The sequence below is a fragment of the Aliihoeflea aestuarii genome, from assembly GCF_024105665.1.
In the GTDB taxonomy this organism is placed as follows: Bacteria; Pseudomonadota; Alphaproteobacteria; order Rhizobiales; family Rhizobiaceae; genus Aliihoeflea; species Aliihoeflea aestuarii.
Genome location: NZ_JAAAMK010000012.1, coordinates 56,581 through 99,247 on the forward strand (window position 1 = coordinate 56,581; position 42,667 = coordinate 99,247).

Genomic DNA, 42,667 nt, shown 5'->3' on the forward strand with positions numbered 1-42,667 from the left:
GTAGGGGTGCTGCGGATCGGCGAAAAGGTCGGCAGTGCGTGCCTGCTCGACGACGCCGCCCGCATACATGACGACGACATCGTCGCAGGTTTCTGCCACGACGCCGAGATCGTGCGTGATCAGGAGGATGGCCGTTCCGGTGCGTTCCTGAAGATCGCGCATCAGGTCGAGAATCTGTGCCTGGATCGTCACATCGAGTGCCGTCGTCGGCTCGTCCGCGATGAGAAGGTCGGGATCGTTGGCCAATGCCAGCGCAATCATCACGCGCTGGCGCTGGCCGCCGGAAAGCTGATGCGGATAGTCGTCCACACGTTTCGAAGGGGACGGCAGGCGCACCAGATCGAGAAGTTCGATCGCACGGGCGCGGGCTTTTTGTGCCGAGAGATTCGAGTGGATGCGCAGGCTTTCGACGATCTGTTCGCCGCAGGTGTAGACCGGATTGAGCGAGGTCATCGGTTCCTGAAAAATCATGCCGATGCGGCCGCCCCGCAGCTTGCGCATCTGGCGATCGGGCGTGGAGAGAAGGTCGCTCCCATCGAACATGATGCGGCCGCCGGCATAAAGACCGGGCGGCTGCGGAACGAGGCGCATGATCGCCAGTGACGTCACGCTCTTGCCGCAACCCGATTCACCGACCACACCCAGCGTTCGGCCCCGCTCGACGGAAAAATTGATCCCGTCGACGGCACGATAGAGATGCGGCCCGACCTTGAACTGGACCCGAAGGTCCTCCACGGACAGAAGCGAGCCGGTCATCTGGTCGACAGGCCGTAAGCGAAGGGCGACGCCTGATCGTGCGTCCGGCCGGCGAAATCGAGCGACTTGAACTGCTCCTCCGCGCGGCGTTGCGCGGCCTCCAGCCGATCCTGCGCATCTTCGAGGTCGAATGCCAGAGCCTTGCCTTCGGCGACCACATGACGCCCGTCGACGAAAACGTCGCGAATGGCGCGCTCGCCCGCAACATAGATCAGTGACCGCAACGGCTCGCGAACGGGTCGCATCGCAGGATGGCGCAGGTCAGCCAGGAACAAATCCGCCTTCAGGCCGGGCGCAAGGCGGCCGATATCGTCACGTCCAAGTATCTTGGCGCCACCGACCGTTGCCGCATCGAAAATGTGATGGGTGCGAAGATCGTAGGGATCACCCGAAATCACCCGCGAATTGATCAGCGCGTGGCGCATTTCCTCGATCATGTTGTGGGGGTAGGTATCCGTGCCGATGCCGATGGGAATGCCGGAGCGGATGTAACGGCCGACCGTGCGCATCGTGATGCCGCGCCGCTGAAAGACCGTCGGGCAATGCGCAACCGCGACGCCGCTTTCGCGCAGCCGGTCGAAATCGCGCGCCTGCGGCCAGTGTACCCACGGATGATCGTTGAGGAAAATTCCATGGCCGATAATCGATCCCGGCGCGAGCACGCCGAGATCGTCGAGCCATTCGACCGGCGTTTTGCCGTGACGGCGGGTAATCTCGTGAAACTCCACGATCGACTGTGCGGCGTGGATCTGGAAGGGAATGTCGCGCTCGCGAGCGACGGCAACGCTGTCGCGGATCAGTTCGGGCGTGCATGTATCGATCTGCGAAGGCGCAATCATACCGGAAAGGCGGCCCGAAGGATGCTTATCGGCCGCATCGATCGTCGCGAGCGCTTCGTCCATCGCCTTCTTGCCGGCCGCATCGTCCCATTCATATTCGACGACGTGCCCGTTCTTCGTATACCAGCGCGCCGACCGATACATGGGCGTTGCAACGGCGCGCAAACCCGAACGCCCAAGAAGGTCGAGCCATCCGTCATAGGCGACCGACATGTCGACAAGGGTCGTGACACCGGACTGCAAAAGCTCTGACAGGGCTACTTCGGTGCAGGCCTGCATGCCCTCCAGATCGGGCCGGAAGAGAGGCATGAATTCGTAGAGCGAGCTCATGTAAAGTCGGGGACTGCCGAGTTCGTCGAGAATGCCCTTGTTCATCGGCTCGGAGAGCGGATGGGAATGGATGTTGACGAAACCGGGGCTGACGAGGCGGTCTCGCCCGTCGATTTCATTTGTGGCCTCGCCCTCGAAACGGCTGCCGACCTGCAGGATGCGATCTCCAGCGAACGCGACATCGCCGTCCTGCATATAGATGTGTTTCGAATTGTCTTCGTCCCAGCCAATGATCCAGGATGCATTTCGGATAACGGTCGTCGCGGTTGTCATGTCTCACCACTTTGTTGATGTGTGACGGAGCGGACCGAATATGTTCAGCCCGCTCCGGGCCGTCATTCGCTGCGGAACCGGATGTCCAGCCCCTTGTAGAGACCTGAGCCGTAATTGTTGTGCGGCACGACCGGCTCAAGGTCGGTGGTCTGGGCGATGTACATCGGCTCGTGATAGAGCGGCAGCCACACGGCCGCGTCATGCACCTTGTGCAGGACCTTGCTGTAAGCCTGCGAGCGATCCTCGTCATTGAGGGCGGTCTTGCCGGTCTGGAGCCATTCATCCGTTTCGGCATCGTCCCAGTTCATGCGGTTCGGCGAGGGCATGTTCTCGGAGCGGAAATACAGATTGAGCGCATCGCCGGCCGACACGTAAGGATAGCTCATCCCGAACATGTCGAATTCCTGCGTGCCCATCTTGCCCCATGCGACCGTCGCATCGAACGCCTGGATCTGCAGGTCGACACCCACTTCGAGGAGGTCCGCCTGCACGGCTTCCGAAATCTTCTGCCAGGTGGAGCCGGCGAAAACATAGGCCAGCGGAGCGAGGCGCTGTCCGTCCTTTGCGCGGACGCCGTCACCGCCGCGCACCCAGCCGGCTTCGTCCAGAAGCTGGTTGGCCCGTTCGGGGTCGTAGCCCAGAAGTTCGCTGTCAAGCGAAGGGTCCCAGTCGAGCGTCGCCTGACTGATATACCCAAGTGCAGGTTCGACCTCTCCGAAGAACAGATCCTGAGCGATGGCCTCCTGATCGACCGCCAGATTGATCGCCTGGCGCACGGCCTCGTCCGAAACGGTCGGCTTGTCCACCTTGAAGCCCATGAAATAGGTCCAGAAGGCGTCGTCGCCCCGGTAGACTTCGAGATCGGGCGTCGATCTCAACTGCTCGAGCGCGATCGCGGGAACGTATTGCGTGATCTGGGTCTGGCCCGTGATGAGCGCGACCGTGCGCGTGTTTTCTTCCGGCACGATCTGCCACACCACGCGATCGAGATGGGCCGGCCCCTGATTTTCGTAGAATGACGGCCCCCAGACATAGGCGTCGTGCTTGTTCATGATCATCCGGTCGCGGGGTGTCCATCCCTCCCAGCAGAAAGGACCGGTGCCATTGAAGCCGTTGATGCCGAAATCCGCGCCAAGTGCTTCGACATTGTCCTGATCGATGACGGTCGCGAAGCTTTGCGTGAGCTGGTACAGCAACTCGGAAAACGGCTCGGACAGGCGATACTCGACGGTGCGGTCGTCGATCGCCACGATGTCCTCGACGTCGCCGGCGCGCCAGGCGACCGGTGAACTCGTTTCCGGATCGATCCAGCGTTTGAACGAGTAGACGACGTCATCGGCCGTCATGGCCTTGCCGTCGCAGAACTGAACGCCCTCTTTCAGATGAAAGGTGTAGACCAATCCATCGTCGGAAACCTCCCAGGATTCGGCGAGGCCGTCGGACAAGGTCTGCATGTCCGGTTCGAGAGCGACCAGCGTGTCGCCCACCATGAACAACACTTCGGCGGCGGCGCGTGCGGTCGATTTATGAGGGTCGTAATTGTTGCTGTCGACCTCGCGCACGATGTTGATTTCCGCTGCGGCGGAAATCGCCGGCAGGCCGGCAAGGGCCGCGCCGAACAATGCGCTCGTGTAAAGCAGTCTTGTGCGTTTCATCTTGTTTCCCCTTTTATTTTTCCGGTCAGTTGCGAATGCGTGGATCGAGTACGTCGCGCAGCGCATCGCCGGTGATGTTGGCGGCCAGCACGATGATGAAGATCATGACGGATGGGATGACAGCGATGTGTGGCGCGAACAGCAGGTAGTCGCGGCCCTGAGCCGCCATCATGCCGAGTTCGGCCGTCGGCGGCGACGCGCCGAGGCCGAGGAAGCTCAGCGCCGCGCCGATCAGGATCACCTGACCGAAGCGCAGGCTGATGAAGATCATGATCGACGAGATGCAGTTGCGCAAAAGGTATCGGCGGAACAATTGTCCGTCTGACAGGCCGACCGCGCGGCCCGCTTCGATGAACTCCTGCTCCATGACGCCCACGGCAATCGAGCGGGCGATGCGCGCGCAGTCCGGTACGGTGGAAATCGCCAGCGCGATGATGACAGGAACCGCTCCGGCCCCGAAAACCGCGACGAGAGCGAGGCCCAGAAGAATTGCCGGAAAGGACAGAAGCATGTCCATCAGCCGCATCATGTAGGGATCGATCGACTTGTAGAACGCGGAGAGCAGACCGAGCAGAGAGCCAAGGACGCCGCCAAGGCCCACGGCGACGACGCCGATGATCAAGGTGAGGCGGGTCCCGTAAAGAATGCGGCTGAAGATATCGCGGCCCTGACCGTCCGTGCCCAGTATGTGTTCCCAGCTTCCCCGTTCGGCCCAGACGGGCGGTACCATTACGGAGCGGCTGCTCGTGAAGGGATTGTGGGGCGCAATCAGCGGCGCGAATACGGAGCCTGCAACAATGATCAAAAGGACGATGAGCGCTATGGCCGCGGCGCGATCCGCCAGAAGCGCCTTCCACCATACCAGCCTGCGCGGTGCATCTTCCTCGATGGGCTGGATGGCCGTGGCTGCGGTTTCGATGGTGCTCATCTCTTCTGCGTCCTTGGATCGAGAAGCGCGTAAAGCACGTCTACGAGCATGTTGATGAGGATGAAGGCGAGCGCGAGCACGAGGATCGTGCCCTGTGCCAGCGGAAAGTCCGAAGACAGGATCGCACCCACTGCCAGACGGCCGATGCCCGGATAGGAGAAGATGGTTTCGGTGACGACCGCACCGCCGAGCAGGTATCCGGCCTGCAGGCCGACCAGCGTCACGACCGGGATGAGCGCATTGCGCAATCCATGCCGCATGACGACACGAAATTCGCCCAGCCCCTTAGCGCGGGCCGTGCGCACATGATCGAGCTTCAGAACTTCCAGCACGCTCGATCGCGTCATGCGTGCCACGGGGCCGATGAAGATAAGGCCGAGGGAGAGCGCGGGCAACGCGATGTGCCGCAGACCTTCGACCGTCCATAGCGGGCCACCGCGCCCGATGAAGGGAAGCAGACGCCACTGCACGCCGACATATTGAATGAGGATCAGGCAGATGAAAAAGATCGGCAGCGAAACGCCGGCGACGGAAAAGGCCATCACCCCGCGATCGACCAGCGAGCCGCGCCAGACGGCGGCGAGCGTTCCCATGGCGATGCCGAGCGGGATCGACCAGATGAGACAGGCGAACATCAATTCCATCGTCGGTCCGATGGCCGCGATCAATTCGCTGAGGACCGTCTTGTTGGAAATGAGGGACCGGCCGAGATCGCCTTGCAGAACGCGGCCGAGATAGCCGAAGAACTGGGTGAAGAACGGATCGTCCAGCCCCATGCGCTGGCGAATCTGCTCGATCACCTCCGGCGGCGCGGAAGGGCCTGCAAGAACGCGTGCCGGATCGCCCGGCGCGACCTGAACGAGTACGAAGCCGAGCAACAGCACGCCGAACAGGACCGGTATCGACAGCAGCAGACGGTTGGCGATGGTTTCGATCATCCCGCCGTCCGCTCATAGACGACCTTGCCGCCGAGGATCGTGAGGTCGCAGACCGCATCGAGTATGGCGTCTGCGTCGATCTCGAAAAGGTCACGGTCGAAGACGGCGATGTCGCCCAGTTGCCCCTTTATCAATTGCCCCTTGTTTTTCTCGTCGCGCGCTGCGTAGGCCGAGCACCATGTGTAGGCATGCAAGGCTTCTTCCATCGATAGCGCATGCTCGCCGCCGATCAGCGTTCCCTGCCGCGTCTTGCGCGTAACCATGTTGTAGATGACCGGCAAGGGAGCGATTTCCGTAACCGGACAATCGGTGGAAGCCGATGGATTGAGCCCGGCATCGATCCATTTGCGCATCGGATGGGAGGCCGCCACGCGCTCTTCCTCGAGAATGGAAAGGTAAAGATCGCCGAAATAATAGAGGAAGGAGGGCTGCGGCGCGGGCAGGACATGCATCTGCCGCATGCGGTGCATCTGGTCGTCGCGCAGCCAGCCGCAATGCTCAATGCGATGTCGTCTCTGCGGATCGGGCGTGTCGGCGAGTGCGGCCTCATAGGCGTCGAGAACCTGATCGATGGCCGCGTCGCCAATGGCGTGGATCGCCATCTGGTAGCCGGCGCGGTGGGCGTCGAGCACCATTCCGGCGAGTTCCTCGTCGTCCGGGATGCACAAGATGCCCTTGTCGTGCTCGTCGCCGCCCTTGTAGGGCTTTGTCATGGCGGCGGTGCGTCCACCGGCGCTGCCGTCGGTGAAGATTTTCACCGGGCCGATGCGAAACATATCGTCACCGGTTCCCGTCACCAGCCCGGCGTCGCGCGCTTTGGCAAGGATGGAGCGCGTCTTGTCACCCATCAGGCATGCATAGGTGCGCACGGGCAAACGTCCGTTCGCATGCGCCTTTAGGTAGGCTTCCATCTCGGCCCAGCCGTCGCGAATGCCGACCGCGGCCTCCATGCACGACGTGATGCCGTAGCTCAGAAGATCCATGCCGCCGCGCTCGATGGAGGCAACGAGCGCGTCCACCGACGCTCGGGGCATGATTTTCATGACGGGCTCCCGGCCGGTTTCCGCCAAAAGGCCGGTCAGCCTGCCATTCTGGCGTTCGATAAGCCCACCCTCCGGCGAGGGCGTGTCTTCATCGATGCCAGCCAGTTCGAGCGCGCGCGAGTTGGCAATGGCCAGATGCCCGTCCGTGCGCACGATATAAACCGGATGATCCGGGCATGCCTGATCGAGTTCTTCGCGATAGGGATGACGTTTCACGTCGAGCTGGAAATGATCGTAACCGCGCCCGATGACCCAGCCGCCTTTCGGCGTTTCGGCAGCGCGCGCCCTGAGCGTGGATAAAAGCGCGGCAAGCGTCGGCGCAGCGCCGGGGCGCAGATCGACCTCGGCCATCGCAGTGCCATATGGCAAAAGATGCATGTGCGCGTCGTTCAGTCCGGGAACGGCAAGCCGACCGGCCAGATCGATCACCTTGTCCGCTCGCGCTGCCAGAGGCGTGATCTCGTCGTTCGTTCCGATGGCTTCGACCCGGCCGTCGCGAATGGCGATCGCCTCGGCAAAGCCAAGCCCGAGACCTTTCCAGATGCGCCCGTTCGAGAGCACGCAATCGATCCGATCAAGCTCGCCTTCGGCATTTGTCGAGTGTGACTGATCGGACGTCATCGGGGCATCTCCTTGGCATTTGTCGGTCGATTAACCCAAGGAAATGTCCCACCGTCAATTTTACCCGTAATAAATCGGGTGGATGTGGAAGGGGGTTGATGATCTATTTTATGTCATTGATTTTAATGACGTAATTCTGGTTTTGATTAATTTATCAGCGTACTGTGCCGAGCGATTGATCTATTAATTATCTGATATGTCTATACTCATAACTTCAGAAATGGGGCGACGTGGGTGCGTTGCGAATTCGGCGGATCAGTAAGTCGACCAAAAGACCGGTCAGCTTGTTGGTCGGCGTGTTGCGGCGCGTTACGGTTATCGCGGGAATGGTGGTGCTGGGAGCAAAACGCCGGGCAACAATATTGAGACTGGGCGACATCAGAATCGAGTAGGGATCGACCACGGCTACGGCCAGGCCCGCATTCACCATCGAGCATGCCGTCTGGCTGTACCGTGTTTCGATCTGCGGTGCGTAGACGACGTTCGCCGTTTCGAATGCGTTCGCAACCAATCTGCCTATGTTCGAGCCGAGGCCGATCAGAGGGTGTTGAGCCAGGTCTGCCGGCGTCAACAACGCGCGTCCGGAAAGCGGATGATCACGGGGCACCGCCGCCACAAGTTCGGCAATGCCGAGTTGTTTGGTGACCAAACCCTCGTGAACATCCGAGCCGAGATAGAAGCCTATGTCGACCACGCCGTCTTCCACAGCCTGAAGGACCTGCGAACGGCGCTGGACGACGAAGTGGACCTTCAGCTTTTGCCGCCCCTGCAGCAATTCACGCAGGCAGTGAGGCAAGAGGGTGTGGCCGAGCGGCGGGGTCGCGGCCACCCGGATGCGTCCAGACCGATTGTGCTTGAGTTCGCGAACTTCCGAGGCGAGCCGTCGCAGCATGCTAAAAATGGGCTGGCTTTCGACATAGAGAAGACGGGCTTCTTCCGTCGGGCGCAACTGGCGGCCGGCTCGCTCGAAAAGAGGCAGCCCGATCTGCTTTTCCAGTAAACGGATACCGTTCGATACGGCAGGCTGGGACACGCCCAGATATTCGGCCGCGTCGGTCGTCGTTCCCTGATCCATGACCGCGCCGAAAACCTCGAGAAGTTTGAGGCTGAGGTCGTTGCGGCGGTCAATCTGCATATGAGGTTCTCGTTATGGGTCGACGGCCGGGTGCCATCCAGGTTCAACGAATCTTTGCAAGGCCGTCCTCACATTGGCGACATATGCGTTGACGAGGCGCGACCGTGGAACGCCGCGCCTGAACAGGAGGCCGACAGGGACGATGCAGTCCGGGCGAAAGGGACGCATGACCTGTCCGGGCGGAAGCGTCGACGCAGTAAACGGATCGACGATCGCTATGCTGGAGACGGCGTGCGCCAATACGGCGGCAGTCGAGCAATAACGGACTTCGACGCGCGGCGAATAGGCGACATGCTCGCGGTGGAAGACGAAGCGTATGGCGCTGCCGAGCTGGGATGCCGCGTCGATTCCGATCAGGTCGCAATCGGCCAGATCCTGGACCATGATCATCGGGCGCTCCGCGAGCGCATGGCTTTCCGGCAGGACGCAGACCATGTTCACATGCGCGATGACGTCGACATTGAGGGCCGAATGGCTCTCATATCCAAGACCGAGCCCCAGATCGACGGACCCGTTCTGCACTGCCTCGACCACTTCGTTCAGCAGGCGCACGTCATAGGAAACGGTTACTTCCGGGCGCGTTTCGAGCAGGGCGCCCAGCGCTTCGGCGGCAACGGAATGCCCCAGCGGGGGCGTGGAGAGAATACGCAGGCGCCCCGACAGGCCAAGCCGCATCGAGCGAGCGCGCAACTCGAAACCCCGCATGATGGAAAAGACCGGCTGGATTTCCTCGAAAAGCTGAAACGCTTCTTCGGTTGGTTTGAGACGACGATGCAGCCGCTCGAAAAGATTCACGCCAAGCTTTGCCTCAAGCTGGCGGATGCCGTTTGAAACGGCCGGTTGGGACATGCCCAATTGTTCGGCGGCTTCCTGCGTCGTCGCTCCGCTCATGAGCGAGCTGAAGATGGACAGCAGACGAAATGAAATCTGTGGTTCGTCCGGTTCCTTCACCCATCCCCCGTCAAGATCGTTCCCAGAGCGAGCGCTACGGCAGCTTGTGTCGGATCGATGATAGGGATGCCGAGCCTCTCCGCAAGTCTCGATCTATGCCCCGACATGCCGGCGCAGCCCAGAACGACGGCGCCCGCGCCCTTTTCGACGAGTTCACACCCTGCACGTTCGAGAAGTGCAAAGCTGCGCTCCCCAACGCCGCTCTCGGCAACGCTGACCGCCTCTGCAAGGGCGACTTCACCCGCCAGACGCTGGTCGACGCCGAGCCGGCGAAGATGCCTCAAATGGCGCGGGATCGAACCGGGCGCCACCGCGATGACACCGAACAGGTCCGCCCGCGCAAGTGCGGTGAATACGCCGGCATCCTGTATGCCGATAATGGGAACCGACGTCAGCGACCGGGCAAGATCGACGCCCGGCTGCGAGTAACAGGCGCTGATGATCGCGCCTGCATCCTTTCGTTCCGCCGCATATGTGCCGAAGCGCAAGGAAGCTTCCTGAACATGCTGTTCCGTAAAAATTCCGGGAGGCCCGTCGCTGAACGTCACGCATTCGATGGCGGGGCCACCAGCGAACCGGAAGTTTTCCACGGCGCGTGACAAAGCTTCTGTGACGGCCTCATCGCTGTTCGGATTGACGATGAGAATGGGAGGATAGCCACTCATGGGCGGATATCCGTGCCATAGGCGCTGGCAGCGTCGAATTCGGGGGCGCGATGGCCCCGCATGGGGCCGCTGCCGGATGGTGCGCGGGCGACGAAACGTCCCTGTCCGCGTCTGGCGTGCAGTTCGCCGTCGTGCACGACCAGCGCGCCTCGGCTCATCACCGTAACCGGGGCACCGGTCAGCTCCATTCCGTCGAAAGGCGTATAATCCATGGCATCGTGCTGGTCCTCGTGTCGAACGATACGACGCAATTCCGGGTCCCAGATCGCGATGTCGGCGTCATGACCGGGCATCAGCGATCCCTTCGATGTCAGGCCGAAAATGCGCGCCGCGTTGCTGCTCGACTGGGCGACGAACTGTTGCAATGTGATGCGGCCGGTCAGAACGCCCTCGGAAAAGAGATAAGGAAGTCGGGCGGCTATACCCGGCATGCCATTGGCGATCTTCGGGTAAGGAGCATCGATGCCGTTCAGGAATTTGCCGGTCTCATCGAAACGGTAGGGCGCGTGGTCGGACGACACGCTGTCGAAGGTTCCCCCCGAAACATGCTTCCATAGTGCCTCTTGTGTTTGCCGATCGCGCAGAGGCGGAGAGCAGATGAACTTGGCCCCTTCCATGCCTGGCCGATCGAGATCCGAGCGCGTGAACGCAAGATATTGAGGGCATGTTTCGGCAAAGATCCGGGTGCCCGCCTCCTTCTCCCGCGCGACGATCGCCGCGCCGCCGCGTGTGGAGACATGGACCACGAAAAGTGGCGCGTCGACCAGCTTGGCGAGGCTGATGGCTCTGTGGATCGCCTCTTCTTCCGCAAGTTCCGGGCGGCTGATCGCATGATATTTCGGTGCGGTCGCGCCGGCGGCCGACAGTCGCGCATTCATCCATTTGACCATGTCGTTGTTTTCGGCATGAACCATGGTCAAAGCGCCATGCGCCTTTGCAACGGTCAGAATGTCGAGAAGACCGGCATCGCCCACATTCATCAGGTCGTAGGTCATGAAAACCTTGAACGACGTGATGCCTTTGGCGAAGGCGCGCGGCAGTTCGTCCGCCAGAACGCTGGGCGTCGGGTCCGAAACGATCAGGTGATAGGAATAGTCGATGACCGAGTTCGGCGCGGCGCGCCCGTCATAGGTCTCGATCACGGACGCTATCGTCTGCCCGCGATGCTGCGCGGCAAACGGCACGAAGCACGAATTGCCGCCGAACGCCGCCGAAACCGAGCCCGTATAGTAGTCGTCCGCGCTCATCACGCCGGACGAACTCTCCTGCGCGATATGGCAATGGGCCTCGATGCCGCCGGGCATGACCAGTCTGCCCGTTGCATCGATGCGCCGTTCTGCGCCCTCGATCCGCTCGGCAATGCAAGCAATCTTCCCATCGGATATCGCGATGTCGCCTTTGAAGGTTTCGCCGGCCGTGACCAAAGTGCCACCATGGATGACCGTGTCGAATTGATGTGTCATGCGATCCTCCCGTTCAGACTTCCACGACCGCACCGGCCTGTGACGTGATCCTTCCATAGTGCTCGATGCGCCTGTGCCGGGCAAAGTCGAAGATCGTCGATTTGCCGAAATCGCATATTTCGAAATCGCAGGCGGCGTGGATCAATTCATCGTCTTCCGTCTCAGCCTTGGCGACGATGAAACCGTTCGGGTCGACGATGATCGAGCCGCCCATCAGCGGATGCCCGTCCTCCATCCCCGCCTTGGCGATAGCGGCCACGAAGGTTGCGTTCTGATAGGCGCCTGCCTGAACCGACAATTCGGAATGGAAAAGGCGCTGCTCAAGCCCCTCTGCGCTCATCTGGCTGTTCACCGATGGCGTGTTGTAGCCGAGCGTGACGAGCTCGACGCCCTGAAGTCCCATGCAGCGATAGGTTTCCGGCCAGCGGCGATCGTTGCAGATCGCCATGCCCATCACCACGCCTTCATTGCGCCAGACGGGAAAGCCGAGATCGCCGGGTTGGAAATAGCGCTTCTCCAGATGCTGGAAAGCGCGCTCGGTGTCGAATTCGTCATGGCCAGGCAGGTGGATCTTGCGGTATTTTCCAACGATTTCGCCCTTGCGATTGGTCAAGATCGACGTGTTGAAATGCTGGCCGTCGGGCGTCAGTTCTGCATAGCCGAAGGTGATCGCGATGCCGAGTTCGCGGGCCGTTTCAAACAGCGGCGCCGTTTGCGGACCGGGCATCTCGCGCTCGAACCAGGTGTCGACTTCCCGCTGATTTTCCATGTACCAGCGCGGGAAGAAGGTGGTTAGCGCGAGTTCCGGGTAGACGAGCAGTTCCACACCCTTCGATGCAGCCTGTCGCATCAGGTCGATCATGCGGGAAACGGCCACTTCGCGACCATCGGCCTTTTGCAAAGGACCCATTTGAGCGCCGCCGACGACGAGCTTGACCATATTTTCCTCCTGATAGTCGGATGTTCTAGATTGCGAGCGGTCGCTGGTATCGGCTCACGAGCCGGACGAGCGGCCAAAGAAGCGCGAGATAGATCAGCGCCGCCGCCACGAGGGGCGTGGCGTTGTAGGTGATCGAGCGTGCCATGTTGGCCGTGTAGAGAAGCTCGGCCAGCGACACGACCGAGGCCAGCGATGTCAGCTTGACCACCTCGATGGTGTTCGAGAGAAGATCAGGCAGCACGTTGCGGATGGCCTGCGGCAGGATGACATGGATGAGGGTCTGCGTCTCGCTCAGGCCGCTGGCGCGTGCTGCTTCCCGCTGGCCGTTCGGCACCGATTGCAGACCGGCGCGATAGACCTCGCCGTAATAGGAAGAGTTGTTGAGCAGGAACGCCACGACCACCGCAGCGAACGGCGTCAGGTTCAGTCCAGCGAAGGGCAGGCCGGAATAGACGAATACGAGCAGCACCAGCGGCGGCAGCGCGCGGAAGATGTCGACATAGATGATGGCCGGATATTTCAGCCAGCGACGCTGGCTGATGCTGGCGAGCGCTACGAACAGGCCGCCGACCAGACCCAGGCCGACGACGGCGACACATAACTGGGCGGTGATCCAGAGGCCGCGCATGAGCAGCGGCATCGCCTCCATGAGGATGTCGATGTTGAAGAACTGCTGTAGGAACGCATCCATCGCTCGACCCCTCAGATTTTCCAGGCGAAACGGCGTTCGGCCAGCCGGGCCAGAAGCGCGACCGGCAGGAATATGGCGAGATAGGCGAGCGCAGCCATGGTGAGCGGCGTGGCGCTGCCGGACAGGCTTTGAGCGGCACTCGCCGCGCCCAATATTTCCTGCACGCCGACAACCGAGCCAAGCGCGGTCATCTTGGAAATCGCCAGAATGCGGTTCATCAGCGGCGGAATCGCAAGCCGGATCGCCTGCGGCAGTACGATGCTGGAAAGTGTGACGGGAAAGCCCAGTCCGGTCGCTATTCCGGCTTCCCACTGGCCTTTGCCGACCGATGTGAAGCCTGCCCAGAAGACCTCCTCGGCGAAGGCGGCCAATGTCAGCGCCAGCACGATGAAGACGACCATCGGACCCGAAAGACGGATACCGATGCCCGGAAGTCCGAAATAGACGAGCAGGATGATGACCAGCGGCGGCAGCGCACGGCCGATATCCGCGAAAGCGATAATGAAGAAATTGATTGGCCGGATGCCGAACGTGCGAAGCATGGCCAGCGCCAGACCGAGCAGCGTGCCTGCGAGCGTCACGGCCACGGCCAGAATGATGGTGATCTTCATGCCTTCCAGCACCGCCGGGGTGTAGGTGGCGATGGTTATCGGGTTGAAGAAGGTTGCGAGAAAGCGGTCCATGGCTCAGCCGACCGGCTTCGACAGCCGACTGAGGAACGCCTGCGTGCGCTCCATCTGAGGGGCACCGAAAATCGCTTCGGGCGGGCCTTCCTCGACGATCATTCCGCCATCCATGAAGACGACCCGGTCGGCGGCCTCGCGGGCAAAGCTCATTTCGTGTGTCACGACGAGCATCGTCATGCCACGGGTCTTCAAGTTCCGCATTACGGACAATACGGAGCCGACCGTTTCAGGGTCGAGCGCCGATGTCGGTTCGTCGAACAGCATCAGCGTCGGGTCCAGTGCAAGTGCGCGGGCGATTGCGACGCGCTGCTGCTGGCCACCCGAAAGCTGTGCTGGATACGATTTCGCCCTGTCGGCAAGGCCGACAAGCCCGAGCATGTCGAGCGCCTTCGCTTCGGCTTCCTTCCGGGTCCGGCCGAGTGCCTTGCGCTGGGCAAGCGTCACATTGGCGAGCACGTCCAGATGCGGATAGAGATTGAAGCTTTGGAAAACCATTCCGGTATGCGCGCGCAACGTCTTCAGGTCGCGCGCAGTACCACTATAGATATTGCGCCCCTCGATCAGGATGTCGCCACCCGACAGCTCTTCCAGCCGATTGCAACACCGCAGCAGCGTACTTTTGCCCGATCCCGAAGGTCCGATAAGGCAGACCAGTTCACCAGGCATCACGGACAAGCTGATATCCCGCAGGATGGTCAGATGACCGAAGCGTTTTGAAAGCGACACGATTTGGAGTGAGGGACGCATTTGTCTGTCGACGGTCAGGAGGCCAACCCTTCGCACGATGCCTCGTGGTCGTCCTCAACGTAGCCGGGAAAGCCTGGAACGCCATAGCCCGGCGTCGGGGTGACGATCGTCGTACCTTCCGCCGGCTCGACACCGAACCATGTGACCGACAGTTCGGCCATGGAACCGTCGATCTTCAGGCATTCGATCGCACGGTCTACGAGGTTGCGCATCTCCTCGCTGTCCTGCCGGAAGGACAGAGCCCAAACGAGCCCCGTATCGATTTCATAGGACAGGCTCAGGCCAGGTGTCTGCTTGGCAGCCCAGGCTGCAACCGTTGCCCCGGCAAGGTTGGCATCCGCTCGTCCTGCCAGTACCGCCGCGACGGCGTCCGTGTTCGTTCCATAGCCCTCGACGATCCAGCCATATTCACCGGCATGCTCGTTGAGATAGCTCTCATAGGCCGAGCCGCGATTGACGGAGATGGTCTTTCCGCGGAACGCTTCGAGATCGGCATAGTCCGGCGCATCATCCGGCACGACGAACGCGAAATTCGTGTCCATGAAGCCCTCGGTGAACAGCAGGTTGGCCGCGCGCTCCTCGTTGACGGTGACGGGCGCTGCCAGGAAATCGTACGTGCCCGCCTGCAAGGCGGGGATCAGCCCGGAAAACTGGGCGGCCGTCAGCTCGATGTCGCGACCGAGCCGCTCACCGATCAACGTCACCAGATCGACGTTGAAGCCTTCCACGCCCCCGCTCATCGTTGGCATGGCATGCGGGGCGAACGTGCCGTCCAGTGCCGCGCGCAGACTTTCCTGGGCGCTTGCAGGCACGGTCAGGGACAGTGCGGCTGTCAAAACGAGAGATGATGAAATGTACCGGTTCATGTTGCGTATCCCCACGATTGCTTAAAAGATAGCCATGTACAAAGTTTGGGCATTTAGGCACGGGCTGGCCGGAGCTGCAATATTCATTCTTGCGTTCCAAGTGAGTTGAATAATTAGAAAATCGTATAAGTCGCTCTTGCGGAGTTACTCCGGTGTCATAATCGACTGAAAACATATGACTTTTGCCCGCACCCTCCGCCCGGATCGATGCCGCACCGTCGCCAACGAGGATTTGTGAGCGCCTTGCGCCGCTCAAAGACCTTGACTAGCCCTGATTGGATCGGATCAGGCAGGAGCGGGCGATGCGTAGCGTCTATGTTAACGGAAAGTGGGTGCCCGAGCAGGAGGCCGAAATATCGGTTTTCGATCGTGGATTTCTGTTTGCCGATGCAGTTTACGAAGTCGCGGCCGTTATTGGCGGAAAGCTGATCGACTATCCCGGACATGCGACCCGTCTCGGCCGGTCGTTGCACGAACTGGGCATGGCGATGCCGGTCAGCGAGCATGAAATGCTGGACCTGCACCGCGAGGCCATCAGGCGAAACGAAGTCGTCGAAGGGCTTGTCTATCTTCAGGTCACGCGCGGTGCTGCGGATCGTGATTTCCTGATCGACCCGGCATCAAAGCCGGGGCTGGTGATGTTCACTCAAGAAAAGCAAGTGACCGCCAATCCCAAGGTCGAGATAGGCCTCAAGGTGAAATGCGTGCCCGATTTGCGATGGGCGCGGCGCGACATCAAGACGGTGCAGCTCCTCTATTCATCGCTGATGAAGACCGAAGCCGCTCGCGAAGGGCTCGACGATGTCCTCCTCGTTGAGGACGGTGTCGTCACCGAAGCGAGTTCGGCCAATCTTCACATCGTCGACGCCGACGGCACGATCGTGACACCGCCACTCTCGCGCGCGCTTCTGCCGGGCATTACGCGCGGCTCCGTTCTGTCCATCGCCCGCGACAATGCGATGCCGGTCAGGGAAGACACGGTGAGCACGGCGGCACTCGCATCGGCTCGCGAGGTATTCATCACCTCGGCGACCAGCTTCGTCATGCCGGTGGTAGAGATCGACGGACGCTCCGTCGGCGAGGGCGTGCCCGGGCCGATCACCCGCCGCATGCGCGAACTCTACATCGCCAAAAGCATGGCGACGGCGACCTGATCGTTTTGCCCGCGCATCTCTTGAGGAAGGAACCGCAATGACCACACACCTCATCAGCGAGGAAACGAAGGGCGTATATGTCATCTCGCCCACGCCTTTTGCCGACAATGGCGACGTCGATCACGACAGCGTCGACAACCTGGTCGATTTCTATCTGGAAAAGGGCATCGACGGTTTCACCATACTTGGGATCCTCGGCGAAGCGACCAAGCTGTCGCCAGAGGAATCCGCTCGCTTCATGCTGCGATATCTGGCGCGCATCGACGGTCGCAAGCCGGCGATCGTCGGCGCGAGCAATCCGGGAACCGACAATCTCGTCCGCTTCACTAACGACGCGATGGAGGCCGGCGCGGCGGGCGTGATGATCGCGCCGTTGCAAGGGCTGAAAACCGACGAGCAGGTTTACGCCTACTGGGAGCGGGTTCTGTCGCGCATACCGGATGTTCCGGTCTGTTATCAGGACTATCCGCAGACCACGGGTGTCTCGACCTCGGTGAGCGTGCTCCATCGGCTGATCGATGATTTTCCAAATCTCGTCATGCTCAAGCACGAGGAATCGCCGGGCCTGACCAAGATCACGAAGCTGCGCGAGCGCTCCGACAGCGGAAAAGGCCGCCGCATATCGATACTGGTCGGCAATGGCGGCCTGCACCTTCCGCAGGAACTGCGTCGTGGCGTGGACGGAGCGATGACGGGTTTTGCTTATCCTGAAATGCTCGTCGAGGTCTGCCGTCTCTTCTTCACCGGCGATGCGAATGCGGCCGAAGACGTATTCGACGCATATCTGCCGATCCTGCGTCATGAGCAACAGCTCGGATTCGGCTTTGCCGTTCGCAAGGAAATCCTGCGCCGACGCGGTGCGATCGCGACGGCACATGTTCGCCATCCGGGAGCGGCGCTTTCGCAGCGGGACATTCAGGAACTGGATGAGCTCAGCAGCAGGCTCGAACGCAAGCTGGCGGGACGGTGACCCATGGACTTTGGATTAACCGGCAAAAGAGCGCTCGTTCTGGGGGCGAGCCGAGGACTGGGCCACGCAGTCGCCGCAACGCTGAACGCGGAAGGTGCGCATGTAACGATCGCGGGGCGCAATCCGGTCGCTTTGGAGAAAGCGGCAGGTGCCATGGCGCATCCCGACAAGGTCTGCGTTTTACGGATTGAACTCGGCCAGCCGCAAAGCGTTGCCGACGCCATCGAGGAGCTTGGCGAGCGCGGTTCCACCGCCATCGACATTCTGGTGAACAATGGCGGCGGCCCACCACCGGGCTCCGTCCTCGACGTAGAGGCGGAACAATGGCTCCATCATTTTTCCGCGATGGTCGCGTCGACTTTCACGCTGACAAACCATCTGGTTCCGGCTATGCGCGCGCGCCGATGGGGCAGGATCGTGAACATCGTCTCGTCGGGCGTCGTGCAGCCGATCCCGAATCTGGGCATATCCAACGCTCTTCGGGCGTCCATTGTCGGCTACGCCAAGACACTGGCCGCCGAGGTTGCAGGTGACGGCGTCACGGTGAATTCGGTTCTGCCCGGCCGCATCGAGACGGATCGTCTGAAACAACTGGACGCGGCGGCCGCAGAACGCACGGGCCAGGATGCCGAGACGGTCATGAAAACGTCCCACGCGCAAATACCGGCAGGCCGATACGGTCGCCCGCAGGAATTCGCGAGCATGGTGGCGTTTCTTGCCAGCGACCTCGCCGGTTATGTGACCGGATCGTCCATACGCGTCGACGGCGGGATGATAAGGAGTGTTTGAACGCGAATATCTTGATCGGCGAACCGCCCCGGGTTTGCCGGAGGCTCCAACTTCCAAATGGGATGGAGCCGTGACGAGGAATTGGACGGGGATGATCCTCACATCTTGACGCGTGGCCAGCCATAGGCGCCGGCCTTGCTGGTAAGAAAACCGCCCGCGACGAGACTTTCGACGATCTTCAAACCTGCCAGGCAGCCATCGATCACCGGAACGCCGACATCCTCGGAAAGCCATTCGGTAAGGTCCGCCATCCCGGCACAACCGAGGATCACGGCATCGCTGCCGTCGCTTGCAACCGCGCGGCGGATCGCATCGCGCACGATCATCCTTGCGTCCGGGTCGTGTTCGAGGGCGAGGACCGCAATGTCGGCCGCATGGACGCGCCGGCATCGCCGCTCCATACCGTAGCGAAACGCCAAATCCTCGATGATCGGAACCGAACGCGGCAGCGTCGTCACCACCGAGAACCGCGTCGCAAGAATGCTCGCTGCCTGCATCGCCGCTTCGCAGATGCCGATGACAGGACCGCTCGCGATCTCGCGCGCCGCGCCGATGCCGGGATCGTCGAAGCAGGCGATCACCGTACCCTCGTTGCCGGCAGCCTCGGCCTCGCCGATGATCTCCAGCATCGCCGGGACGCTGGCCGCCTCGTCGTAATGGCCCTCGATACTGGCCGGCGTGTTTTCCGGATTGCGGAAGCTGACCTGCGTCCCCGGCGCGGCAAGCGGCGCGATCGAGCGTGCGATCTTGTCCGTCATCGCGGCTGTCGAGTTCGGATTGACGACGAGCAGCTTCATGCGGTCTCGGCTTCCAGGGTCGCGATCTTCTCGTCGGCGGTTCGTTCCGCATGAATGCAGCGCGCCGCGCGGCGTTCGCCTAGCGCAACGGCCGGCGGACGTTTTGCTGCGCAGGAAGCCACGGCGAACCGGCAGCGTGGCTCGAACGAGCATGCCTGCGGCGGCGTACTAAGCGAAGGCGGCGCGCCGGGGATCGTCGTCAGCTTTTCGCCCCGCGTGGCGCCGAGCACCGTCGAGGACAACAGCCCCTGTGCGTAAGGGTGGCGCGGATCGCGCACGAGTTGTGCCAGCGTTCCGGTCTCGGCCACCTCTCCGGCATACATGACGGCTACGCGGTCGCAGATCTCCACCGCGACGCCGAGGTCGTGGGTGACGAAGATGACCGACATGTCCATTTCGGCCTGCAATTCACGCAGCAGCAGGAGAATCTGGATCTGTACGGTGGCGTCGAGAGCGGTCGTCGGCTCGTCGGCCAACAGGATCTTCGGCTTGCAGGCAAGCGCCAGCGCGATCATGGCGCGTTGACGCATGCCGCCCGACATTTCGTGCGGATAAGCGTCGAGACGCCGCTTTGCCGAGGGGATTCGCACGCGTTCCAGCATTTCGAGGGCACGTTCCTTGCCCTCCTTCATGCTCTTGCCTTCGTGGCGCACGACGGATTCGGCGATCTGCTCGCCGATCGTATAGACCGGATCGAGCGCGAGCGCCGGCTCCTGGAAGATCATAGAAACGACCTTGCCCCGCATGTTCGAAAGCTGATCGTCTCTCATCGCCAGAACGTCCTGACCGGCAACCTCGATGCTGCCGCCGATCCGTGTGCGCTTCTTCGGCAGGAGCCGCATCAGGGCACGAAGCGTCACGCTCTTGCCGGACCCGGATTCGCCCAGAAGCCCCAGCACTTCGCCGGGCATGACGTCGAGGCTGACCCCGTTGACGGCATGGACGGCGCGCTCGCCATGGAACGATACGGTCAGGTCGCGGACGGAAACGATCGGCTTCATGACGCCTCCAACATCGTCCCGGCCTTCGAGTGGCCTGAGTTGGCGGCGTGCATGAGGCAGGCGACGGCATGGTTCGGTGCGGCATCCGCCAGCGAGGGCCGTGTCGATGCGCATACCGGCTCGGCATGGGGGCAGCGCGTGTGGAAGCGGCAGCCGGGCGGCGGGTCGATGGGATTGGGCGGGTCGCCCGCAAGCGGCGCCTGCGTTGTGCGCCTGTCCGGATCGAGCGTCGGCATGGAGGCCAGAAGCGCCGCCGTATAGGGATGGCGTGGATTGGTCCACATCTCGTCGACCGGCCCGATCTCGACCACCTCTCCCAGATACATGACGAGCACGCGATCCGAGACGTAACGCACGACGTTGAGGTCGTGGCTGATAAAGATGTAGGTCAGCCCGAAATCGCGCTTCAGGTCGATGAGCAGATTCAGGACCTGCGCCTCGACGGACTTGTCGAGCGCCGAGACCGCCTCGTCGAGAATGACGATGCGGGGCTTCAGCGCCAATGCACGGGCGATGTTCACGCGCTGGCGCTGGCCGCCGGACAATTCGTGCGGGTAGCGGTTGGCGAAGGTCTCGGGCTTGAGGCCGACACGTCCCAGAAGATCGCGCGCCAGTTCCCGCGCTTTCGCGTCCGGCACGCCATGCACCTTGGGGCCGAACGCGATGGAGTCCTCGATCGTCAGCCGCGGATTGAGCGAGGCGTAGGAGTCCTGAAAAACCATCTGCATGCGCCGCCGCAATTCGCGCAGCGACAGGTCCCGCCCGATCGGCGTGCCGTCATAGACGATCGATCCCGCATCCGGCGCGATGAGATGCATCAAGAGCCGTGCCGTCGTGGACTTGCCGCATCCCGATTCCCCGACGATGCCGAGCGTCTCGCCCTTCGCCACGCCGAAATCGACGCCGTCGACGGCGCGCACCACCTGTTTCTTGCCAAGCATGCCGCCGCTGACGGGAAAGTGCTTTTTCAAGCCCTTGATGTCGAGCAGCGCCTGGCGCGGACCGCCGCGATCTTCGATCTCTTCGAGCATCTCAGTTCCTTATGTCCATGGCGCTGCGCAACCCGTCGCTCAAAAGATTGAAGCCGATCGAGACGGCGAAGATCATCACGCCGGGCAGTGCGGCGAGCCACGGATCGACATAGATCGCGGTGCGCAGCGTGTTGAGCATCAGGCCCCATTCGGGCTGCGGCGGGCGCGTGCCGAGCCCGAGGAAGGAGAGGCCCGCCGCAAGGATCATCGACACCGAGATCAGGCTCGTCGCATAGACGAAGATCGGCCCGAGCACGTTGCCCATCACATGCACCCGCATGATCGTCAGGGCGCTTGCGCCCGATGCACGCGCCGCATCCACGAAATCGAGGTTGCGCACGCTCGTCGTCACGCTTTCGGCCACACGCGCGATGGGTGGGATGAAGACGATGGTCAGCGAAACGATAGAGTTGAGAACCCCCGCACCCAGCGCGCCGGAAATGGCGATGGCGAGCAACACCGAGGGAAAGGCGTAGAAGACGTCGATCGTACGCATGATCGCCGAGTTCGCCCAACCGCCATTGTAGCCGGCGATGACGCCGAGGATCGTGCCGATCACGAAGGCATTGAAAACAGGAAGAATGCCGATGAGAAGGCTCAGCCGCCCGCCATAGATGAGACGCGAGAGCATGTCGCGGCCGAGTTCGTCCGTGCCCAAAGGATGACCTTCCGTCCCGAACGGGCGCAGCCGCGTGATCATCGAGCCGCGAAACGGGTCGGCGAGGCCGAGCCATGGGGCGAAGATCGCCGAGAGGAAAATCAGCAGCAGGATGCCCGCACAGATCATCGAGACCGGGTCGCGCACCAGCCTGCGTCCGACGGTGCCCCAGTAGCCGCGCCTCTTCTCGACGATGGCGATTTCGCGCAGTGGTTCGGTCGCGATTGCCATGGCGTCAGCCTCGCTTGATGCGCGGGTCGATCATTGCCTGAAGCAGATCGACGGCAAGATTGAGGAACACGAAGAACAGCGCCAGAACGAGGATCGTGCCCTGAAGAAGTGGCAGGTCGCGCTGGAAGATCGCCGTGTTGAGGAGAAATCCGGTTCCCGGCCAGGAAAACACCGTCTCGATCAGGATCGAGCCCCCGAGAAGATAGCCCAGTTGCAGGCCCATGACGGCGATCGCCGTCGGCGCTGCGTTCTTGACGACGTGGGCGAAAACGCGTCGCTCGCCCAGCCCTTTGGCGCGGAGCGCATCGACGAAATCGTTGGAAAGGATGTCTCCGACCAGCGCGCGCACGGTGCGCGTGACGATCCCCATGGGAATGACCGCCATCGTGACGGCGGGGAGGATCAGATACTGGACATGCGCCCATGTCCACGTCCAGCTTCCCGAGCCGGCCCCCACAGCGGGCAGCCAGTTGAGCTGGACCGAAAAGATGATGACCAGCACCATTCCGAGCCAGTAGTGCGGCACGGAAACGCCCGCGATGGCGATCGAGGTGGCGAGCTTGTCGATCCAGGTGTCGCGGAAATAACCGGCGACCAGCCCGAAGAACATGCCGAGCGCGAAGCCGAGTATGGATGCTGCACAGGCCAGAAGGAGCGTGTTGCCGACCGCGTTCAGCACCTCGCTCAGCACGGGGCGGCCATTGGCGATCGAGTTGCCGAGATCGCCGCCAAGCGCGTTCGTGATCCAGATCCAGAACTGGACGGGCAATGGCCGGTCGAAGCCGTATTGCTCGCGCAGCCTTGCCTCCAACTGGGCCGATGCGTCGGCCGGCAGGATGGAGACCAGCGGGTCGCCCGGCGACAGGTGAACCAGCATGAAACAGACGAGCGCGACGGAAAACACGATGGGGATCGTGTAGAGAAGCCGCTTGGCGAGATAGACGAACATCAACTGCGAGCCTTGGCTTTCAGGAAAAATCCGTCGCGACAGTAGGTGCCTGCCGCCGCGACGATGATCGCCTTAGGGCTATTCCTCGATCGTGATCGGCGAGAAGTCGATGAACCAGCTTTTCGGCTGGATCACGTTCTGCACCTTGGCGCTCATTGCGCGCGGGCTGACGTCGTGGGCGACATAAAGGAAACTCGCCTCATTGACCGACGCCGCATGCAGTTCGGCAAGGGCCGCGTCCCGCTCGGCCGGATCGAAAGTCTCGCGCGCCCTGGCGACGAGTTCGTCGAACTGCGGATTGTCGATATAGCCCCAATTGTTGGAAACAGGCGGCGCCATTTCCGATTGCAGGAAGCGGACCAGCGCGAAGAAGGGGTCCATCGTCGCATAGGTCACGTTGGTCGAATGCGCACCCAACGAGCCGGGGTCACGCGCGCCCTGCCGCCAGTTGGTAAAGAGCGTGTTCCATTCCAGGACTTCGAGCTGCACGTCGAAATAGCAATCGGCGAGCGCCTGCTGGATGTATTCGTTCATTGGCAGGGGCTGCATCTGGCCGGAACCGGACGCGGATGTCAGCGCCTTCACCGCAAGGCGGCTGTCGGCGGAAAAGCCGCTTTCCTCCATCAGCCGGCGGCCCTCGTCGGGGTCGAAACCGATCTCGAAGGTCACGTCGCCGCGCCAGGGATGTCCGGCTTCGACAGAGCCGGTCGCGGGCGCCATAAGGCCGGCCAGAAGGCCGTCGCGCATGCCATCGCGGTCGATGCACAGATTGGCGGCCTTGCGAACGTTGAGATCGTTCCACGGCGACCCCTCGATGCGCGAGAACTGCCAGGGCCACACATGCGGAGATTCGTTGCTGTAGATCGTGAAGCCGCGGCTTTCGATCTGCGCGACGGCATCGGGCGCGGGAGCCTCGATCCAGTCGACCTGGCCCGACAGAAGCGCTGCGGTTCGCGCGTTCGCTTCTGGCATCGGGAGCAGAACGAGGCGCTCGACATTCGGTACGCGCTCGGCGTTCCAATAATCCTCGTTGCGGATCAGTTCCAGCCGTTCGCGCGGAACGAAGCCGTCCATCACCCACGGACCGGTGCCCGACGCGTCGCGCGAAAACGCGTCCCACGCCGCGGATGCCTTGGCCGCATCGTCGCCCGACGCCGCATCGAAATGCTCCTGCCATTTGGCGGGGCTCGCCATGAACAAATTGGTCAGGTTGATCGGCAGGAAGGAGTCCGGCTGCGACGTGGTCAGTTCGACCGTGTAGTCGTCGATCTTCGTCGCGCCGGTCAGCGTCGGCATGCGCGAGGCGGTCACGCCGACCTGGCTGGCGTCGTAGTGCAGCGCTTCCTCGTCCATGACCTTTTCAACGTTCCAGACAACCGCATCCGCGTTGAACGGCGAACCGTCGTGGAAGGTCACGCCTTCGCGCAGGGTGAAGGTCCATGTCGTGGTGTCGTCCTCGTTCACCGACCATTCGGTCGCAAGGCCGGGAATGACCACGCTGGCATCGTCTTCGGACGACAAATCCCACATCGTGAGCGCGTCATACATCGTCAGGCCAGTGAAACGATTGCCCTCGAAGCCCTGGTCGGGCTGGCCGAGCGTGCGTGGAATGTCGGCCGCGGTCATGCCGATGCGAAGTACCGTTTCGGCCATGGCGATGCCGGGTTGAACCGTCATCATCGCCAAAAGGCAGCAACCGCCAAGAAGGGCGCGGGCGTTCTTGATCTTGTGATGCATTTTGTTTTCCCCTTTGAGTTTCGTGAGGCGCTTCTTGAAGAGCGGTTCTACGGGGAGAAAAGCAAAGTGCATGCCAACGCGAAATTATGATTACAGCCGATCGATGGATCGGGTTGCGTGAAAATATGGTGAAAATTTAAGCATTTTGCCGCAAAGAAAACCGGCTGTTCTGCGAAATAGGTTCAAGATAGAGATCTTCGACCAAAGCAGTGGACATCAGCCAGATCATTATGCTTGTCCAGCTCAAGAATGAAGATCGTCGAGACGAAAGACCGGGATGGGGGCGCTTGCCGAAGGGCGGCCATTCTCTTAGCTTGGCCAACAGCGGGCGTTCTGGAACGGGCCCCTGATCTGTTGCTTTAGAGCACGACCCATGACCTGGAAGGTACTGGCCTGCCTTGGTGCCACCCGATATTGGCTAGCCAGATCATGTGAACGGCTCGAAGCCTGATCCAGAAGATCGCTCGTGATTCCGAAAGCGCTCCGCGTCTGAGGTCTGAGGTCTGAGGTCTGAGAAAGGGACAATCGATATGCGCGCTTTCTACCATCCCGATCAGGCGCTGCACGCACCACGCCAGTTCATGCGTTACGGAGTGCTTACCGATCCGACCGATCTGCCGGTACGCACCGAGCGACTGCTTGGCGCGTTGCAGCAACTCGGCGTGGAGATCGAAACTCCGTCCGATTATGGTCGAGAGCCGGCGCTCGCCGTCCACCCCGCGCACTATCTCGATTACCTTGACAGCGCCTATCCGCGCTGGTTGGAACTTCCGAACCATGGACCGGAGGTGTTGCCCAACACGTTCCCATACTGGAACGGTGATCCGGCCAAGGATGCGCGCCCGCCATGTCCGACCGACCAGCTTCTGGCGCAGACGGGCTACTATCTTGGCGATCTGGCCGTGCCGATCAGCGAATTCACGTATCGTTCTGCCTTGCGTTCGACGCATACGTCCACGGCCGCGGCCGAAGCGGTGATCGCGGGTGAAGCGCCTACCTACGCCCTTTGCCGTCCGTCCGGTCATCATTGCCGTGCCGACCGCGCGACGGGCTTTTGCTACATGAACAACGCCGCGATCGCGGCTCAGCGTCTACGGTCCAGCTTCGGCAAGGTGGCGATACTCGACATCGACGCCCATCATGGCGACGGTACGCAGGAAATCTTCTACCGCCGCAACGACGTGATGACGGTTTCGGTTCATGTCGACACCGACCATTACAACCCGTTCTTCACCGGCCGACCGCATGAGCGTGGCCACGGGGCAGGCGAGGGCTACAACCTCAACATCCCGCTAGCGCCCGGAAGCGGCGACGAGGCGTTCCTCGCGGCGGTCCGGGATGGGGCGAAGGCGGTCACGGATTTCGGCGCGGAGGTCGTCGTAGTCGCGCTCGGCTACGACACGCACGCCGAAGATCCGCTCAGCATGGTCAAGGTGACCACGGAGGCTTTCCGGCAGGCCGGCGAGATCATCGGATCAATGGATGTTCCGAAAGTGATCGTTCAGGAAGGCGGCTACCAGATTTCAGTCATAGGCGATTGCCTGTTCGGCTTTCTCGACGCCTGCCGCGAACCTCGATAGACGCTGCGGCCGCCGTTTTCGACCGATGGGCCATGGTGCTTTTGAGCATCCATGGCCGCAGCATCGAGCCGAACCGTCAGCCGAGCACCTCGCGCACAGCCTCGGCGGCCTTGGAAACGACCTCGTCGGCCTCCGCTTTCGTCAGGCAAAGCGGCGGCGCGAAGCCCAGAATGTCGCCCTGCGGCATCGCACGGCCGATCACGCCGCGCTTCAAAAGCGCCGCCGCGACGGACGGCCCGACCTTCTTCGCCGGATCGAAGAAGGCGCGCATGTCGCGATCCTCGACGAATTCGACGGCGCACAGCATCCCCTCCCCGCGCACGTCGCCGACATGGGCATGGTCGCCGAGTGCCGCCCTCATCTGCTCGTTCAGGTAGCGTCCCGTCTCGCCCGCATTCTGCACGAGCCCCAGATCGTCGATCAGCTTCAGATTGGCGACACCCGCAGCCGCCCCGATCGGATGGGCCGAATAGGTCCAGCCATGGCCGATCGGCCCGTTCTCGTCGGTGCCCTGTTCGAGAACCTTCCAGACCTTGTCCGACACGATCGAGCCCGAGAGCGGCGCATAGGCCGAGGTCAGCCCCTTGGCGATGGTGATGAAATCCGCCTCGATGCCGTAATGATCCGAGCCGAACATCGTGCCGAGCCGCCCGAAACCGGTGACGACCTCGTCGGCGATCAGGAGAATGTCGTGCTTGCGGAGCACTGTCTGGATCGCGTCCCAGTAGCCGGCCGGCGGGGGCACGATGCCGCCGGTGCCGAGCGCCGGCTCGCCGATGAAGGCGGCGATCGTGTCCGCGCCTTCGCGCGCGATCAGCCTTTCGAGGTCATCGACGCAATGGGCGACGAAGTCCGCTTCGCTCAGGCTAAGATCGGGCCTGCGGAAATAATCCGGTGCCTGCGTGTGCATGACGCGCTCCAGCGGCAGGTCGAACTTGTCGTGAAAGAGCTTCAACCCCGTCAGCGAGCCGGTGACGAGGCCCGAGCCGTGATAGCCGCGCCAGCGCGAGACGATCTTCTTCTTTTCCGGTCGGCCGAGAATGTTGTTGTAGTACCAGACGAGCTTGATGTTGGTCTCGTTCGCATCCGAGCCGCCGAGACCGAAATAGACCTTCGACATGTTCTTCGGCGCGCGCTCCAGCACCATCTTCGCCAGCGTGATCGAGGCTTCCGTCCCATGGCCGACATAGGCGTGGTAGTAAGCGAGTTCCTTGGCCTGTTCGGCGATGGCTTCAGCGATCTCGGTGCGCCCGTAGCCGACATTGACGCAGTAGAGCCCGGCAAACGCGTCGAGCAGCTTGTTGCCGTCGCGGTCCTCGATATGGACGCCCTTGCCGCCGGTGACGATGCGGTTCGGCGATTCCCCGCGCGCATGCTGCGCCAGATGCGTCGACGGGTGGAAGAAATGCGCGCGGTCCCACTGGTCGAGGACGTCATTGGTCAGCATGGATTGGCTCCGTGAGGTCAGTGTCTCTGGCTCATGCCGTATCGCGGCACACATATTTGATATCCGTATAGGCCTCCAGCCCGTGGCGTGATCCCTCGCGGCCAAGCCCGGCCTGTTTGACGCCACCGAAGGGAACCGGCGCGCCTGTAATCTTCGTGCGGTTGACCGCCACCATTCCAAATTCGAGACGCTCGCACAGGCGTGCGATGCGCGCATTGTCCCGCGTATGCAAATAGGCCACCAGCCCGGTTTCCGTCAGGTTGGCCTTGTCCAGCACATCAGCTTCGTCGTCGAACGGTGTAAACCCTGCGACCGGCCCAAACGTCTCTTCTTGAAAGATCAAGGCATCGTCCGGTACGTCCGCGAGCACCGTCGGCTCGAAAAACAGCGGACCTGCACCGTGAATGCGACCACCCGTCAAAAGTCTCGCACCACGCGACAATGCATCCGCCACATGCTCTTTCTGCTTGGCGATAGCACCGTCGTTCATCAGCGGACCGATATCCGGATTCGTCATGCCCGCACCGACCCGCATCGCTTTCACCTTCTCGGCAAACGCGTTGACGAAGCGCTCGTAGATCGGCCGTTCCACATAGAATCGGTTGGCGGCCAGACAATCCTGTCCCGAGGTGGCGAATTTGGCCGCAATGGCCCGATCCACCGCAAGATCGAAGTCGCAATCGGCGAACGCGAGAAATGGGGCGTGACCGCCAAGCTCCAGAATCAGCCGCTTGATGGTTGGCGCGGACTGCGCATAGAGAAGCCGCCCGATCTCCGTCGAGCCGGTAAAGGAAAGGGCGCGAACCAAAGGCGAGGAGGTGAACGCGCCAACGATTTCGGGCGCGTCGCCGGTGACGATGTTGAAGACACCGGCCGGAAAGCCTGCACGCTCGGCAAGTTCCGCCAGCGCGAGCCCGGAAAAGGGCGTTTGCGACGACGGATGCGCCACGACGGTGCAGCCGGCGGCCAGTGCGGCGGACGCCTTTCGGGTCAACATCGCAGAGGGAAAGTTCCACGGCGTGACGAGAGCGGCAACGCCAACCGGCTGACGAAGCACGCGCATCTCGCAATCCGGCAGATGCGACGTGATGCTCTCCACATTCAGTCGCTTGGCTTCTTCGGCATAGAACGCGACAAACGAAGCGGCATAGTCGATCTCGCCGAGCGCTTCGGAAAGCGGCTTACCCTGCTCAAGAACCATCAGGCGCGCAAGATCGTCCTTCGCTGCGAGGATGAGCGCGTGCCAGCGGAGCAAGATGTCGCTGCGAGCGGCGGGAAGTTGCGCCGACCATGGGCGAAACGCCTGCTGCGCGGCGGCAATAGCGCTTTTCGCATCTGCCGCCGTCAGCGCAGCGACGCTGCCAATGCGCGACCCGTCGGCGGGGTTGCTCACCTCGATCATGCCGGCACCCGATCCTGCCGTCCACGTACCGCCGACATAGGCAAACTCGCGAAACAGGCGCGGATCGGCAAGCGGGGACAGCGAGGTTTTCTGAAGCATTGCGGCGGAAGCGGACATCGGCTGCACCTCGAGTTCACGATGGCGCGAGTATCGCCGCTAGGCGGCCCGCATTTCTTCGGTTTTGCGGCGTGCCGCCAGACGATCCTTTGCGAATTTCAGGCAGTGGCGGATCATTCTTCGCGGCCGAGCAGAAGGTCGAACGGCAGTCGGGCGGACTGTTTCACCGGCTTCGTCACGACATAGGTGAAGTAGCGCGCAAGCCCGGTCCGTCCTTCCAGAAGGTGGTCGACCAGCCGCTGGTAGGAATCGATGTCGCGCGTGACGATCTGCAGGATGTAGTCGAAACCGCCGCCGACGGCCCAGCAGGCCACGATCTCGTCGAGTGGAGCAATCGCGCGTTCGAACAGCGCGAAATCCTCTGTGCGATGCTGTTCCAGTTCAACGGCCATGAAGACGACGATATGCGCCGCGATTTTCTTCAGCGCCACCTCGGCGCGGTAGCCGACGATGATGCCGGCATCCTCCAGCCGCTTCAGCCGTTCCCAGCAGGGCGCTGCCGACAGATTGATGCGCTTGGCAAGTTCGGCCTTGGACAGCCGACCTTCCTCGCGCAGGATGGCGAGCATCGCGAGGTCGCGGTCGTCGAGCTTCAACATGGCTGTGATCGGCTCCTGAGTGTTGCCGGTGGTCGCCGTCAGGTGACGAATGTCGACCCGGCACCCGCCTTGCGCGCGGCGTTCATCGCATAGGTCGCGATTGCGGTGTCCTGCGCGCCCGTGCCGGTCAGGTCGCAGATCGTGATCTGGTCGTCCGACACGCGTCCCTTGTGCTTGCCGGAAACGATGTCGCCCAGTTCGGGCGGCGTGCCGCCTTGCCACACACCTGCGGCGAGCGCGCTGCGCAACTCGCCCAGCAACTCGCACTGGCTCACCCGGTCGCTGACGTAGAGATCGGCAGCGGCGAGTGCGCTTGCCTCGATCTCGTTCTTGCCGGCCTGGTCGGAGCCCATCGCGGTGATGTGGAGACCTGGATGCAGCCATTCCGTCCGGATGACGGGATGTTCGGCCGGCGTCGTCGTCACCACGAGCTGGCTCTCGGCCACCAGCCGGGCGGGATCGGCGACGGCTTGAGCCGAAATGCCGAGCCGCGCGCCAAGATCGGCCGCGCAGGCCTGCGCCTTGTCGCCGTCGCGCCCCCAGACCAGAAGCTTGCGGAACGGGCGCACCAGATACGCGGCCTCGATCTGGAGACGCGCTTGCGTGCCTGTGCCTATCACCCCGGCCGTGTCGACCGCAATCGGGGCAAGATGCCTGGCGGCGACGGCCCCGGCGGCAGCGGTGCGCACATCCGTCAGATAACCGTTGTCCAGAAGCAGCGCCTCGACGAGGCCGGTCTTCGCCGAGAACAGGATCATCAGCCCGTTGAGACTCGGCAGCCCGATCTTCGGATTGTCGAAGAAGCCCGGGCTGACCTTGATGGCAAAACCCTCGAAGCCGGGGATATAGGCGGTCTTCACGTCGACTTCACCATTGGCTTCAGGAATGGCCATCGACAGGATCGGCGGCATCACGACGGTGCCCGAGGCGAGCGCAGCGAAAGCGCGCTCGACCACTTCGATGGCCGGAAGGTCGAGCGCCACCAGTCTGCGCAAGTCGGATTCCGTCAGGATGGTCACCTCATGCGGCATAGCTGCGCCCTTTCAGTTCGACGTCGCCGAGCGTCACGTCGCGTCCGGCGACGATGTCCGTGAAGGTCAGCATATCCACATTTCGTCCCGTGAGGATGGTGGCGACGGGACCGCCGATCATGGGCAGTTTCCCGGCTTTCATCGCGGCGATGCCGACGACGCTCGCGCCTTCCGCCACCATGCGATCCTCGTAGTAGAGCGTCTGCATCGCGTCGTAGATTTCGTCCTCGCTGACGAGGACGTAGTCGTCGAGAAGCGCGCGGCACATCGAAAAGGTGAGCTGGTTTTCAAGGCCGATGCCGCCGCCGAGCGAATCGGCGAGGCTCGCCGTTTCCGTCACCTCGACCGGCGTGTCCGCGCGGACCGATTCGAACATGGCCGCGCCGCGATCCATGCTGATTCCGATCACGCGCAGCGACGGCTTGACCGCCTTTGCCGCCAGCGCGACGCCGGCCGCCAGCCCGCCGCCCGACAGCGGCACCAGTATGGCTTCAAGGTCCGGCCGGTCCTCCAAAAGCTCGAGGCCGATCGTTCCCTGACCGGCGATCACAAGCGGATCGTCGAAGGGCGGGATTTCGACGAGCCCTTCGTCTTGCGCCAGCCGCACGCTCTCGGCATGTGCGTCGTCCTGGCTGCGCCCGACGATGCGCACTTCGGCGCCCAGCGCGCGGATACCATCCACCTTGGCCTGGGGCACGAGAGCGGACATGCAGATGACGGCCTTGAGGCCCTTTGCCCGCGCGGCATAGGCGATGCCGCGGCCGTGGTTGCCGGTCGAGCAGCAGGTGACGCCCGGCGCGCCTTCGCGAACGGCCGAGACAGCATTGAGCGCCCCGCGCAGCTTGAACGCGCCGATCGGCTGCGTCGTCTCCAGTTTCAGCAGGAACTCGCTGCCGCAGACAGCGCTCATATGCGGCGACGGCACCAGCGGCGTGCGCATGGCGACGCCTGCGATTGTCCGGCGCGCGGCCAGGATGTCGGCAAGTTGAAGGGTCAATGCGCCTCCTTGACCGCGCTCAGGAACTGCTGCGTGCGCTCCCGTTGCGGATTGCCGAACAGTTCGTCCGGCGCTCCCTGCTCCTCGATGCGGCCGCCATAGAAGAAGCAGATGCGGTCGGAAATATCCCTCGCGAAGCCCATCTGGTGCGTGACCATCAACATGGTCAAATTGTGCTCGGAAACGAGCGTGCGGATGACGTTGGTGACTTCACCGATCACTTCAGGGTCGAGTGCCGAGGTGACCTCGTCGAACAGCATGACCTTCGGGCGCATGGCAAGCGCCCGCGCGATCGCCACGCGCTGCTGCTGCCCGCCGGACAGGCGGGAGGGGTGCTGGTCGCGCTTGTCAGCCATGCCCACCATGGCGAGCAGCTCTTCCGAGCGTTCGCGCGCGTCCTGCTTCGTAAGCCCCAGAACATGGACCGGGCCTTCCATGCAGTTCTCCAGCGCCGTCATATGCGGAAACAGGTTGAAGTGCTGGAAGCACATGCCGATCTTCGAGCGTATCTGGCGCAGATGGCGGTCGTTGGCGGGCACCAGCTTGCCGCCGCGCTCCATATGGGTCAGCGGTTTGCCGTCGACATAGATGACCCCGCCATTGATCGTCTCCAGCGTCATCAGCATGCGCAGGACCGTCGTCTTGCCCGAGCCCGATGGCCCGATGATCGTCACCATCTCGCCCTCGGCCACGTCGAGATCGAGCGCGTCCAGGACGGTCAGGTTGCCGTAGCTCTTGGTCACCTTTCGAAAGCTGACCATCGGAGCCGGGTCGCCCTCGATCGCGAGGGGGAAGTCCGAAACGTCTTTGGTGTCCATCAGCTCAATCCGAGTTTGCGGCGCGTCCAGGCTTCGAAGAGCCGTATCGCTGCTGCCGTGGGTAGCGAGATGAGAAGGAAGATGATGCCGACCAGCGTGAACGGCTCGAGGAACCGATAGGTCTCGGACCCGATGGCGTTGGCAGTGTGCATCAGTTCCGCCACGCCGATCACCGACAGCATCGGCGTGTCCTTGAAGATGCCGACGAGATAGTTGCCCATCCCCGCCAGAGAGGGCGGCAGCGCCTGCGGAAGGATGACGCGGAAATAGGTGCGCGGCATCGACAGATTGAGCGACTTCGCCGCCTCCCACTGGCCCTTCGGCACGCTTTCCAGCCCGCCGCGGTAGACCTCAGAGAGATAGGCGGCGTAATGGAGGCCGATGGCGATCATGCCCGCCGTCCACGGCGACAACCTGATGCCGAATTGCGGCCCGACATAGAAGACGAAGAAGATTTGCAGCACCAGCGGCGTCGAGCGGATGAACTCCACCGCCTCGCGGACGATTGCGTTGAGCGGATTGAACGGCGTGCGCTGCGCCAGCGCGAGCACGAGGCCCAGCACGACGGCGATCGCGTAGCCGATCCCGGCCGCCAGCAGCGTGTTGCCGGTGGCGGCCAGCAGGCGGGGCAGGATTTGCCAGGTAAAGTCCCAGCGCCAGTCAACCATGGCTATGCCCTCCCCATCTTGCGCATCATGAAGCGCTCCAGCCAGCGCATGGAAGGCGTGATCATGAAGCGCGCCAGCACGTAGTAGATGATCAGCGCCGTGCCGAAGGTTTCGACTGACAGGAAGGTCGTGCCGTTGATTTGCTTCACTTGGAACATCAAGTCTGCGACGGAGATGAGCGAGACGAGCGCGGTGCCTTTCAGCAGCTCGATGAAGAGATTGCCCCAGGACGGCAGCATGAGCACCACCGCCTGCGGCAGAATCACCCGGCGCATGCGCTTTGCTGGCGACATGTTGAGCGCCAGTCCCGCCTCCCACTGGCCTTTCGGCACCGACAGGATCGCGCCGCGCACGAGTTCTGCGCCATAGGCACCGAGATTCATGCCGACCGCCACGAAGCCGGCCGTGAACTTTTCGAGCGTGATTCCGAAGAGCGGCAGCACGAAGAAGATCCAGTAAAGCTGCACCAGAAGCGAGGTGCCCCGGAAAATCTCGATATAGACCGTCGCGACGCCGCGAACCGCCATGTTCGACGACATCCGCATCAGCCCCGCCGCAAGGGCGATCGCGACGGCCAGAAGCGCGGAAAGAAGCGTCAGCCCGATCGTGATGAGCGTGCCGCTGATGATGCGGTCGCCATACAGGCCGAGAAACTCGAAATAGGACATGCCGCTCAGACCTTGTTCGACGACGAAGGCGATGAGGGTGCCGCCCGAAAGGACGACGGGACGAAGGGCGGGCCGGACATGCCGGCCCGCCCGCTCACGTCAGCGATTGTCGCAGACCCACTCGGTCGTCTGGTCGCCCGGAAGAGAGCCCTCGCCATAGCCATACTCGGAGACCGCCGCGAGCATTTCCCCGGAGCCGATATAGTCGGCCAGGGCCGTGTTGAACTTGGCGAGGAAGTCCTGGTCAGTCTCGCGGAAGCCGATGCCGGCCCAGTTGAAGGAATCCTCCGGCATGGCGTTCGGGTCCGAAGCCTCGACGGCTCCGCCGGAACTGTCGGCAAGTTGCTTCATCGTGAAATACGTGCCGGCACCGGCATCCGCTCGGCCCGCACGCACGGCGGCGAGAATTTCGGTCGGGCCGGGGACCTGCATGATGTTGGCGTCACTGACGCCGACGGCCCGGGCGGCCTCGATGTTCGAATAGCCCGCGCCGGTCACCATGACCGCTTCGCTTGTGACGAGGCTGCTGTAGTCGCCTATGTCATTGGGATTGCCCGGCGCCACGATGAAGCCGTCACCGACCTTGGCGATCGGCTCGGAGAAGGCGATGTTGGCGCAGCGATCCGCAAGAATGTTCATGCCGCCGGTCACGATGTCGAAGCGGTTGGCGTTGAGGCCGGGAATTAGCCCGCCCCATTCCGTCTGCACGGGCTCGATGTTCGAATAGCCCATCTTTTCAAGAATGCCGATCGTGATGACGTTCACGAAGCCCTTTGGGCTGCCGTCGTCGCCGGGATAGGCGAAGGGGATTTCGTTCGCGAAGCCGATGCGGATCGGCTGGCCGCTTTCGGCGCGTTCTTCCAGGGATTGCGCGTTCGCCGCGCCGACGAAACTGTAGGCGAGGGCCGTCATGCCGAGCGCGGCCAGGCCCTTGAGAACTGAGCTTTTCATTGGGATCTCCTCTGTTCCATGGATTATGTCATTCTTGTGTTGTGCACAACATCATGGGACATCAGATTGTGTCAACGGATATTTGGCTGGAAATTCGCTTCGACTTCTTCTCAAGCCTCGAAATCCGGTCTAGTTGTACACATTCTCATTCATTTGCGCCGTGGCGCATGGAGGACAAATGCCGACTGCGGAGTTTCCTTTCTCCCGCGCGGAATACGCGCGGCGGCTCGCCAAAATTCGTTCGACGATGGATCGAAAGGGTATCGACGTCCTGTTCGTCGAGGACCCTTCCAACATGGCTTGGATCACCGGCTATGACGGTTGGTCCTTCTACGTCCATCAGGGCGTCGTCGTCTTTCATGACCGTGACCCGATCTGGTGGGGGCGAAAGCAGGACGGAAACGGCGCGCTGCGCACCGTCTGGATGGCGCCCGACTGCATCCAGCCCTACGGAGAGGAATACATCCAGTCCGCCGTTCGCCATCCGATGCAGGACCTGGCCGCGATCCTGACGCGCGAGGGCTATGCCGGCAAGCGTGTCGGGCTGGAACTGGAGAACTACTACTTCTCGGCCAAGGCGTTCCTGACCCTGCAGGCTGAATTGCCGAACGCGAAGCTGGTCGACGCGACGGCGCTGGTGAATTGGCAGCGCGCGGTCAAGTCCGACGAGGAGATCGTCTTCATGCGCCGTGCCGCGCGCATTTCCGAAACGATCATCGACGGCATCGTCGAGCGCGTCGAGCCGGGCATGGCGAAGAACGAACTCGTCGCGGAAATCTATCGCGACGCGGTCCGGGGCGCTGACGGGCACTGGGGCGACTATGCCGCCATCGTCCCGATGCTGCCGAGCGGCACCGATGCGGCCGCACCGCATCTGACCTGGGATGGCCGCCCGATGGAAGCCGGTCAGGCGACCTTCTTCGAGATCTCCGGCTGCTATCGCCGCTACCATGCTCCTTTCTGCCGCACGGTGTTCCTCGGCAAGCCGCCGCAGCAACTCCTGGACGCGAGCAAGGCCCTCGTCGACGGCCTCAATGCGGGCCTCGAAGCGGCCAAGCCCGGCAACCGCGCATGCGACGTCGCGAACGCCCTCCACGACGCACTTCTCAAGGCGGGCATCAAGCGTGACGCGCGCTGCGGCTATCCGATCGGGATTTCCTATCCGCCGGACTGGGGCGAACGGACGATCTCCTTCCGCAAGGAAGACGAGACCATTCTGGAAGCAGGCATGACCTTCCATTTCATGCCCGGCATCTGGATGGACGACTGGGGTCTGGAAATCACGGAGAGCATCCTGATCCGTGACGGGCAGGCGGCCGAATGCCTGTGCGACCGTCCGCGCGAACTCTATGTGAAAGACTGAGCCCGTGGACGATCTCGCCCGCACCAAGGAGATCCTTGCCGACCTCGTGGCCTTCCCCACGATCTCGGCGGACAGCAACCTGCAACTGATCGCGTATGCAGGCGACCTGTTGTCCAGTGCAGGCGCACAATTGTCGGTCTCGCTCGACGAAAGCGGCACCAAGGCGAACCTGTTCGCCACCATCGGGCCGGACCGCGACGGCGGGATCGTCCTGTCGGGCCACAGCGACGTGGTGCCGGTCGAGGGGCAGGAGTGGACGAGCGACCCGTTCGTCCTGAACGAGCGGGGGGATCGGCTCTACGGTCGCGGCACCTGCGATATGAAGGGCTTCATCGCGGCATGTCTCTCGGTCGCGCCCCGCTTTGCGCGACTGGACCTCGCGCGCCCGCTTCATTTCGCCTTCACCTATGACGAGGAGGTCGGCTGCCTCGGAGCACGGGCGCTGGTCGAGGAAATGAAAAAGGCCGGGCTGCGCCCTTCCGCCGCCATCATCGGTGAACCCACCATGATGGGCATCATCGAGGGGCATAAGGGTTGCTACGAATACACGACGGAATTCACCGGTCTCGAGGGTCACGGCTCGCAACCGGATAGGGGTGTCAATGCCGTCGAATATGCCGCGCGCTACATATCGCGGCTTATGGACCTCGGTGAGGAACTTAAGGCGCGCGCGCCGGAAAACAGCCGATTTACGCCGCCATGGACCACCGTTCAGGTGGGACGTATTGCCGGCGGAAATGCGCGCAATACGATTGCCGGGCATTGCTTCGTCGAATGGGAGATGCGGCCCGTTCACACGGACGATTCCGACTATCTAAAACGCGAATTGGTGGCTTACGTCGACAACGTGCTGCTGCCGGCGATGCGCCGCGTCTCGCCGGATGCCGATGTCGTCACCAGCGTGATCGGCGAGGTGCGTGGTCTCTTGCCGGTTTCGCAATCGGAAGCGCGCGACATCGTCTTCGAACTGACCGGCAAAACAGAGGCGGAACTTGTCGCCTTCGGAACTGAGGCCGGCCTGTTTCAGGAGATCGGCATCTCGTCTGTCATCTGCGGACCCGGCTCGATCGCTCAGGCGCACAAGCCGGACGAGTTCATCGAGCTTGGCCAACTTGCCGCCTGCCTGGAAATGCTGGACAAGCTCCAGCCCAAGCTCACAACTCCGCAAAAGCGCAGATGATCCGGCGCGGGAGGGATCGATGATGAGGGTAGAACCGGCGGCTGAAAAACCCGCCGACGAGGGCGCTCGAGGCCGGTTCGAGCGCATCTATCAGATATTGAGGACACGCATCTGTCTGCTCGATTACGAGCCGGGCAGCCGGCTGCGCGAAGAAGACCTCGCAGATGAATTCGGCGTATCGCGAACACCGGTCCGGCGCGTCCTCGTCAAACTCGAAGCCGAAGGTCTGTTACGATCCATGCACGGGGTCGGAACGATCGTCACCGACATCGATGTCAGCGAACTGGCGCAGGTCTACGAATTGCGCGTCGAACTGGCCGAGCTCGTCGGCAAATTGTCCCCCGCTATCATCGACGAGGCGCTGGTCGCACAGTTTCGCGACATCAGAGCGCGCTGCGACCGGTTGGTTGCCATGCGGGACCCGCGCTTGTTTTCCCAGATCAACATGGAATTCTTCCACCTTTTCACCACGCTCACCACCAATGAACCGCTGCGAGAAATCAGCGAGCGGCTTTACTACCAGACCACTCGTATCTGGCTGAAAACCGCCGCACGGCTCTCCAGCTTCGACGAGTTGCTTCAAAACGAGTTCGTCATTTTCCAGCGCGAGGTTGCCGACATCACCGAAGCGGTCGAACATGGCGATCTTGCTGCGGCAGGTCATGTGCGACGCGCGCACATCGCCATGAGCTTCAGCCGGATTCGGCGCGCCGCGAAGCCCGCGACCATCCGGACGCACCTTAAAACGCAATATTCTGAAGACTGAACGGCCCCTCCTGTTCAATGACCTGTGTCGTCAATCCGAGCCAACAGGGCCTTGAGGGCAGGCTGGGCGAAGCGAGCCGTGTGGCGTGGGTGGTGCGGAGGCCACCCATCTGGACGGGACTCACGCATCTGGGTCTGCGCGCGTCAACGGCGGCAACGGCGCAAATAGCTGGTTTGGCGCTTGGGTGGCCGTCACAATATCGGTAGCGCGGGCGATCAGGGGCCGTGTTTAGGGCTCAGGTTGCGGTCCCGATGGCGTCTTCCAATCTTCCTCGACAATTGACGGCGGTGCGGGTCGTTCCTGCCTGATCTTCGTCACCGAATTCTGCTCGGCATAGGAGATAGCGTGGGCGAGATTTCCTTACGAGAAAGGCGGCTGTGCTCCGGCCCGTTGCCCGTGCGTGTCTGGGCCCGGATCGATTCCGAGCCAATCCCGCATCAGGCCCAATGCTCCGTCTGTATGCGCGGCCGCATACTCTACGACGCAATTCTCCTGTTTCAGAGCCGCGATCGTCGCGTTGATGCGTTGTTCAGACGTGCCTTCCGCTACAGCCAACAGCACAGATTGGGCCGCGGCGTTCGAGACCAGCCGCGATACGAGCCTATTGGCCAACATCGACTGTTGGTTGGGTGTCGATCGTGGGTGACGTAGGCTGCCGTAACTGGGCCAACGCACATACATGGCAACGACGTCGGTCTCGTTGCCAGCCGGTTTCAACGCATATGACAGACCGGTCGGGTTGATCTGAATCGCGATATCCATGATTTAGAACTGGCGATCGAATGCCGTTCGTCAAAGCTCAGCTTTCGAACATGATTAACGATCTGCGAACATCCGCGATGACGAACATGCGTGGTTCAAGAAAAAGGGCGCACTGTTCGCTCGCTTCGAAATGCTCGACGTGATTGCCTGCCTCCCATCAGCCGCGCATCCGCACGCATTCCTACCTGAGTGGTGAGATATGCCCAAAAGGATTGCTCGCCTTGACCATCAATTGGTGTTGACACCCACTCAGCACTGTATCCAGTAGTCGCTAGACGAAGGATATGGAATGCCGATCCGATCGAGCGCTGCTGGTGTGCTTTCCGAAGCCGATCTTTCCTTGCTGGAAGGTGTTTTGGCGAAATTGCCGCACAACTATGATCCCGAGAGGCGCAAGGAATATGCTGTGAAACTGCTGGCGTTGTTTCGAACCGGCGTCAGCGATCCGCATGAACTGCTCATGCGAGCGTCGCTCCATCGTTAGTTTCTAAAGTCGGAACCAAACTGCTCCGCTCATCCTTGGAGTATTCAGCCAGGAGAGCCCGATGCACGCAAGCGACGATGCCGACCGCATTGATGAACTGGAATCGCTGTTCATCACAGCAGAGATTATTGCGGACGGATTGAAAAGATCGGATCTCTACAAAACGCTTATGTGCATCCGAGATTCACTGCGGGAAATTCGTGCTATTCGCATGCATGCTGCGGCAACTGACGATATTCAGGACTGGCTCGCCAGGGCACCGTGATCCTCGCAATGCCAGCATCACTCGGCGCGGCAGAAGGCTGATATGTTCGGCTGGTCGCTGCCACTTTGCCGGCGGCATATGCCCCTCTTGGGACGAGCTCCGTTGCGCTTCAATCGTCCCGCAGCGTTTCTTTCTGTGTGATCAGCCTGGCCGAGTTCTGTCCAGAAACGAAGTTCCAAAGCCAGTTGAGCGTCACCACCAGTCGGGAGCGAGCGGAGACGAGGAAGTAGATATGAGCGACTCCCCATACCCACCATGCTAGGCGACCCTTGAGCCTGAAACGTCCTAGTTCGATCACTGCAGCATTCGGCCCGATGGTGGCCAGATTGCCGAGGTGTCGGTAACGGAACGGACCGGGGACAGGTTTTCCAGTTAAGCGAGCACGGATGGTTCGGGTAACGTAGCTGCCCTGCTGCTTGGCAGCGGGCGCGATGCCGGGAACGGGTTTTCCATGTGCGTCGACCGTCGCGGCCGTGTCGCCGAGGACGAAGATGCTCTCGTCGTCAGGCAGCGTCAGGAAGGGCGACACCTTCACGCGGCCGGCCTTGTCGGTTTCGGCCTCGAGCCACTGGCCGGCGGGCGACGCCTCGACACCGGCCGCCCAGATGACGGTCCGCGTCGGGATCCGCCGCTCGCCGAGAGCGATGTCACTGGACGAGACGTTCGTCACCGCCTCGCCGGTCAGCACTTCGACGCCGAGGCGCTCGAGCGCACGCTTGGCGTAGGCGGACAGATTCTCGCTGAAGGCAGGCAGAATGCGCGGCCCGGCCTCGACCAGAAGCACGCGCGCGGTTTTGGTGTCGATCCGCCGGAATTCGCCCGGCAGGACGCGGTGGGCAAGGTCTGCGATGATGCCAGCCAGTTCCACGCCGGTCGGCCCCGCCCCCACCACGGCGAAGGTGAGTTCGGCGGTGCGGGTCGCCTCGTCGGATTCAAGCTCTGCTCGCTCGAAGGCGAGCAGCACGCGGCGGCGGATCGTGGTCGCGTCCTCCAGCGTCTTCAGCCCCGGCGCGTCGGCCTCCCACTCGTCGTTTCCGAAATAGGCATGCGCCGCGCCCGTCGCGACGACCAGTGTATCATAGGGAACGCGTTCGCCATGCCTGAGAATCACGTCGCGCGTTGTGCGGTCGACGCCGGTGACGGTCGCCAAAAGCGTGGTCACGTCCTTTCGATCGTCGAGGATGCGCCGGATCGGCCAGGCGATGTCGGCCGTCGGCAGGATCGCAGTGGCGACCTGATAGAGCAAGGGCTGGAAGAGATGATGGTTGCGCCGGTCGATTAGCGTTATGTCACAGTTCGCGCCACGCAGTTTTTTAACGAGTTGAAGGCCAGCGAACCCTGCTCCTATGACGACGATCCGGTGTTTCATGCATAATCCTTTCACCCTCGAACATAGGCAGGATGCATGGGGAATCCACAGTCAGGCGCAGCAGTCGCTTTTTTCTTCATGAGGCGGACCCACGTCCGTCCGCGGCGGACGGGATCAGTCTGGTAGCGTTCGCTCAGCGTCTCGGATAATTGCATATCTCGCACCCGCTTGTTTCACCCTCAACCGCTGTCTTACGGGGGATGGGTTGCGGACAGAGCGGCCAGTGCACGAGTGACCGCCCCTTTCGGCAACATATCGACTTCAGAACCGCCGGCTGTGACCTACCTTGCCGCCGACAGAATGCTGGCCGTCGCCTTCGATGTTGAAGAGCAAGCCGGCGTCGACATTCCAGTTAGCACCTGGTTGCAGCGTGAAGCTCGCTTCGAGCGCGCCGAACGCTCCCGGACCGTCGAGCCCCGAGAAGCCGCCGGTCCGACTGACGGCGTGAAGAGCATGCCATTTTCCAAGGTGAAGGCGCGTGTCAGTTCAGCACCCAGGCTCACGCGCAACTGGTCGATCGTGAACCCATCGATCTCGATGACATCGCCGGCAGCATTATCGACGACATAATCTAGGACTTCCTCGGAGAGGTAGACCGCACGCTGTCGGGTGCAGTCACGGTGAAGGTGAAGCTTCCCCCTTCCGTCGCCGTCCTGCTGAAGGCACCGTTCGGATTGAGCCATATACCCGCCGGCAATGCGCCGGAAGCTGAATATGTGTACGGGCCGGTGCCTCCGACAGCCTCGACGCTCTGCATGTAGGGCACGCCGATGGCCGCGCCAGGCAAGTTGGGCGGATTCCCCGTAATGCTCGGAGCGCCGACATTCAGGGAATAGGCGGTGGTAACGGAATAGCTTCCACCGCTTTCTGTCGGTGAGGCGTCGGTTGCGGTAACGGTGAAGTTTTCGTCGATAATGGCTTGATCTAGGCCACGGATGAAGCCGGCGGGGTCCGATCGGGCGGCCTCAAGGACGGTCTGGTCGTCAAGGGTGAAATAGGTTCGTCCGGCCTCCCCATCTTGCGGACGAGCGTCGTCTTGCCAGCCCGTCGCGGCCCCACAATCGGCTGATTGGAAGTCAATGGTCCGCTAATCGGAATATCATATTCCGCTATCTGGAGGTACGAGAAGGCATCTTCTCTTTCCTCGGCTCAGCAAAGATCGTGGTGACAGCTCGAATTAGTGCGGCAATCGGCGGTGTTCGGCGGCGGTCGCAAACAAAGCAGATTTATAAGAACGACCCGAGACATAGGTGACGTTTTGTACCGGACACATGGGTAACACTTTTCGGCTTTGCCGGGAGGTGTTGATGCCGTGGATGGAGTGTTCGGTGATGGAAGAACGTCTACGCTTCGTGG

43 protein-coding genes and 1 pseudogene (1 of these 44 cut by a window edge) are annotated in these 42,667 nt (G+C 62.0%); 10 read left to right on the plus strand and 34 right to left on the minus strand.

The features are described from left to right. From GTW25_RS18325 to GTW25_RS18395, 15 genes are all read right to left on the minus strand, one after another. A protein-coding gene (locus GTW25_RS18325; RefSeq protein WP_252913737.1) for an ABC transporter ATP-binding protein crosses the window boundary here: on the minus strand, nucleotides 1–756 show its 5' portion. 231 nt of this gene lie to the left of the window's left edge; only the first 756 of its 987 coding nucleotides appear in the window; it begins with the start codon at nucleotides 754–756; its stop codon lies off the left edge, out of view. Beyond that, nucleotides 753–2,198 carry an amidohydrolase family protein gene (locus GTW25_RS18330; protein WP_252913738.1) on the minus strand — a complete coding sequence of 482 codons (1,446 nt, stop codon included), beginning with the start codon at nucleotides 2,196–2,198 and terminating at the stop codon, nucleotides 753–755. Before GTW25_RS18330 ends, GTW25_RS18325 begins: the two co-directional genes overlap by 4 nt. Before the next feature lie 62 nt (nucleotides 2,199–2,260). After that, the gene (locus GTW25_RS18335) at nucleotides 2,261–3,853 is read right to left on the minus strand and encodes an ABC transporter substrate-binding protein (RefSeq protein WP_252913739.1); all 1,593 of its coding nucleotides are present in this window, start codon (nucleotides 3,851–3,853) and stop codon (nucleotides 2,261–2,263) included. A 25-nt stretch (nucleotides 3,854–3,878) separates the two neighbouring features. Continuing rightward, nucleotides 3,879–4,781: an ABC transporter permease gene (locus GTW25_RS18340; RefSeq protein ID WP_252913740.1), complete on the minus strand. Its 903-nt coding sequence runs from the start codon at nucleotides 4,779–4,781 to the stop codon at nucleotides 3,879–3,881. Further along, nucleotides 4,778–5,719 carry an ABC transporter permease gene (locus GTW25_RS18345; protein ID WP_252913741.1) on the minus strand — a complete coding sequence of 314 codons (942 nt, stop codon included), beginning with the start codon at nucleotides 5,717–5,719 and terminating at the stop codon, nucleotides 4,778–4,780. The genes GTW25_RS18340 and GTW25_RS18345 overlap by 4 nt, the downstream gene beginning before the upstream one ends. Further along, on the minus strand, nucleotides 5,716–7,383 hold the full coding sequence (locus tag GTW25_RS18350) for an amidohydrolase (protein WP_252913742.1): 1,668 nt from the start codon (nucleotides 7,381–7,383) through the stop codon (nucleotides 5,716–5,718). Before GTW25_RS18350 ends, GTW25_RS18345 begins: the two co-directional genes overlap by 4 nt. A 214-nt stretch (nucleotides 7,384–7,597) precedes the next feature. Then, nucleotides 7,598–8,518 carry a LysR family transcriptional regulator gene (locus GTW25_RS18355; protein WP_290128118.1) on the minus strand — a complete coding sequence of 307 codons (921 nt, stop codon included), beginning with the start codon at nucleotides 8,516–8,518 and terminating at the stop codon, nucleotides 7,598–7,600. A gap of 12 nt (nucleotides 8,519–8,530) precedes the next feature. Then, complete coding sequence (locus GTW25_RS18360) at nucleotides 8,531–9,469, minus strand: LysR family transcriptional regulator (RefSeq protein ID WP_308206272.1); 939 nt, start codon at nucleotides 9,467–9,469, stop codon at nucleotides 8,531–8,533. Then, on the minus strand, nucleotides 9,466–10,134 hold the full coding sequence (locus tag GTW25_RS18365) for an aspartate/glutamate racemase family protein (protein WP_252913745.1): 669 nt from the start codon (nucleotides 10,132–10,134) through the stop codon (nucleotides 9,466–9,468). The genes GTW25_RS18360 and GTW25_RS18365 overlap by 4 nt, the downstream gene beginning before the upstream one ends. After that, nucleotides 10,131–11,597 carry a dihydropyrimidinase gene (gene hydA / locus GTW25_RS18370; RefSeq protein WP_252913746.1) on the minus strand — a complete coding sequence of 489 codons (1,467 nt, stop codon included), beginning with the start codon at nucleotides 11,595–11,597 and terminating at the stop codon, nucleotides 10,131–10,133. Before hydA ends, GTW25_RS18365 begins: the two co-directional genes overlap by 4 nt. A 13-nt stretch (nucleotides 11,598–11,610) precedes the next feature. Next, on the minus strand, nucleotides 11,611–12,537 hold the full coding sequence (locus GTW25_RS18375; protein WP_252913747.1) for an N-carbamoyl-D-amino-acid hydrolase: 927 nt from the start codon (nucleotides 12,535–12,537) through the stop codon (nucleotides 11,611–11,613). Between the two features lie 25 nt (nucleotides 12,538–12,562). Further along, nucleotides 12,563–13,228, minus strand: coding sequence for an amino acid ABC transporter permease (locus GTW25_RS18380; RefSeq protein ID WP_252913748.1), 666 nt, complete (start codon nucleotides 13,226–13,228; stop codon nucleotides 12,563–12,565). An 11-nt stretch (nucleotides 13,229–13,239) separates the two neighbouring features. Then, nucleotides 13,240–13,911, minus strand: coding sequence for an amino acid ABC transporter permease (locus tag GTW25_RS18385; protein ID WP_252913749.1), 672 nt, complete (start codon nucleotides 13,909–13,911; stop codon nucleotides 13,240–13,242). Between the two features lie 3 nt (nucleotides 13,912–13,914). Next, nucleotides 13,915–14,661, minus strand: a complete 747-nt coding sequence (locus GTW25_RS18390; RefSeq protein WP_252913750.1) for an amino acid ABC transporter ATP-binding protein — start codon at nucleotides 14,659–14,661, stop codon at nucleotides 13,915–13,917. Between the two features lie 14 nt (nucleotides 14,662–14,675). Further along, nucleotides 14,676–15,527 (minus strand): transporter substrate-binding domain-containing protein, encoded by an 852-nt coding sequence (locus GTW25_RS18395; protein WP_252913751.1) that lies wholly within the window; start codon nucleotides 15,525–15,527, stop codon nucleotides 14,676–14,678. Between the two features lie 302 nt (nucleotides 15,528–15,829). Between GTW25_RS18395 and GTW25_RS18400 the strand changes: the two genes are divergently transcribed. From GTW25_RS18400 to GTW25_RS18410, 3 genes are read left to right on the plus strand one after another with little or no spacing between them, the layout of a single operon-like run. Then, the gene (locus tag GTW25_RS18400) at nucleotides 15,830–16,681 is read left to right on the plus strand and encodes a D-amino-acid transaminase (RefSeq protein WP_252913752.1); all 852 of its coding nucleotides are present in this window, start codon (nucleotides 15,830–15,832) and stop codon (nucleotides 16,679–16,681) included. Between the two features lie 37 nt (nucleotides 16,682–16,718). Continuing rightward, nucleotides 16,719–17,651: a dihydrodipicolinate synthase family protein gene (locus tag GTW25_RS18405; protein WP_252913753.1), complete on the plus strand. Its 933-nt coding sequence runs from the start codon at nucleotides 16,719–16,721 to the stop codon at nucleotides 17,649–17,651. Nucleotides 17,652–17,654: 3 nt separating this feature from the next. Continuing rightward, nucleotides 17,655–18,440, plus strand: coding sequence for an SDR family oxidoreductase (locus GTW25_RS18410; protein WP_252913754.1), 786 nt, complete (start codon nucleotides 17,655–17,657; stop codon nucleotides 18,438–18,440). A gap of 98 nt (nucleotides 18,441–18,538) precedes the next feature. On the opposite strand, the gene GTW25_RS18415 is transcribed toward GTW25_RS18410, so the two are convergent. From GTW25_RS18415 to GTW25_RS18440, 6 genes are all read right to left on the minus strand, one after another. Then, complete coding sequence (locus GTW25_RS18415) at nucleotides 18,539–19,237, minus strand: aspartate/glutamate racemase family protein (RefSeq protein ID WP_252913755.1); 699 nt, start codon at nucleotides 19,235–19,237, stop codon at nucleotides 18,539–18,541. Next, nucleotides 19,234–20,238, minus strand: a complete 1,005-nt coding sequence (locus GTW25_RS18420) for an ABC transporter ATP-binding protein (RefSeq protein ID WP_252913756.1) — start codon at nucleotides 20,236–20,238, stop codon at nucleotides 19,234–19,236. Before GTW25_RS18420 ends, GTW25_RS18415 begins: the two co-directional genes overlap by 4 nt. Continuing rightward, a complete protein-coding gene (locus GTW25_RS18425; protein WP_252913757.1) occupies nucleotides 20,235–21,269 on the minus strand; it encodes an ABC transporter ATP-binding protein in 1,035 nt (344 codons plus the stop codon). Before GTW25_RS18425 ends, GTW25_RS18420 begins: the two co-directional genes overlap by 4 nt. Nucleotide 21,270: 1 nt before the next feature. Then, nucleotides 21,271–22,158, minus strand: coding sequence for an ABC transporter permease (locus GTW25_RS18430; protein ID WP_252913758.1), 888 nt, complete (start codon nucleotides 22,156–22,158; stop codon nucleotides 21,271–21,273). Between the two features lie 4 nt (nucleotides 22,159–22,162). Further along, nucleotides 22,163–23,107: an ABC transporter permease gene (locus GTW25_RS18435; protein WP_252913759.1), complete on the minus strand. Its 945-nt coding sequence runs from the start codon at nucleotides 23,105–23,107 to the stop codon at nucleotides 22,163–22,165. A gap of 78 nt (nucleotides 23,108–23,185) precedes the next feature. Beyond that, nucleotides 23,186–24,844 carry an ABC transporter substrate-binding protein gene (locus GTW25_RS18440; protein ID WP_372493245.1) on the minus strand — a complete coding sequence of 553 codons (1,659 nt, stop codon included), beginning with the start codon at nucleotides 24,842–24,844 and terminating at the stop codon, nucleotides 23,186–23,188. A gap of 530 nt (nucleotides 24,845–25,374) precedes the next feature. Here GTW25_RS18440 and GTW25_RS18445 point away from each other — a divergent pair. Then, nucleotides 25,375–26,424: a histone deacetylase family protein gene (locus tag GTW25_RS18445; RefSeq protein ID WP_252913760.1), complete on the plus strand. Its 1,050-nt coding sequence runs from the start codon at nucleotides 25,375–25,377 to the stop codon at nucleotides 26,422–26,424. A 76-nt stretch (nucleotides 26,425–26,500) separates the two neighbouring features. On the opposite strand, the gene GTW25_RS18450 is transcribed toward GTW25_RS18445, so the two are convergent. The 9 genes from GTW25_RS18450 to GTW25_RS18490 all read right to left on the minus strand — a co-directional run bounded on the left by GTW25_RS18450 (nucleotide 26,501) and on the right by GTW25_RS18490 (nucleotide 35,122). Continuing rightward, nucleotides 26,501–27,871, minus strand: a complete 1,371-nt coding sequence (locus GTW25_RS18450) for an aspartate aminotransferase family protein (protein ID WP_252913761.1) — start codon at nucleotides 27,869–27,871, stop codon at nucleotides 26,501–26,503. A 31-nt stretch (nucleotides 27,872–27,902) separates the two neighbouring features. Further along, nucleotides 27,903–29,390 (minus strand): NAD-dependent succinate-semialdehyde dehydrogenase, encoded by a 1,488-nt coding sequence (locus GTW25_RS18455; protein WP_252913762.1) that lies wholly within the window; start codon nucleotides 29,388–29,390, stop codon nucleotides 27,903–27,905. Nucleotides 29,391–29,503: 113 nt separating this feature from the next. Beyond that, on the minus strand, nucleotides 29,504–29,989 hold the full coding sequence (locus GTW25_RS18460) for an Lrp/AsnC family transcriptional regulator (RefSeq protein ID WP_252913763.1): 486 nt from the start codon (nucleotides 29,987–29,989) through the stop codon (nucleotides 29,504–29,506). Nucleotides 29,990–30,027: 38 nt separating this feature from the next. Further along, nucleotides 30,028–31,020, minus strand: a complete 993-nt coding sequence (locus tag GTW25_RS18465) for a cyclodeaminase (RefSeq protein ID WP_252913764.1) — start codon at nucleotides 31,018–31,020, stop codon at nucleotides 30,028–30,030. Further along, nucleotides 31,010–32,017 (minus strand): hydroxyectoine utilization dehydratase EutB, encoded by a 1,008-nt coding sequence (gene eutB, locus GTW25_RS18470; RefSeq protein WP_252913765.1) that lies wholly within the window; start codon nucleotides 32,015–32,017, stop codon nucleotides 31,010–31,012. The genes GTW25_RS18465 and eutB overlap by 11 nt, the downstream gene beginning before the upstream one ends. Next, the gene (gene ehuA, locus GTW25_RS18475; protein WP_290128120.1) at nucleotides 32,014–32,835 is read right to left on the minus strand and encodes an ectoine/hydroxyectoine ABC transporter ATP-binding protein EhuA; all 822 of its coding nucleotides are present in this window, start codon (nucleotides 32,833–32,835) and stop codon (nucleotides 32,014–32,016) included. The genes eutB and ehuA overlap by 4 nt, the downstream gene beginning before the upstream one ends. Further along, nucleotides 32,835–33,503 carry an ectoine/hydroxyectoine ABC transporter permease subunit EhuD gene (gene ehuD, locus GTW25_RS18480; protein ID WP_252913766.1) on the minus strand — a complete coding sequence of 223 codons (669 nt, stop codon included), beginning with the start codon at nucleotides 33,501–33,503 and terminating at the stop codon, nucleotides 32,835–32,837. Before ehuD ends, ehuA begins: the two co-directional genes overlap by 1 nt. Before the next feature lie 2 nt (nucleotides 33,504–33,505). Next, nucleotides 33,506–34,171 carry an ectoine/hydroxyectoine ABC transporter permease subunit EhuC gene (gene ehuC, locus GTW25_RS18485; RefSeq protein ID WP_252913767.1) on the minus strand — a complete coding sequence of 222 codons (666 nt, stop codon included), beginning with the start codon at nucleotides 34,169–34,171 and terminating at the stop codon, nucleotides 33,506–33,508. A gap of 99 nt (nucleotides 34,172–34,270) precedes the next feature. Continuing rightward, on the minus strand, nucleotides 34,271–35,122 hold the full coding sequence (locus GTW25_RS18490; protein ID WP_252913768.1) for a transporter substrate-binding domain-containing protein: 852 nt from the start codon (nucleotides 35,120–35,122) through the stop codon (nucleotides 34,271–34,273). Nucleotides 35,123–35,300: 178 nt separating this feature from the next. Between GTW25_RS18490 and GTW25_RS18495 the strand changes: the two genes are divergently transcribed. From GTW25_RS18495 to GTW25_RS18505, 3 genes are read left to right on the plus strand one after another with little or no spacing between them, the layout of a single operon-like run. Continuing rightward, on the plus strand, nucleotides 35,301–36,485 hold the full coding sequence (locus GTW25_RS18495; protein WP_252913769.1) for a M24 family metallopeptidase: 1,185 nt from the start codon (nucleotides 35,301–35,303) through the stop codon (nucleotides 36,483–36,485). 4 nt (nucleotides 36,486–36,489) lie between these two features. Then, nucleotides 36,490–37,665, plus strand: a complete 1,176-nt coding sequence (argE, locus tag GTW25_RS18500) for an acetylornithine deacetylase (RefSeq protein ID WP_252913770.1) — start codon at nucleotides 36,490–36,492, stop codon at nucleotides 37,663–37,665. A 19-nt stretch (nucleotides 37,666–37,684) separates the two neighbouring features. Continuing rightward, entirely contained in the window at nucleotides 37,685–38,431 is a 747-nt protein-coding gene (locus tag GTW25_RS18505) for a GntR family transcriptional regulator (RefSeq protein WP_252913771.1), read from the plus strand. 360 nt (nucleotides 38,432–38,791) lie between these two features. On the opposite strand, the gene GTW25_RS18510 is transcribed toward GTW25_RS18505, so the two are convergent. Beyond that, nucleotides 38,792–39,193, minus strand: coding sequence for a hypothetical protein (locus tag GTW25_RS18510; protein ID WP_252913772.1), 402 nt, complete (start codon nucleotides 39,191–39,193; stop codon nucleotides 38,792–38,794). 289 nt (nucleotides 39,194–39,482) lie between these two features. Between GTW25_RS18510 and GTW25_RS18515 the strand changes: the two genes are divergently transcribed. Together GTW25_RS18515 and GTW25_RS18520 are read left to right on the plus strand one after the other, a co-directional pair. Then, a complete protein-coding gene (locus GTW25_RS18515) occupies nucleotides 39,483–39,677 on the plus strand; it encodes a hypothetical protein (RefSeq protein ID WP_252913773.1) in 195 nt (64 codons plus the stop codon). A 61-nt stretch (nucleotides 39,678–39,738) separates the two neighbouring features. Further along, nucleotides 39,739–39,942, plus strand: coding sequence for a hypothetical protein (locus tag GTW25_RS18520; RefSeq protein WP_252913774.1), 204 nt, complete (start codon nucleotides 39,739–39,741; stop codon nucleotides 39,940–39,942). Between the two features lie 109 nt (nucleotides 39,943–40,051). On the opposite strand, the gene GTW25_RS18525 is transcribed toward GTW25_RS18520, so the two are convergent. After that, nucleotides 40,052–41,311 (minus strand): NAD(P)/FAD-dependent oxidoreductase, encoded by a 1,260-nt coding sequence (locus GTW25_RS18525; protein ID WP_252913775.1) that lies wholly within the window; start codon nucleotides 41,309–41,311, stop codon nucleotides 40,052–40,054. A gap of 276 nt (nucleotides 41,312–41,587) precedes the next feature. On the opposite strand from GTW25_RS18525, the gene GTW25_RS18530 reads away from it, so the two are divergent. Continuing rightward, nucleotides 41,588–41,881 (plus strand): hypothetical protein, encoded by a 294-nt coding sequence (locus GTW25_RS18530; RefSeq protein ID WP_252913776.1) that lies wholly within the window; start codon nucleotides 41,588–41,590, stop codon nucleotides 41,879–41,881. Between the two features lies 1 nt (nucleotide 41,882). On the opposite strand, the gene GTW25_RS20730 is transcribed toward GTW25_RS18530, so the two are convergent. Together GTW25_RS20730 and GTW25_RS20610 are read right to left on the minus strand one after the other, a co-directional pair. Beyond that, entirely contained in the window at nucleotides 41,883–42,227 is a 345-nt protein-coding gene (locus GTW25_RS20730; RefSeq protein ID WP_372493247.1) for a putative Ig domain-containing protein, read from the minus strand. Next, nucleotides 42,216–42,373, minus strand: a pseudogene (locus tag GTW25_RS20610) (ATP-binding protein); the annotation flags it as partial. The gene GTW25_RS20730 and the pseudogene GTW25_RS20610, both read right to left, overlap by 12 nt. Between the last annotated feature and the right edge of the window lie 294 nt (nucleotides 42,374–42,667).

Coding starts and splice junctions, on each gene's coding strand:
- GTW25_RS18335 (WP_252913739.1), bottom strand. CDS start 3,853: ATGAAACGCACAAGACTGCTTTACACGAGCGCATTGTTCGGCGCGGCC.
- GTW25_RS18330 (WP_252913738.1), bottom strand. CDS start 2,198: ATGACAACCGCGACGACCGTTATCCGAAATGCATCCTGGATCATTGGC.
- GTW25_RS18420 (WP_252913756.1), bottom strand. CDS start 20,238: ATGAAGCCGATCGTTTCCGTCCGCGACCTGACCGTATCGTTCCATGGC.
- GTW25_RS18495 (WP_252913769.1), top strand. CDS start 35,301: ATGCCGACTGCGGAGTTTCCTTTCTCCCGCGCGGAATACGCGCGGCGG.
- GTW25_RS18390 (WP_252913750.1), bottom strand. CDS start 14,661: ATGCGTCCCTCACTCCAAATCGTGTCGCTTTCAAAACGCTTCGGTCAT.
- GTW25_RS18405 (WP_252913753.1), top strand. CDS start 16,719: ATGACCACACACCTCATCAGCGAGGAAACGAAGGGCGTATATGTCATC.
- GTW25_RS18505 (WP_252913771.1), top strand. CDS start 37,685: ATGATGAGGGTAGAACCGGCGGCTGAAAAACCCGCCGACGAGGGCGCT.
- GTW25_RS18395 (WP_252913751.1), bottom strand. CDS start 15,527: ATGAACCGGTACATTTCATCATCTCTCGTTTTGACAGCCGCACTGTCC.
- GTW25_RS18355 (WP_290128118.1), bottom strand. CDS start 8,518: ATGCAGATTGACCGCCGCAACGACCTCAGCCTCAAACTTCTCGAGGTT.
- GTW25_RS18400 (WP_252913752.1), top strand. CDS start 15,830: ATGCGTAGCGTCTATGTTAACGGAAAGTGGGTGCCCGAGCAGGAGGCC.
- GTW25_RS18510 (WP_252913772.1), bottom strand. CDS start 39,193: ATGGATATCGCGATTCAGATCAACCCGACCGGTCTGTCATATGCGTTG.
- GTW25_RS18410 (WP_252913754.1), top strand. CDS start 17,655: ATGGACTTTGGATTAACCGGCAAAAGAGCGCTCGTTCTGGGGGCGAGC.
- GTW25_RS18350 (WP_252913742.1), bottom strand. CDS start 7,383: ATGACGTCCGATCAGTCACACTCGACAAATGCCGAAGGCGAGCTTGAT.
- GTW25_RS18435 (WP_252913759.1), bottom strand. CDS start 23,107: ATGTTCGTCTATCTCGCCAAGCGGCTTCTCTACACGATCCCCATCGTG.
- GTW25_RS18440 (WP_372493245.1), bottom strand. CDS start 24,844: ATGCATCACAAGATCAAGAACGCCCGCGCCCTTCTTGGCGGTTGCTGC.
- ehuA (WP_290128120.1), bottom strand. CDS start 32,835: ATGGACACCAAAGACGTTTCGGACTTCCCCCTCGCGATCGAGGGCGAC.
- GTW25_RS18460 (WP_252913763.1), bottom strand. CDS start 29,989: ATGTTGAAGCTCGACGACCGCGACCTCGCGATGCTCGCCATCCTGCGC.
- GTW25_RS18445 (WP_252913760.1), top strand. CDS start 25,375: ATGCGCGCTTTCTACCATCCCGATCAGGCGCTGCACGCACCACGCCAG.
- GTW25_RS18340 (WP_252913740.1), bottom strand. CDS start 4,781: ATGAGCACCATCGAAACCGCAGCCACGGCCATCCAGCCCATCGAGGAA.
- GTW25_RS18380 (WP_252913748.1), bottom strand. CDS start 13,228: ATGGATGCGTTCCTACAGCAGTTCTTCAACATCGACATCCTCATGGAG.
- GTW25_RS18430 (WP_252913758.1), bottom strand. CDS start 22,158: ATGGCAATCGCGACCGAACCACTGCGCGAAATCGCCATCGTCGAGAAG.
- ehuD (WP_252913766.1), bottom strand. CDS start 33,503: ATGGTTGACTGGCGCTGGGACTTTACCTGGCAAATCCTGCCCCGCCTG.
- ehuC (WP_252913767.1), bottom strand. CDS start 34,171: ATGTCCTATTTCGAGTTTCTCGGCCTGTATGGCGACCGCATCATCAGC.
- GTW25_RS18385 (WP_252913749.1), bottom strand. CDS start 13,911: ATGGACCGCTTTCTCGCAACCTTCTTCAACCCGATAACCATCGCCACC.
- GTW25_RS18425 (WP_252913757.1), bottom strand. CDS start 21,269: ATGCTCGAAGAGATCGAAGATCGCGGCGGTCCGCGCCAGGCGCTGCTC.
- GTW25_RS18490 (WP_252913768.1), bottom strand. CDS start 35,122: ATGAAAAGCTCAGTTCTCAAGGGCCTGGCCGCGCTCGGCATGACGGCC.
- GTW25_RS18450 (WP_252913761.1), bottom strand. CDS start 27,871: ATGCTGACCAATGACGTCCTCGACCAGTGGGACCGCGCGCATTTCTTC.
- GTW25_RS18465 (WP_252913764.1), bottom strand. CDS start 31,020: ATGCCGCATGAGGTGACCATCCTGACGGAATCCGACTTGCGCAGACTG.
- GTW25_RS18455 (WP_252913762.1), bottom strand. CDS start 29,390: ATGTCCGCTTCCGCCGCAATGCTTCAGAAAACCTCGCTGTCCCCGCTT.
- GTW25_RS18345 (WP_252913741.1), bottom strand. CDS start 5,719: ATGATCGAAACCATCGCCAACCGTCTGCTGCTGTCGATACCGGTCCTG.
- GTW25_RS18525 (WP_252913775.1), bottom strand. CDS start 41,311: ATGAAACACCGGATCGTCGTCATAGGAGCAGGGTTCGCTGGCCTTCAA.
- hydA (WP_252913746.1), bottom strand. CDS start 11,597: ATGACACATCAATTCGACACGGTCATCCATGGTGGCACTTTGGTCACG.
- GTW25_RS18520 (WP_252913774.1), top strand. CDS start 39,739: ATGCACGCAAGCGACGATGCCGACCGCATTGATGAACTGGAATCGCTG.
- GTW25_RS18365 (WP_252913745.1), bottom strand. CDS start 10,134: ATGAGTGGCTATCCTCCCATTCTCATCGTCAATCCGAACAGCGATGAG.
- GTW25_RS18515 (WP_252913773.1), top strand. CDS start 39,483: ATGCCGATCCGATCGAGCGCTGCTGGTGTGCTTTCCGAAGCCGATCTT.
- GTW25_RS18375 (WP_252913747.1), bottom strand. CDS start 12,537: ATGGTCAAGCTCGTCGTCGGCGGCGCTCAAATGGGTCCTTTGCAAAAG.
- GTW25_RS18415 (WP_252913755.1), bottom strand. CDS start 19,237: ATGAAGCTGCTCGTCGTCAATCCGAACTCGACAGCCGCGATGACGGAC.